This is a genomic window from Clostridium tunisiense TJ (assembly GCF_000300195.1).
Lineage (GTDB): Bacteria > Bacillota > Clostridia > Clostridiales > Clostridiaceae > Clostridium_J > Clostridium_J tunisiense.
The window spans coordinates 115,344-173,014 of the sequence record NZ_AMQH01000012.1; the positions used below are offsets into that span (position 1 = coordinate 115,344).

General features: G+C 31.8%; 57 protein-coding genes (2 of these 57 cut by a window edge). 54 read left to right on the forward strand and 3 right to left on the reverse strand.

Annotated features, from left to right (window positions below):
* The 47 genes from C661_RS0112245 to C661_RS0112475 all read left to right on the forward strand — a co-directional run.
* A protein-coding gene (locus C661_RS0112245) for a chemotaxis protein CheA (protein ID WP_017415612.1) crosses the window boundary here: on the forward strand, window positions 1-1,904 show its 3' portion. Its footprint begins 202 nt before the window's first position; 1,904 of the gene's 2,106 nt are visible here — the last part of the coding sequence; the start codon falls outside the window, past its left edge; the stop codon is at window positions 1,902-1,904.
* A gap of 11 nt (window positions 1,905-1,915) precedes the next feature.
* The gene (locus C661_RS0112250) at window positions 1,916-2,515 is read left to right on the forward strand and encodes a chemotaxis protein CheC (protein ID WP_017415613.1); all 600 of its coding nucleotides are present in this window, start codon (window positions 1,916-1,918) and stop codon (window positions 2,513-2,515) included.
* A gap of 13 nt (window positions 2,516-2,528) precedes the next feature.
* Complete coding sequence (locus C661_RS0112255; protein WP_017415614.1) at window positions 2,529-2,888, forward strand: response regulator; 360 nt, start codon at window positions 2,529-2,531, stop codon at window positions 2,886-2,888.
* A gap of 11 nt (window positions 2,889-2,899) precedes the next feature.
* Window positions 2,900-3,298, forward strand: a complete 399-nt coding sequence (locus C661_RS0112260) for a chemotaxis protein CheW (protein WP_017415615.1) — start codon at window positions 2,900-2,902, stop codon at window positions 3,296-3,298.
* An 18-nt stretch (window positions 3,299-3,316) separates the two neighbouring features.
* Window positions 3,317-4,312, forward strand: coding sequence for a flagellar motor switch protein FliM (fliM, locus tag C661_RS0112265; protein WP_017415616.1), 996 nt, complete (start codon window positions 3,317-3,319; stop codon window positions 4,310-4,312).
* Window positions 4,305-5,468 (forward strand): flagellar motor switch phosphatase FliY, encoded by a 1,164-nt coding sequence (gene fliY / locus C661_RS0112270; RefSeq protein WP_017415617.1) that lies wholly within the window; start codon window positions 4,305-4,307, stop codon window positions 5,466-5,468. The genes fliM and fliY overlap by 8 nt, the downstream gene beginning before the upstream one ends.
* A gap of 338 nt (window positions 5,469-5,806) precedes the next feature.
* On the forward strand, window positions 5,807-6,094 hold the full coding sequence (gene flgM / locus C661_RS0112275) for a flagellar biosynthesis anti-sigma factor FlgM (RefSeq protein WP_017415618.1): 288 nt from the start codon (window positions 5,807-5,809) through the stop codon (window positions 6,092-6,094).
* 4 nt (window positions 6,095-6,098) lie between these two features.
* The gene (locus C661_RS0112280) at window positions 6,099-6,509 is read left to right on the forward strand and encodes a flagellar protein FlgN (protein WP_017415619.1); all 411 of its coding nucleotides are present in this window, start codon (window positions 6,099-6,101) and stop codon (window positions 6,507-6,509) included.
* Between the two features lie 11 nt (window positions 6,510-6,520).
* Window positions 6,521-8,266, forward strand: a complete 1,746-nt coding sequence (gene flgK / locus C661_RS0112285; protein WP_017415620.1) for a flagellar hook-associated protein FlgK — start codon at window positions 6,521-6,523, stop codon at window positions 8,264-8,266.
* Between the two features lie 13 nt (window positions 8,267-8,279).
* The gene (gene flgL / locus C661_RS0112290) at window positions 8,280-9,239 is read left to right on the forward strand and encodes a flagellar hook-associated protein FlgL (protein ID WP_017415621.1); all 960 of its coding nucleotides are present in this window, start codon (window positions 8,280-8,282) and stop codon (window positions 9,237-9,239) included.
* A gap of 26 nt (window positions 9,240-9,265) precedes the next feature.
* Entirely contained in the window at window positions 9,266-9,691 is a 426-nt protein-coding gene (gene fliW, locus C661_RS0112295) for a flagellar assembly protein FliW (protein ID WP_017415622.1), read from the forward strand.
* A gap of 4 nt (window positions 9,692-9,695) precedes the next feature.
* Entirely contained in the window at window positions 9,696-9,911 is a 216-nt protein-coding gene (gene csrA / locus C661_RS0112300) for a carbon storage regulator CsrA (protein WP_017415623.1), read from the forward strand.
* Window positions 9,912-9,930: 19 nt separating this feature from the next.
* On the forward strand, window positions 9,931-10,281 hold the full coding sequence (locus C661_RS0112305; protein ID WP_017415624.1) for a flagellar protein FlaG: 351 nt from the start codon (window positions 9,931-9,933) through the stop codon (window positions 10,279-10,281).
* 62 nt (window positions 10,282-10,343) lie between these two features.
* Window positions 10,344-10,730 carry a flagellar export chaperone FliS gene (gene fliS, locus C661_RS0112310; protein WP_017415625.1) on the forward strand — a complete coding sequence of 129 codons (387 nt, stop codon included), beginning with the start codon at window positions 10,344-10,346 and terminating at the stop codon, window positions 10,728-10,730.
* Between the two features lie 15 nt (window positions 10,731-10,745).
* Window positions 10,746-12,827, forward strand: coding sequence for a flagellar filament capping protein FliD (gene fliD, locus C661_RS0112315; protein WP_017415626.1), 2,082 nt, complete (start codon window positions 10,746-10,748; stop codon window positions 12,825-12,827).
* 6 nt (window positions 12,828-12,833) lie between these two features.
* Complete coding sequence (locus C661_RS0112320; RefSeq protein ID WP_017415627.1) at window positions 12,834-13,163, forward strand: hypothetical protein; 330 nt, start codon at window positions 12,834-12,836, stop codon at window positions 13,161-13,163.
* A gap of 130 nt (window positions 13,164-13,293) precedes the next feature.
* Window positions 13,294-14,544, forward strand: coding sequence for a flagellin N-terminal helical domain-containing protein (locus C661_RS0112325; protein ID WP_017415628.1), 1,251 nt, complete (start codon window positions 13,294-13,296; stop codon window positions 14,542-14,544).
* A 599-nt stretch (window positions 14,545-15,143) separates the two neighbouring features.
* A complete protein-coding gene (locus tag C661_RS0112330) occupies window positions 15,144-15,977 on the forward strand; it encodes a flagellin N-terminal helical domain-containing protein (RefSeq protein WP_017415629.1) in 834 nt (277 codons plus the stop codon).
* A gap of 568 nt (window positions 15,978-16,545) precedes the next feature.
* Complete coding sequence (flgB, locus tag C661_RS0112335; protein WP_017415630.1) at window positions 16,546-16,947, forward strand: flagellar basal body rod protein FlgB; 402 nt, start codon at window positions 16,546-16,548, stop codon at window positions 16,945-16,947.
* 2 nt (window positions 16,948-16,949) lie between these two features.
* Complete coding sequence (gene flgC, locus C661_RS0112340) at window positions 16,950-17,381, forward strand: flagellar basal body rod protein FlgC (protein ID WP_017415631.1); 432 nt, start codon at window positions 16,950-16,952, stop codon at window positions 17,379-17,381.
* Between the two features lie 10 nt (window positions 17,382-17,391).
* Window positions 17,392-17,700, forward strand: coding sequence for a flagellar hook-basal body complex protein FliE (gene fliE, locus C661_RS0112345; RefSeq protein ID WP_017415632.1), 309 nt, complete (start codon window positions 17,392-17,394; stop codon window positions 17,698-17,700).
* Window positions 17,701-17,706: 6 nt separating this feature from the next.
* The gene (gene fliF / locus C661_RS0112350; RefSeq protein WP_242825997.1) at window positions 17,707-19,284 is read left to right on the forward strand and encodes a flagellar basal-body MS-ring/collar protein FliF; all 1,578 of its coding nucleotides are present in this window, start codon (window positions 17,707-17,709) and stop codon (window positions 19,282-19,284) included.
* A gap of 2 nt (window positions 19,285-19,286) precedes the next feature.
* A complete protein-coding gene (gene fliG, locus C661_RS0112355; protein WP_017415634.1) occupies window positions 19,287-20,300 on the forward strand; it encodes a flagellar motor switch protein FliG in 1,014 nt (337 codons plus the stop codon).
* Window positions 20,284-21,057: a FliH/SctL family protein gene (locus C661_RS0112360; protein WP_017415635.1), complete on the forward strand. Its 774-nt coding sequence runs from the start codon at window positions 20,284-20,286 to the stop codon at window positions 21,055-21,057. Before fliG ends, C661_RS0112360 begins: the two co-directional genes overlap by 17 nt.
* An 80-nt stretch (window positions 21,058-21,137) precedes the next feature.
* Window positions 21,138-22,448, forward strand: a complete 1,311-nt coding sequence (gene fliI / locus C661_RS0112365) for a flagellar protein export ATPase FliI (protein WP_017415636.1) — start codon at window positions 21,138-21,140, stop codon at window positions 22,446-22,448.
* A gap of 20 nt (window positions 22,449-22,468) precedes the next feature.
* Window positions 22,469-22,903, forward strand: a complete 435-nt coding sequence (fliJ, locus tag C661_RS0112370; RefSeq protein WP_017415637.1) for a flagellar export protein FliJ — start codon at window positions 22,469-22,471, stop codon at window positions 22,901-22,903.
* A gap of 4 nt (window positions 22,904-22,907) precedes the next feature.
* Window positions 22,908-24,449: a flagellar hook-length control protein FliK gene (locus C661_RS0112375; protein WP_017415638.1), complete on the forward strand. Its 1,542-nt coding sequence runs from the start codon at window positions 22,908-22,910 to the stop codon at window positions 24,447-24,449.
* A 28-nt stretch (window positions 24,450-24,477) separates the two neighbouring features.
* Window positions 24,478-25,101 (forward strand): flagellar hook assembly protein FlgD, encoded by a 624-nt coding sequence (locus C661_RS0112380; protein ID WP_017415639.1) that lies wholly within the window; start codon window positions 24,478-24,480, stop codon window positions 25,099-25,101.
* Between the two features lie 293 nt (window positions 25,102-25,394).
* Window positions 25,395-26,666 carry a flagellar hook protein FlgE gene (locus C661_RS0112385; RefSeq protein ID WP_017415640.1) on the forward strand — a complete coding sequence of 424 codons (1,272 nt, stop codon included), beginning with the start codon at window positions 25,395-25,397 and terminating at the stop codon, window positions 26,664-26,666.
* Between the two features lie 196 nt (window positions 26,667-26,862).
* The gene (locus C661_RS0112390) at window positions 26,863-27,054 is read left to right on the forward strand and encodes a flagellar FlbD family protein (RefSeq protein ID WP_017415641.1); all 192 of its coding nucleotides are present in this window, start codon (window positions 26,863-26,865) and stop codon (window positions 27,052-27,054) included.
* 11 nt (window positions 27,055-27,065) lie between these two features.
* A complete protein-coding gene (locus C661_RS0112395) occupies window positions 27,066-27,875 on the forward strand; it encodes a motility protein A (RefSeq protein WP_017415642.1) in 810 nt (269 codons plus the stop codon).
* Entirely contained in the window at window positions 27,868-28,584 is a 717-nt protein-coding gene (locus C661_RS0112400; protein ID WP_017415643.1) for a flagellar motor protein MotB, read from the forward strand. The genes C661_RS0112395 and C661_RS0112400 overlap by 8 nt, the downstream gene beginning before the upstream one ends.
* A 13-nt stretch (window positions 28,585-28,597) precedes the next feature.
* Window positions 28,598-29,095, forward strand: coding sequence for a flagellar basal body-associated FliL family protein (locus tag C661_RS0112405; RefSeq protein WP_017415644.1), 498 nt, complete (start codon window positions 28,598-28,600; stop codon window positions 29,093-29,095).
* An 8-nt stretch (window positions 29,096-29,103) separates the two neighbouring features.
* A complete protein-coding gene (gene fliO, locus C661_RS21830) occupies window positions 29,104-29,493 on the forward strand; it encodes a flagellar biosynthetic protein FliO (RefSeq protein ID WP_017415645.1) in 390 nt (129 codons plus the stop codon).
* 28 nt (window positions 29,494-29,521) lie between these two features.
* Window positions 29,522-30,331: a flagellar type III secretion system pore protein FliP gene (fliP, locus tag C661_RS0112415; protein ID WP_017415646.1), complete on the forward strand. Its 810-nt coding sequence runs from the start codon at window positions 29,522-29,524 to the stop codon at window positions 30,329-30,331.
* Window positions 30,332-30,343: 12 nt separating this feature from the next.
* Window positions 30,344-30,613, forward strand: coding sequence for a flagellar biosynthesis protein FliQ (fliQ, locus tag C661_RS0112420; protein ID WP_017415647.1), 270 nt, complete (start codon window positions 30,344-30,346; stop codon window positions 30,611-30,613).
* A 12-nt stretch (window positions 30,614-30,625) separates the two neighbouring features.
* The gene (locus C661_RS0112425) at window positions 30,626-32,461 is read left to right on the forward strand and encodes a fused FliR family export protein/FlhB family type III secretion system protein (RefSeq protein WP_026051044.1); all 1,836 of its coding nucleotides are present in this window, start codon (window positions 30,626-30,628) and stop codon (window positions 32,459-32,461) included.
* A 12-nt stretch (window positions 32,462-32,473) separates the two neighbouring features.
* Window positions 32,474-34,543, forward strand: coding sequence for a flagellar biosynthesis protein FlhA (gene flhA / locus C661_RS0112430; RefSeq protein WP_041877367.1), 2,070 nt, complete (start codon window positions 32,474-32,476; stop codon window positions 34,541-34,543).
* A complete protein-coding gene (flhF, locus tag C661_RS0112435; RefSeq protein WP_017415651.1) occupies window positions 34,543-35,613 on the forward strand; it encodes a flagellar biosynthesis GTPase FlhF in 1,071 nt (356 codons plus the stop codon). Before flhA ends, flhF begins: the two co-directional genes overlap by 1 nt.
* The gene (locus C661_RS0112440) at window positions 35,607-36,476 is read left to right on the forward strand and encodes a MinD/ParA family protein (protein ID WP_017415652.1); all 870 of its coding nucleotides are present in this window, start codon (window positions 35,607-35,609) and stop codon (window positions 36,474-36,476) included. Before flhF ends, C661_RS0112440 begins: the two co-directional genes overlap by 7 nt.
* Window positions 36,477-36,485: 9 nt before the next feature.
* A complete protein-coding gene (locus C661_RS0112445; protein ID WP_017415653.1) occupies window positions 36,486-37,139 on the forward strand; it encodes a flagellar brake protein in 654 nt (217 codons plus the stop codon).
* An 11-nt stretch (window positions 37,140-37,150) separates the two neighbouring features.
* Window positions 37,151-37,885 (forward strand): FliA/WhiG family RNA polymerase sigma factor, encoded by a 735-nt coding sequence (locus C661_RS0112450; protein ID WP_017415654.1) that lies wholly within the window; start codon window positions 37,151-37,153, stop codon window positions 37,883-37,885.
* A 14-nt stretch (window positions 37,886-37,899) separates the two neighbouring features.
* Complete coding sequence (locus C661_RS22780; protein ID WP_017415655.1) at window positions 37,900-38,556, forward strand: DUF6115 domain-containing protein; 657 nt, start codon at window positions 37,900-37,902, stop codon at window positions 38,554-38,556.
* Window positions 38,557-38,561: 5 nt separating this feature from the next.
* Window positions 38,562-38,753: a hypothetical protein gene (locus tag C661_RS0112460; protein ID WP_017415656.1), complete on the forward strand. Its 192-nt coding sequence runs from the start codon at window positions 38,562-38,564 to the stop codon at window positions 38,751-38,753.
* On the forward strand, window positions 38,753-39,544 hold the full coding sequence (locus C661_RS0112465) for a flagellar hook-basal body complex protein (RefSeq protein WP_017415657.1): 792 nt from the start codon (window positions 38,753-38,755) through the stop codon (window positions 39,542-39,544). The genes C661_RS0112460 and C661_RS0112465 overlap by 1 nt, the downstream gene beginning before the upstream one ends.
* Before the next feature lie 19 nt (window positions 39,545-39,563).
* Complete coding sequence (locus C661_RS0112470; RefSeq protein WP_017415658.1) at window positions 39,564-40,346, forward strand: flagellar hook-basal body complex protein; 783 nt, start codon at window positions 39,564-39,566, stop codon at window positions 40,344-40,346.
* A 491-nt stretch (window positions 40,347-40,837) separates the two neighbouring features.
* On the forward strand, window positions 40,838-41,623 hold the full coding sequence (locus tag C661_RS0112475) for a hypothetical protein (protein ID WP_017415659.1): 786 nt from the start codon (window positions 40,838-40,840) through the stop codon (window positions 41,621-41,623).
* A 39-nt stretch (window positions 41,624-41,662) separates the two neighbouring features.
* Here C661_RS0112475 and C661_RS0112480 read toward each other — a convergent pair whose 3' ends face one another.
* Window positions 41,663-43,306 (reverse strand): putative manganese-dependent inorganic diphosphatase, encoded by a 1,644-nt coding sequence (locus tag C661_RS0112480; protein WP_017415660.1) that lies wholly within the window; start codon window positions 43,304-43,306, stop codon window positions 41,663-41,665.
* 477 nt (window positions 43,307-43,783) lie between these two features.
* Here C661_RS0112480 and C661_RS0112485 point away from each other — a divergent pair, with 477 nt between their 5' ends.
* On the forward strand, window positions 43,784-46,330 hold the full coding sequence (locus C661_RS0112485; protein ID WP_017415661.1) for a cation-translocating P-type ATPase: 2,547 nt from the start codon (window positions 43,784-43,786) through the stop codon (window positions 46,328-46,330).
* A 60-nt stretch (window positions 46,331-46,390) separates the two neighbouring features.
* Here C661_RS0112485 and C661_RS0112490 read toward each other — a convergent pair whose 3' ends face one another.
* Entirely contained in the window at window positions 46,391-46,813 is a 423-nt protein-coding gene (locus C661_RS0112490; protein ID WP_017415662.1) for a hypothetical protein, read from the reverse strand.
* Between the two features lie 240 nt (window positions 46,814-47,053).
* On the opposite strand from C661_RS0112490, the gene C661_RS0112495 reads away from it, so the two are divergent.
* Entirely contained in the window at window positions 47,054-49,396 is a 2,343-nt protein-coding gene (locus tag C661_RS0112495) for an AAA family ATPase (RefSeq protein WP_017415663.1), read from the forward strand.
* Between the two features lie 89 nt (window positions 49,397-49,485).
* Here the strand turns inward: C661_RS0112495 and ychF are convergent, their stop codons facing one another.
* The gene (gene ychF / locus C661_RS0112500) at window positions 49,486-50,583 is read right to left on the reverse strand and encodes a redox-regulated ATPase YchF (protein WP_017415664.1); all 1,098 of its coding nucleotides are present in this window, start codon (window positions 50,581-50,583) and stop codon (window positions 49,486-49,488) included.
* 519 nt (window positions 50,584-51,102) lie between these two features.
* Here ychF and rsmH point away from each other — a divergent pair.
* The 5 genes from rsmH to C661_RS0112525 all read left to right on the forward strand — a co-directional run.
* Window positions 51,103-52,035, forward strand: a complete 933-nt coding sequence (gene rsmH, locus C661_RS0112505; RefSeq protein WP_017415665.1) for a 16S rRNA (cytosine(1402)-N(4))-methyltransferase RsmH — start codon at window positions 51,103-51,105, stop codon at window positions 52,033-52,035.
* A gap of 27 nt (window positions 52,036-52,062) precedes the next feature.
* The gene (locus C661_RS0112510) at window positions 52,063-52,545 is read left to right on the forward strand and encodes a septum formation initiator family protein (protein WP_017415666.1); all 483 of its coding nucleotides are present in this window, start codon (window positions 52,063-52,065) and stop codon (window positions 52,543-52,545) included.
* Between the two features lie 23 nt (window positions 52,546-52,568).
* Window positions 52,569-54,767, forward strand: a complete 2,199-nt coding sequence (locus C661_RS0112515) for a stage V sporulation protein D (protein WP_017415667.1) — start codon at window positions 52,569-52,571, stop codon at window positions 54,765-54,767.
* A 339-nt stretch (window positions 54,768-55,106) separates the two neighbouring features.
* Window positions 55,107-56,555 carry a UDP-N-acetylmuramoyl-L-alanyl-D-glutamate--2,6-diaminopimelate ligase gene (locus C661_RS0112520; protein ID WP_017415668.1) on the forward strand — a complete coding sequence of 483 codons (1,449 nt, stop codon included), beginning with the start codon at window positions 55,107-55,109 and terminating at the stop codon, window positions 56,553-56,555.
* Window positions 56,556-57,671 carry the 5' portion of a UDP-N-acetylmuramoyl-tripeptide--D-alanyl-D-alanine ligase gene (locus C661_RS0112525; protein ID WP_017415669.1) on the forward strand. It continues 261 nt past the right edge of the window, so only the first 1,116 of its 1,377 coding nucleotides appear in the window; it begins with the start codon at window positions 56,556-56,558; its stop codon lies beyond the right edge, outside the window. It begins immediately after the preceding gene.

Here is a 57,671-nt window from a genome sequence, read left to right on the forward strand (position 1 = left end):
AGGATGTACTTTCCAATTTTAGAGAAGGAAAGGTTAAAGTAACTCATAAAGTGGTAACTGTACTATTTAAGTGTTTAGATACTTTAGAGGCTATGGTGGATAGCATAACCCAAGGAAATGATGGAAATATGCCAATAGAGGAAATAGTAAGTCATTTAGAAGGCATAGCAAATGGAACAGAAGAGGGTATAGAATCATCAACTGTTAAGACAAATATAAATGAAACTATAGATAAAAGTGTACAAACCGTAACTGAAGAAACTGGGATTGTATTAAATGAATATGAGTTAAATATTATAAAGCAAGCTAAACATTCTAATGTAAGTGCTTATCATATTCATGTTACTTTAGATGAGGGAACTATTTTAAAATCAGCAAGAGCTTTTGTGCTTTTCCAAGCTTTAGAGCAAAATGGTGAAATCATAAAATCAATTCCAGCTCTTGAGGACTTAGAAACAGAAAACTTTGATTTTGATATTGACTTAGTTTATTTATCTTCAAAAACTTTAGAAGAAATTCAAGGGGAAATAAACGGAATTTCTGAAATAAGCAAAGTAGAAGTTTCTTCTTTAAATAATGGAGTTAAAATAGCAGTAAAAACAGAAGAGCACAAGGCTAATACAGATTCTGCACCTTCTGTAAAAAATCTTAAGGCTAAAGAAGTAGTAGTAGATGAGAAAATAGCTAAAAAAACATCAGATACTACTGAAATAAAAACTAAAACAATTGAGCAACCAGCACCAGTGGCGCAAGATAAAAAAGTTAAGTCAAAGGGGATTGGTCAGTCAGTAAGAGTAGATTTAGAAAGATTAGATAAGTTTATGAACATGGTTTCAGAGCTTGTTATTCATAGAACTAGATTAGAACAAATTAGCTCAAACCACAAAATAGCTGAACTAAATGAAACTTTAGAGCAGGTGGCAAGAGCAACAACAGATCTTCAAGACTTAGTAATGAAGATAAGAATGTTACCTCTTGATGTGGTGTTTAACAGATTCCCTAGAATGATAAGAGATTTATCCCTAGAATTAGGAAAAGAAATTGAACTTATTATTCAAGGCCAGGACACTGAATTAGATAGAACAGTAATTGAAGAGATTGGTGAACCTCTAATTCATCTTTTAAGAAATGCTGCAGATCATGGTATAGAAGCTACTGAAGAAAGAGTAGCTAAAGGAAAAAATCCAGTAGGAAAAGTTAAGTTAATTGCATATTCCGAAGGAACAAAAGCAGTAATCAAGGTTGAAGATGATGGAAAAGGCCTTGATGTTAACAAAATTAAAGCAAAGGCTGAGAAAATTGGAATAAGCACTGAAGGTATGAGTGAAGCGGATATTAAAAATTTAATTTTTGCTCAAGGCTTTAGCACAAATGAAGTGGTTACAGATATTTCTGGTAGAGGAGTTGGAATGGATGTTGTTAAAACCAAAATTTCTTCTCTAGGTGGAACTGTGGATGCAATAAGTGAGGCAGGTAAAGGTACAAGTTTCATAATTAGATTGCCTTTAACACTTCAAATAATTCAAGCACTACTAGTTAAAGTAGGAACAGAAACTATGGCTATTTCTTTAGGTTTTATTGATAGAGTTATTGAATATAAAGAAGAAAATATAAGAAAAACAAATAATAAAGAAGTAGTTTTATATAATGGAAATGTAATAAGCATTGTTAGAGTAAATAATAAGCTAGGAATAGAGTCTGTGGACCAAGGCAAGAAGTATATAATTCTTGTGAAGGTTGGAGAACGTGAAATGGGACTTGTTGTTGACTCATTACTTGGACAACAAGAGATAGTTATAAAACCATTTGGAAAAACTTTAAAATCTACAAAGGAATATATAGGTGCTACAATCCTTGGCGATGGATTAGTTACTTTAATTCTTGATGTAGCTGCACTAATTTAGGAGGTGTGGCATTGAGTTATCTTGAATTTAATGATATCCAAATTGATGCACTAAAAGAAGTGGGTAACATTGGAATAGGAAATGCTGCAACAGCAATGTCACAACTTTTGGGCCGTGAAATACAAATAACAGTTCCAAAGGTTAATGTCATAGAACTTGAAGATATTTTTTCAAGGATTGATGGGGAAGAGGTAGTTTATGCAGTTATAGCTAGAGTTTTAGGAGATACTCCCGGAAATATGCTCTTTGTATTTGATAAGAAGACCATATTTAAAATAGTAGAATCCTTAGTTGGAGAAATGGGAGAGGAATTAAACGAAATGGGTTATTCAGTGTTAGGTGAAATGGGAAATATTATTTTTACTACCTATATGAATGCCATAGGAAAGCTTACAAACTTATGTTTATTCCCTTCAGTACCGGCAGTTGCAAAGGATATGTTATGTGCAATCCTATCTACTACTTTTATTGAAGCGGGACAATATAGTGACAATGTATTAGATATAGAAACAGATTTCATACAAGAGAAGGAAGAACTTAGGGGTAACTTTTATTTTATTCCTATGCCTGGTTCCTTAGAAAAAATACTAGAATCTTTAGGATTAAATTAATGGAGGTATTAAAATGGCTAAAGTATTAATTGTTGATGATGCGACTTTTATGAGAATGATGATTAAAGATATATTAGAGAAAAATGGTTTTGAAGTGGTTGGTGAAGCTGGTAATGGAGCTAAAGCTGTAGAGCTTTATAAGGCTGAGAAACCAGATGTAGTAACTATGGATATAACAATGCCAGAAATGGATGGAATTGAAGCAGTGAAGGCGATAAGAGAGTTTGATCCAAGTGCAAAAGTTATTATGTGTAGTGCTATGGGACAGCAAAGTATGGTTATGGATGCTATAAGAGCTGGTGCAAAGGATTTTATAGTTAAACCATTCCAAGCTGATAGAGTTTTAGAAGCAATTAAAAAAGTAATAGGGTAGGGGGAGTTTAAGTGCAAGTTGTCGTTTTTAATATCGGTAATGAACAGTTTGCAGTAGAAACCAGCAAAGTCCAAAGTATTAATGACTTAATGAAGATTACTCAGGTGCCTAAGGCTCCAAGCTATATCAAAGGGCTTATCAACTTAAGAGGAAATATAATATCAATTTTAGATATAAACTTACTTTTAGGTATGACAAACACTGATGAGAGAAATGATAATATTATAATATTAAAGCTTGAGGATGAGCTTGTAGGAATAACTGTAGATGCTGTGGATGAAGTTATGGAATTTAGTGAAGACCAATTAGAGAAGGTTCATAATGAAATGGAAAAGTTTTATATTAAAGGAGTTATTAACTTAAAAGAGAGAATAATAACTTTAATAGATTTTGATAAGTTGATACAATAACACCTTAGGAGGTAGGCTATGGCAGAGATTTTATCACAAAATGAAATAGATGCGCTTTTATCTGCCTTGTCTTCTGGTGATATAGAAGCTGATGAGCTCCCAGGTGAAGAGGATAAGGCCAAAATCAAATACTACGATTTTAAACGTCCTCAAAAGTTTTCTAAGGATCATATAAGAACCTTAGAATTAGTTCATGATAATTATGCAAGAATAATTTCAAACTATTTAACTGCTCAGCTTAGGGCTAATGTAAAGGTTAAAGTTGAAAGTGTTCAACAAATTACTTATGAGGAGTTCATTCACTCTATACCAAATACAACTGTTCTTACCTTGTTCAAAATGCCGCCGTTAAATGGCCAAATATTGTTAGAAACTAATGAAGAGTTTGTTTTGAGAATTTTTGATGTGTTAGCTGGTGGTAAAGGTATAAAAAAACCTAAATATAAAGAACTAACAGACATAGAAAAAAACCTTATTAGGCATATAAATGAAGGATTAATATCTAACTTAAAGCTAGCATGGGAAGATGTTCTAGAAGTACACCCTGAAGTTGAAACAGTGGAAACGAACCCAGCATTAAACCAAACTCTTGCTCCTAATGAACCAGTAGCGTTAATTACTTTCACAGTAGAAATGTTTGAAACCAATATCTTTATCAATATTTGCATACCATTCCTAAGTCTTGAAAAGGTATTAGATAAATTGGTTGTGCAATATTGGTTTAGCGAAGGGGATAGCGAACTTCAAAAGGAATCAAGAGAAAAGCTAAGTAAAAATATAAGAAGAGTTGATGTAAGGCTTATGGCAATGCTAGGCACTACTGATATAACTGTGGGTGACTTTTTAAACTTAGAAATTGGAGATGTTATAGCTTTAGATAATAAATATGAGAATCCTATTGAGGTATATGTTGAAGAACAGTTAACTTTTATGGCAAAACCAGGATTACATGGCAAAAATAAAGCAATACAAATTATAGACTTAATAGATAAGGATGTGGAAAAAAATGAGTAACGGATTCCTTTCCCAAGAAGAAATAGATTCCTTATTAAATGGTGGACTTACTGAAGAATCACCTGCTGAAGCAGAGTTACTTTCAGATTTAGAAAAGGACTTATTAGGAGAGGTTGGGAATATTTCCATGGGCTCAGCAGCTACAGCCCTTTCAACTATAGTAGGTCATAAGGTAAATATAACCACACCAACCATAAGTGTCACTACTCTAAAAAATTTAAAAAATACTTTTGAAACACCAAATGTAATTTTGGATGTTAAGTTTACCAGTGGAATTGCTGGTGGAAACATACTAATTATGAAAATTACCGATGCAGCAGTAATCGCAAACCTAATGATGGGCGGTAATGGTGAAATTGAAGATCATTTAGAACTTTCTGAAATTGAAATTAGTGCGGTACAAGAGGCAATGAACCAAATGATTGGTTCAGCAGCAACTTCTATGGCTACTATGTTTAATAGGGAAGTTAATATTTCTCCACCAAATTCATCAATTGTAGATGAAACAACATCACCAATTTCTCAGGATATTGATGAAGCGGAAGAAATTATTGCTATATCATTTAGAATGACTATTGGTGATTTAATAGATAGTAATATACTTCAAATACTACCATTAACTACCGGTAAGAAGATAGTTTCCATAATGATGGGCACTGAAGAAAAAGAAGTTCCAGCGAAAGTAGAGGCTGTACCTAGTAAAGCTACAAGTAGTAATGTAGAGCAGACAGCAAAGGAAGTTCATAATAATAACCAAGGTACAAGTAACTCAAATTCAGGTTATAATAATGAAGTTGCTTACACCCATAAAGGTCCAGAACTTTATCAGGAGCCAGTACAGGTTAAGCAAGCAGCTTTTCAACCTTTAAGTGAAGTTGCAGTAAATAATGTGCCTAAAAATATTGATTTAATCTTAGATGTTCCTTTAGAAGTTTCTGTAGAACTTGGAAGAACGAAAAAGAATATTAGAGATATCTTAGCACTATCTTCAGGTTCATTAATAGAACTTAATAAGCTAGCAGAAGAGCCAGTTGATATTTTTATTAATGGTAAAAAAATCGCTTATGGTGAAGTTGTAGTTATTGATGAAAACTTTGGGGTTAAAATTACAGGTATTGTAAGTGGAGAAGAAAGAATTAAAACTTTAACAAAATAATGTTGGTAAATACTGCTAACATTATTTTGTCAAAATTATTGTCTTAGAATTAATTTGTTTCTATGCAGCTAATAATTGCATAGAAACATTTAGTTATACATGAATATTATGCTACTTGATAAACTGATTGGAAGTAATGGTTATAATTTTTAAAGTAAATTAGTAAAATCGCCCTAAACTTCATGGATAAGCATACGAATATATAACTATAAGAAGTTAACTAATTAATAAATTGGTTTGTTATAAGGCTTTGGAAGGAATTCAATTTTCAACCAAAGTTATCTTAGAAGAAGGAACTTTAAGTTTACTTCCAAAATGTCGTCAATGGGGGAGAATTTATGAAAATAAATAATTTAAATAATGTAAACAATGTGAAGTATATAAATAGTTATAAATCTAATGACTCAAAGTCAAAAAAAGGTGAAACATCACAAAATAACGATAAATGTGAGATTTCTTTAGTTGGAAAAGCTTTAAATAACCTATCCATAGAAAAAGATAATCTAGATATGAAGAGCGCTAAAGAAGTTGAAAACATAAAAAAACAAATAGTAGAAGGAAAGTATAAGGTAGACTCAAAAGCTTTAACGGATAAGCTTATGGATGTTATGAAGGGGAGAGTCTAGTTTTATGTTGATAGAGTTAAGGGAAGTACTAAAGGATGAAATAAATATAGTGAAAAGTTTACTAAACCTCCTTGAAGAGCAGCATAGCTACTTAGTTAATCAGGAGGTTTTTAACCTTGAAGGGATTATTCCAAAAATACAAGAAGCTAGTAAGTCACTAGCTTTTATTGAAAATAAAAGAAGAAAACTAGTTAATAATGAATCTATGTCTCAAGTTGTAGATAAATTGAAAAATGAAGAGATAGAAACTTTATATAAAGAAGTATTGGGGCTTCTGAATGAAGCTGAAGTACAAAAATATAGTAATGAGCTACTTATTAAGCACTCACTAAGCTATACAAATTCTATGCTTAATATGTTAAAACCAAGAAAAGAAGTAAATACCTATAATGGGTATGGAAAGCTTAAGAAATAAGGGGGGAGATTATGTCAGGTTTATTTGCAACATTAAATACATCTAAGGGTGCCATGTATACTCAACAGCAATCAATTAATATAACATCTCATAATATTGCTAATGCTGGTACTCCGGGATACTCAAGACAACATGGGGTTCAACAAACTGCAAGACCGCAAACTGTAGTTGGAGCAGGTCAAGTTGGTACTGGGGTTGTAATGAATGAAATTCAAAGGGCAAGAAATATATTTCTTGATTTTCAAATAAGGAAAGAAAGTAGTTCTATCGGAAAGTATCAGGTTAGAGAGCAATACTTAACAGAAATTGAAGGAGTGTTTAATGAACCTTCTACTACAGGACTATCAAAACTTTTATCTGAGTTTTTCGATGGATGGCAAAGTTTATCAACCAACACGGAAAAATCAGATGCAAGAACTATTGTGGCAGAAAAGGCTAAAACCTTAGCTAATGAGTTGAACCATACATACACTAACTTAAGTAAGATTAGTGAGAATTCCAAAAGTCAAATACAACAAAGTATTTTTGATATAAATAATATATTTGATCAACTTAATTCTCTTAATGAAGAAATTAAAACAGTTACAGTAGCGGGAAATAACCCGAATGATTTAATGGATAGAAGAGATTTACTTTTAGATCAACTAAGTACAAAGTTTGGAATATCAACTAAAAATGAAAACTATAACTCTATGACCTTAAAACCAGATGGCATAGAAGGAATTAATTTAATAAACACAGATGGAAGGACAGAAGTTAAAAAACTTGCCTTTGTCAATGATGTTAAAGAACTGAAACAAACCATAGGTGGAAAAGAGGAGTCCTATAGTCCGAAAAAGTATGAGATTACGTACTACAAGAATGGTGACATGACTTCTGAAACTAACAAAAACACTTTAATTGTTGAAACTGATGATGCAACGCTAATAAATAATATAAAAGAATCCAGAACCCTTTGGGTTAATCAGGATGGGTCAGTTCCTTCAAAAATTGGTGATGAAATAATTGAAGTAACCTCTAATGGAAACGGACGAGAAATATCAATTGAAGACCTAAATTTGCTAGTATTCAAACCAAATACTGGTGAATTAGGAGGAGTTCTCTCAATTTATAAAGATATTGATGGTTATAAAAGTCAACTGGATTCTTTAGCTAAGTCAATTGCCTATTCAGTTAATGCTGTCCACATGGAAGGGTATGGAGCTGATAGCATTCCATTCTTTGTTGGAAAAGATAATCCGCTGGACTATAATAATATATCTGCTGGAAATATAAAAATTAATGAAGAAATTATAAAAGACCCTATGAAAATACAGACAGGACTTAGTAAGGATTCTGGAAAAACTGATGGAAAAAGAGCTCTTGCTATTGCGCAACTTAGAGATTTAGCAATGAATATTCAAGATATAACTGAAGGCACAACATATGATGCATTCAAGACTAGTGAATTTAACTTGCCAGTTGGGATAGGTATTGCAGAAGGAAAAAATCTTAGCACAGGCATGAAAATAGAAGGCTTTTATAAGAATTCTATAAATAAATTAGGAATACAATCACAAGAGTCTCAAAGAATAGTTAAAAATCAAGAAACCCTATTAGAAGGACTTTTAACAAGAAGAGCTTCCGTATCAGGAGTTTCAATGGATGAAGAAATGGTAAACTTAGTGCAATTTCAACATGCATATCAAGCTAATGCAAAAATGATATCCACAGTAGATGAACTGTTAGATGTGGTAATCAACGGATTAAAGAGATAGATGAGGTGATAGCATGAGAATAACAAATGGAATGTTAAGTACTAGCTTTTTAGGTGATATGAACAGAAACCTAAACCAAATGCAAACTATACAAAAACAGCTTACTTCGGGGAAGGAATTTAGCAGACCTTCAGATAACCCTTTTAAGGTAGCTCGTTCTATGCAAATGTATAGTGAGATTTATGCTAACAAACAATTTAACTCAAACATTAAAGATACAATAAATTGGATGGATACAACTGATTCCGCATTGAATCAAGCAACAAATACAATGCAAAGGGTTAGAGAGTTAATGGTTTCTGCAGGAAATGCTGCATATGGAAGTTCGCAGTTTAATGCGATTAAAGATGAAATTAATGAAAAGGTTGCTGAATTTGGTCAAATACTTAATACCAGTTTTGATGGTAAGTATATTTTTGGCGGTACAGATGGTACTATTAAACCTATAACTGTGAGCACTAGTGATATGAACTTTATAGATAAGGATGGTAAAACAATAACTATAAAAGATGCTAATAAGCTGGAGCCAGTTACAAATCCTAATGTCAAAAACAAGTTAGAAGTAGAAATATCTCCTGGGGTTAAGGTTGAATATAATGTAAATGCTAGCGAAATCACTGAATATGATACAGGGAAGAATATGACAACTTTATTTGAAAATATTTTGAAGCATTTGAGTGATAATAGCCAAAAGGGAGAAGTTACAGGTAGTGATTTAAAAGAAATGGATAGTGCTATAAACAAACTTTTAGAACTTTCTTCTAAAGTAGGAACAGTACAAAATAGAATGGAAAGCTCTAAAGCTCTTAATGAAGAGCAAAATTTTAATATGACAGAAATTTTATCTGCTAATGAGGATATAGATTTAGTTGAAAAGACCATGGAATTTGCAACTATGCAGACTATTTACATGGCATCATTACAAACTAGTGCCAAAGTGTTACAACCAAGTCTAATAGATTATTTAAGATAATAATTAAAATATAAGGAGAAGCTTATATGAAAATTGAAACAAAATATCATGGAACTGTGGAGTATGAAGAGAAGGATATAATAGCCTTTAAAAAAGGATTACCTGGCTTTGAAGAGTTTCATAAATTTATTGTATTTCCTTTGGAAGATAACCCCTACTTTAAAATTCTTCAGTCAGTAAAGTCCCCTGAAATAGGACTTGTGGCGGCAAATCCTTTTGATTTTATAGAGGATTATGAAGTAAGTTTAAGTAATGACCTGCAAAAGGATTTAGAAGTGGAAAAACCAGAAGATGTACTAATTTTAAATACGGTCACATTAAACTCGGAAGTAAGTAAAATCACAACTAACTTGAAGGCTCCGATAGTTATAAATATAAATAAGAAACTAGGGGAACAAATAATACTAGATAATGAAAAATACAGTATAAAACATCCTTTAGTAAGGGAGTGATATTTTGTTAGTTATAACAAGAAAAAAAGGAGAATCTCTCTTAATTGGAGATAATATAGAAATAACTATAGTGAAGTTAGATGATGGAAGTGTAAAGCTTGCTATAGATGCACCAAAAGAGATGAGAATTCTTAGAAAAGAACTTTATAATGAAGTTAAAGCAGAAAACCAAAAATCAATAGAATTTAACTTAGATGTGCTTAAGGGGATAAAAAAGTAATTAGTTTGGGGTGTGAATTATGGAAAACTTGGGTATAAGCCAAGGAAGAATAAATACTGTAGACTTTACTATCAATAATACAAATAGCGTTAAAGAGGACATAAAGAAGTTTACAGTTAATGAAAATACAACTGAGCCTGAAATTACACAAAAAGACGTTGAAAAATCAGTGGAAAAGTTAAACAAATTTCTTGAAGATGAGAAGGTACATGTTGAATACGAAGTTCATGATAAATTTAATCAGCTGATGATAAAAATTATAAACAATGAAACGAAAGAAGTAATACAGGAGCTGCCTCCAAGGAAGATTATAGATATGGTAGCTAAAATGTGTGAAATGGTTGGGATTTTGATGGACAAGAAAGCGTAAGCTTTATGGTGTGAATAAAATACCAGTAAGGGCTTTTATGTATAAGAAATGGGAGGAAATCTATGTACGGGAATAATGCTTATAATGTGTACAAAAACAATAGCATAAATTTTGCTTCAAAAGAGCAACTTTTACTTATGCTTTTAGATGGCTCTGTAAAATTTGCTAAAATAGCAAGACAAGCTATTTTAGATAAAGATATTATGAAGGCTCATGAAAATATCGTTAAAACTCAAAACATTTATTATGAGTTAATGACTAGCCTTGATGTAAATCAAGGTGGAGAATGGGCAAAAAACTTAATGGGGATTTACACTTTTATAATAGATAAATTAGTTCAAGCTAATATTAAAAAAGATGTTAATACTATAGATGAAGTAATGCCTTTAATTGAAGATGTAAGAGATACTTGGAACGAGGCTTACAAGATTTCAAAAAGAAATAAATAAAATGGGGTGATTTAAATGAGGATAACAGGGCTAGGAACAGGACTAGATATGGATCAGTTGGTTAAAGAGTCCATGAAACCTTATAGGATAAAAATAGAGAAAAAAGGTCAAGATAAGGAAATTCTTGAGATAAAACAAAAACTGTATAGAGAAGTAATAAAGGAGTCTAGAGAGCTTTACAATAAGTATTTTGAAGTAACTAATAAAGATAGCTTAATTCTTAGTAAAAATTGGACAACTACTAAATTTACATCTTCTAATGAAAACTTAGTTTCAGTTACTGGGGGTAGTGAAGCAAAGGTAGATACCTATACCGTAACAGGTCAGAGTGCAAAGGCTAATCAAATAGCAATTACTGAAGGGATAAATAAAGATGATAAATTAGTGATTAATGGTGAGACTTTCACATTAAAAGGTGAAAGTGCAAAAGAGAGAGCTACTAATTTAAATAATGAACTTAAGGCAAAGGGAATTAATGTAAGTGTAAAATATACTGATTTTGCAGCAACTGTTGGAGAGAACAAAAGTGGATTTATTTTAGAATCTACTGTTTTGGGTGTAGACAATAAGTTTACTATTGGCGGTGGATTTAGCGATAACATAGGAATCGTTTTACAAGGTACTGATGCAACTGCATCAACTATAACTAATCCAAGTTTCACAGTTGATAATTTTAAAGCAGCAGGTGGAAAGATAAAAATAGGTACTAGTACAGAAATTCAGATAATAACAGATGGATTAACGAATTCAGATATAGAAAAACTCCTTCAAGATAAATTAAAAAGTTTTAAATTAACAGCTGAAATTAATGGAAGTAATGAAATTATATTTAAAACTACAGATTTAGGTAAAGGTGTAGCAGATCCTAAAATATCAATAAATGGTGTTAATGGTGTATTTACTGAAGGAGAAAATGCCACATTCACAAATAATACTATTGATTTAAGTAATATATCAGGGAAAACAATTACTATAAATGGAAATTTGGTAGATTTAACAGGGAAAACAACTGAAAAAGAAATTTCTGACCATATAAATGAAGTATTAAAAGCTGGGGGAACTCCTATTACAGCTACTGGGGAATTAGGCACAGGTAAAATAGTATTAACAGCTAATATGGCTGGAGCAAGTCAAAAGATTGATGTTAAGGTGGGTAAAGATCCAGTAGGTAATCCAGGGGATCCTGATTATGTTGAGCCTATTAAGGTTGTTTCAAATGGTCAAGATGCTGAAATGATAATTAAAAACAGCAATGGTGGAATTTATACTCATACTGGATTATCAAATTCCATTACTGTAGATGGGGTAACCTTTAAGTTTAATGGGGATATACCTGATGGAACTTCTATAACTATAAATGGTAAACAAGATGTTACAGAAACTAAAGATAAATTAGTTAAATTTATTAATGATTACAATAAATTGATTGAAAAGTTAAATACCTTAACTTCAGAAAAAAGAAATAAAAGCTTTGTGCCTTTAACTCAAGACCAAAAAAAGGAAATGTCTGAGGATGAAATAAAGTTATGGAATGAAAAAGTACAAAAAGGACAACTAAGTAGGGATAATGATGTAACTAGAATAGCAAATAGCATGAAAGAAGCTATGAGAAATCTAGTTGATGGTTCAGGATTAAATTTAGAAAAAATAGGTATAAAGCCTGTAGCAGATTATCAAGGAACTAAAAATGGAACTTTTACAATCGATGAAAATACCTTAACAAAAGCTTTAGAAGAAAATTCAGAAGAAGTAATGAATTTATTCATAAAAGCAAAACCTACTGATCCTATTCTTTCAAATGAAAAAAAATATTCTCAAACTGGCATAGCACAAAGATTAAAAGATATTTTATATAATGAAACAGTGACAGTGGCTTCTTCTATACTCAAAAAAGCAGGTATTGAAGGTTCTTCTACGGTTTTCAATAATGAAATAAGTAAATCCATAGAAAAATATGAGCAAAAGATGAAGGAAATGGAAACAGATTTTTCAAGAAGAGAACAAGCTTTATATAGTAAATATTCGTACTTAGAAACAATGATGAATAAGTACACTTCACAACAAAGCTATTTAACTCAACAATTAGGAATGGGTTAAAATATTATGGTGGAGAGTATATTAGAAAATTATAAAAAAATAACAGAAGAAATAATAACAAATTTGAAAAATGACATTGATATAAATAATCTTATGAATAAAAGAGAAGAAATAATAAAAGAGTTATTTGAAGATGAAAAGATAAATAAAGACCATATAAAAGACGTTTATTTATCAATGGGTTTACGCAATTTAGATGAAAAATTAAAGCTTACAATTAAAGAAGAACAATCAAAAGTCAAAGAAGAATTAAGAAGTCTCCATGAAAAGAAAAATGCCAACAACATTTATGGGAAAAATATAAATACCATAAATATCTTTAATAAAAAGATTTAAAAAATATAAAAAAAGTTTTAAATAAAGTATAAAGTTTTTAAAGCTTGTACGATAATTATAGTATAAGGATAAATAATCCTTAAAAAATGGACAAGGATGTCCTAAAACAAAATTCAAGGAGGAATTTATTATGATAATCAATCACAATATGAATGCTATGAATGCTCATAGAAACATGGGTATGAACACAGTTAACGCTGGAAAGTCAATGGAAAAATTAAGCTCAGGTTTAAGAATAAACAGAGCTGGAGATGATGCTGCAGGTCTTGCAATATCAGAAAAAATGAGAGGTCAAATCAGAGGATTAGACCAAGCTTCAAGAAATGCTCAAGATGGTATTTCTTTAATCCAAACTGCAGAAGGTGCTTTAAATGAAACTCATTCAATTCTTCAAAGAATGAAAGAACTTTCTACTCAATCTGCTAACGGTACATTAGATGATGTTGTTGATAGAGCAGCTATACAAACAGAAGTAAATAAATTAAATGAAGAAATAGATAGAATAGCTTCTACAACTAATTTTAATGGTAAAAAACTTTTAGATGGTTCTATTGGTGCAGGAAGTACTTCAAATGCTACTTATAATGGTGCAGCTCTAGTAAACTTATCAACTACTGCGGCAGTATTTACAACTGCTGTTACAGGCGTAGAAGTTGCTGATGGTTCAAAGGTTGGTGCAGTAGCGGGCGCAGATGCTACTAAAATAAATTTTACAGTTACAGATTCCCTTGGAAATGCAACTACTACTGTTCTTGATTTAGATGATCTTCTTACAAATAAAACAACTGGTGGAGCATGGAGTCCAACTAGTGCTGCAGGTACACAAGGGGTTTTAGACCTAACATCTGTTGGTTTAGGTAAAATAGAGTTTACATCTTCTGACAATTCTAGTGCAACATCAGCTAATTTAGTTACTGATTTATTAACTGCATTCCCAACTGGTGCACCAGTTGCATTTGCAGCAGGTGCTGGAGCAGGTGGTGGAGCATTACAACTTCAAGTTGGTGACTCAACTGATGCAGCGCAAAAAGTATCTGTTGATATATCAAGCATGAGTTCAGCAGCATTAAAAGTAGGCGGCCTTAATGTTTCAAGCCAAAGTGCTGCAACAACTTCTATTGATAAAGTTAAAGATGCTATAAACACTGTTTCTACTCAAAGAGCAAAACTTGGAGCAACTCAAAACAGATTAGAGCATACAATTAACAACTTAGGAACAACAAGTGAAAACTTAACAGCTGCTGAAAGCAGAATTAGAGACGTTGATATGGCTAAAGAAATGATGGCATTCCAAAAGAATAACATTCTTAGCCAAGCTGCACAAGCAATGCTTGCTCAAGCTAACCAACAACCTCAAGGAGTTCTTCAATTACTAAGATAATTGATAAACTTGCAAAAGTAATTTAAAAGAGCCAGAGTGTAATCTCTGGCTCTTTTTACGATTTGCAAAAGTAGTGGAAAAATGTATAAGTGTAATATATTTAAACTTAATTAGATAAAGCCTTAGCTCATTAATAGATTTTAAGGCATGGTTTGAAGCAAATGAGTAAAGTGAGTTATTTTAAACAATTAAAGTATATAAATTTAGGCGTTATATATGCAATAAAGCTAAATTAGTATCATCTAAAATACCATCGACTATTATATTTTCACAAATATCAATAATAATTACATCTTTCATAATTTAAATATGCTCCTAAAGTATTATTTCAATATTATTATTTGTAATAGCATGAATTTTATCACAGAAATAATCCTGTAATATACCAAGAGTAATAATCTGTTGATTTGTAGCTGCTAACATATTAGCAAGTGTAACCTTTCGCAGGTATTAAATACCATGGAGTATGGAGTTAACTTATAAATGAGAAAAGTATAGTATATTAACAATACAAATGAAATTTTAAAAGCATTATAAAGGATATTCGTTTTGATACGAATATAATATATAGACTATTAGAATTTATTGGGGTGAATTAAATGAGAATATATCATAATCTAGCATCTATGAATTTATATAGAAGATACAAGGATAATTTATCTGCTCAGTCCATTGCTCATGGAAGAGTATCCTCGGGATTAAGAGTTAAAACCTCTAAGGATGATCCTAATGCCATGGCAGAAAGTCAAAAGCTTAAGCTTCAAATTAGAGGTCTTCAGATGGCAACAAGAAATATGCAGGATGGAATTAGCATACTTCAGACTGCAGATGGAGCTATGGGAAACATTGGGGAATCATTACAGCGAGTTAGAGAACTCATGGTTAAAGCAAGTGGAGTTACAACTCCTGAGGATAAACAAATCATTCAGGACGAAGTAAATCAAATGCTAGAACATATAAATACTGTTGCAGAAAGTACTGAAGTAAATGGAGTTAAACTATTAAATAAACCAACGTCAGAGAATCCAAAGGCATTAAATCCAATAGTTCAGATTGGAGCCATGGCAGATGAAAAACTTGAGGTGCCTTTTTTTGATTTAAGTACTGATGGATTAAAAATCCAGGATGTTACTGCTACAGATTTTGGTGGGTCTTTAATTAAATTAGATGATGCAATTAATAAAATAGGGGAATATAGAGGGAAATACGGTGCAATTTCAAATAGGTTAGAAACTACTTATAATAATACCAATGCTATGTCCATCAGAATTGAGGGGGCAGAAGCAGAGCTTACTGGTGCAGATATAGCTTATGAAATGATGGAATATACAAGAGCATCATTGTTGGTTGATTCTGGAATTGCAATGATGGCACAAACCAATAAATTCCCACAAGATGTTTTAAGAATCTTAGAAAATATTAAATCTAGATAAAAATTTTATCGAAATATTACACAATTTCAAAAATTAAGATGAAAAAGACAACTTTTTGAGAGAAAAATCTTGTAGTTGTCTTTTTTTTATGTGAAAATATAATAATGTGAAAACTTTAATTCTTTTTAACTTTCAATTAAAAATATATTTTTTTCTATGCTTCAAATATGCGTTAAATTTTATATTAATTTTTACTTTGATTTGGTGAAACAAAATTTATATACAACGTAATGAACAATTTACGAAAAATAATACATAGAAATTTATATAACTACGAAATCATAGCATTTTATGGTTATAATCAGTACAGTATAAAAGTCCGAAATAAAAATGTAAATATAATTTAGCAACAATTGCCAATATTGAAACATAAAATGTAGTATACCTATTGAGTATTTAACATTATTGGATAAATGTACATAAAATATGTGTTTGAATTAGTAATTGAGTTGTATTAAAATTGAATTAGAATTATGTATTTTTAATTTTAAAAAAAATGTTAATTTTTATTAAAAAAAAGAAGGAAAAAAGGAAAATTTGTCTAATTATATATAAGCGAGGTGATTTAATGAATAATGATGTGAACTCCACTAGTAAAGCTACATATAATTTAATTAAAAAGTCTATGAATGTCACTGTTGCCAGTAATAAAGTTATAGCAAATAATATGGCTAATGTAAACACAAAAGGCTATAAGAGGTATTATGTGCCTTTTGATGAGGTGTTGAAAAACAATATGCAGGAGACAACCATTAAAACAACAAACACAAGACATATTTCGAATTCTTCAGAGGACCTTTCTGTAAAAAGAGATAATAGCGCCTCGATGAGAGAAGATGGAAACAATGTAGATATTGAAAGTGAAATGACTAATCAAGCTGCTAATACTATGATGTATGAATCACTTGTTAGACTTATCAACGGAAAGATAACTACAACTAGAAGCGTAATTCAAGGAGGAGGGCGTTAATAATGGAAGCTTTTAGAGGGCTTAGAATTAGTGCTAGTGGACTTTCTGCTGAAAGACTTAGATTAGATACCATCGCTGCCAACATTGCAAATGCCTCTACAACGAGAGGCGAAGATGGCAAGCCTTATGTTAGAAAGATTGCAACTTTTCAGGAAAATATGCAATCTCAGTTCAACAAGACTAGCGGTAAGGTAGAGCAAAAGAATTTAGGGGTAAAAGCTGTTGGTGTTGAAGATGATAAATCACCTTTAAAAAAGGTATATGACCCAAGCCATCCTGATGCAGATGAACAAGGCTATGTCACTATGCCTAATGTGAATGTATTAAATGAGATGGTAGATTTGATTGCTGCAACAAGAGCTTATGAGGCAAATGTTAATACTATGAATGCACAAAAGAGTATGTTTATGAAAACACTAGAAATAGGTAGATAGGAGTTAATTTATGATAGTTAATAAATATATCCCAAATATGAGGGTTTTTCAACAAGATTTATTAGTCTCTAATGGGGAAGCTAAAACTGAAAAAGAAGAAGGTACTTCTTTTGGACAAGTTTTAAAAAGTGAACTTCAAAAGGTTAATGATAAGCAGATAGTATCAGACAATACCATTGAAGGATATATTAAAGGTGAAAAAGATGTTCATGAAGTAATGGTAGCTGGTGAAGAAGCAAAATTATCCTTAGAGCTTGCCATACAAATTAGAAATAAGCTAATTAATGTCTATGAGGAATTCAATAGAATGCAAGTGTAGTAGGAGGTGGAATATTTGAACAAGCTATCAGACATGATAAAAGGTATTGTTACTAAGTGGAAAGAACTGAGCAAATCCAAAAAGATAGCTTATTCTATCATTGCTACTGTAGCATTTTTAACTTTGGGAACTTTAATCTATGTTAATCTTAAACCTAAATATGTAGTTTTATTTTCTAATATGAGCTCCCAAGATTCAGGAGCTATTATTGCGGGGCTAGATAGTAAGAAAGTAAGCTATAAAGTACAGGGGGACTCTATTCTAGTTGAAAAAAATCAAGTGGATAAACTAAGAATGGAGCTTTTATCAGAAGTGCCATTAACAGAGGGAAGTCATGGTTTTGAGCTTTTTGATAATGGAAAGGTTGCACCTACAGATTCAGAGGCTAAAATTATGTATCAAAGGGCTCTTTCAGGTGAGTTAGAGAGAACTATTAAGTCCTTTGGAGCTATTGAATGGGCTAAGGTTAATCTTGTGCTTCCAGATAATTCAGCCTTTGTTACAAAGCCATCACCAGCAACTGCATCTGTTACTTTAAAACTTATAAAAGGTGAAAAGTTAGGTGAAGATCAGGTTAAGGCTATTGTATCCTTAGTATCAGGCAGCGTAGAAAACTTACCAAAGGAAAATGTAACAATAGTATCAGATGATTTTAAGCTGTTAACAGAAGGTATATTTGATAAAGATAAAGATGATTATACAGTGTCTTCAGATAAACAGTTAGCTACCAAAAACCTAATCGAAGAAGAGTATCAAAAGAAGATTATGAATGTATTGGAGCCAATTTATAAGGATGGAATTAGAGTTTCAGTAAATGCTAAGGTAAATTTTGATGCGAAAAAACAAGACAACACTGTTTTTGAACAAGGAGCTATTGTTAGTGAACATGAAGTTACAAATGAAACTACTACGGGTGGGAATACTTCAGGAGGACCAGTTGATAATAATCTAACTAACAATCAAAATGCTACAACAAATAATGAAAAAAACACTAGTAAAGAAACAACTAAAAATTATGAACCAACAAAGAAGTCGGAAACAGTAGTATCAGCACCAGGTGCAGTTGAAAGAGTTACAGCATCCGTTGTTGTTAATGGACAAATAGATGCACAAACTCGTATGTCTATAACTAACCTAGTTAGTGAGGCCATAGGTTTTGATGGTAATAGAGGGGATACTATTTCTGTAGAAAGTTTAGCCTTTAACTCAGATGCTAAGGATTTAGCACAAAAGAATTTAGAGGATATGAAAGCAGAAGAAGCCAAGGCTAGAAAAAATAAATTAATAGCTTTAGGAGTTGGTGGTGGAGCTGCACTTATTATTTTAATTATAATTTTATCATCAGCTAGAAGAAAGAAAGCTAAAGAAAATCTAGAAGAAGAAATATCTGATTTTGAGGGTATTGATATGGTAATTGGAGAAACTATTACACCAAAACCACAGGAACTATTTGAACCATTAAATTTAGAAACAGAATCTCAAAAAGAGCATATAGTAAAAGAGGTTAAGAAATATGCAGAGCATAAGCCAGAACAGGTAGCGGATATTATCAAATCATGGCTTGCAGATGATGAGAGGGGATAGGAATGTCTAAGACAGAAAAATTAACTGGAGTACAAAAGGCAGCCATATTGTTTATCACCTTAGGTCCTGAAGCTGCCTCTGGGATTATAAAACGTCTACCAGAAAAAGAAATTCAAAAAATTACTTATGAAATAGCAAATATGAATACAGTAAAATCTGAAGAGAGACAAAAAATATTAGATGAATTCATGGAGATGAACAAAGCTAAGGATTATATCATAGAAGGTGGACTAGAATATGCTAGAAGCCTTTTATCAAAGGCCTTGGGAACTCAAAGAGCAAGTGAAATACTTGATAGGGTAAGTGAGTATTCTCAACAGTACAGGCCCTTTTCTATTGCAAGAAAAGCCGATGCAACTCAGCTTATGAACGTAATTATGAATGAACATCCTCAAACAATTGCTCTAATACTTTGTCATCTACAGCAAGATAAAGCAGGACAAATATTATCCTCTTTACCTCCAGATTTACAAAGTGATGTTGCTTATAGGATAGCTACTATGAGTAATGTATACCCTGTACTAGTTAAAGAAATTGAATCTGTGCTTAATAGCAAGTTATCTAATGTAATTAGCACTGAAAACAATGTGGTGGGAGGACTTCAATCCCTTGTTAATATCTTAAACCAAGTGGATAGAGGAACTGAAAAGAACATTACTGAAGGCTTAGAACGTGAAGATTCAGAACTTGCTGAAAAGGTTAAACAATCAATGTTTGTATTTGAAGATATTGTTACTCTTGATGATGTGGCAATTCAAAGAATTCTACGGGAAGTGGATACAAAAGAATTGTGCTTAGCGCTTAAGGGTTCTTCAGAACAAGTTATGGAAGTTATTATGAAAAACCAATCAAAGAGGGCAGCAGCAACACTGAAGGAAGATATGGAATTCTTAGGACCTGTAAGACTTGTGGATGTTGAAAAAGCTCAACAAAAAATTGTTGGGTTAATTAGAAGACTAGAAGAAGCAGGAGAAATTACAGTTTCAAGAGGTGGACAAGATGCAATCGTCCTGTAAGGTAATAAAGAGAAATAATGCTATTAATGAAGGGAATGCTGAAATAAAGGCAGAGTACATTTCACCAAAGGAAATAATATCAAGGGAATTAGGAACAAACAAAACACTTGATAATAGCAATTCTGTTAGTTCAGAGTTTGAGTCCATTGAGAAGATAGCAGCAGGGATTATTGAAAACGCTCAGAGAGAAAGTAAAAGTATCTTATATAAAGCCTATGAAACTGCCAAAGCTATTGAAAGTGATGCTAAAGAACAAGGATTTAATCTTGGCTATGGAGAAGGTGAAAAAATAGGCTATAGCGAAGGTTATGAGCAAGGTTTTAATGAAGGCAAAAGTCAAGGAGAGGAAATAGTTCAGAATGCAAATTTCATGCTATTTCAAGCTAAGGAAGAGTATAACAAGTTTTTAAAGGATAAAGAAGAAAGATTTAGAAATTTGATAATTACTACTACAGAGGCTATTTTAAAAAGAGAAGTTAAAGATCCTGACGGATTAAATGCTCTAATTTTTGATACTTTAGAAGAAGAAAAACAGGAAAAGGCTTTTATTATTAAATGTAATTCTAATCATTATCCTGCAGTACAGGGGGAACTTTTAAACTTTAAAAATAAACTTGCTTTTAGAGGGGATATTTTTATAATTGAGGATAACCTTCTTCATGATGGAACAATTATTATAGAAAAGGATAGTGGAAACACTACATTAAGTATTGATTTTAGCCTAGAAAAAGTTAAAGAAATTTTAATGGAGAGTTAAATAATTATAAGTTAAAGGTTTTTTTATAATTAGGAAACTATATTGAATTTTTAAGGCCATTGAGGAACAGGTGAAATAATGTGATAGCTTTAAACTTTGAAAAATTAACTCGTGATATAAAAAATACTAATTTTAAATACAAAGAAGGTAAGGTTACTAATGTTATTGGACTTACTATTGAAGTTGAAGGGATTAAAGCCTTTGTTGGAGAAGTTTGTACTATATACAATGAAAGTAACCAGGAGATAATTTCAGAAGTTGTGGGATTTAAATCAAGTAATATTATTTTGATGCCTCTTGGAAATTTAGTTGGAATTTCCCCAGGATGCCGTGTTGTTCCAAGTGGTAAGCAGCTTACTGTTAAATGCTCAGATGATCTTCTAGGAAAAATACTAGATGGGGCAGGAAACCCCTTAAAAGAACAGGAAATTACTAGGTATTCGGCTTACCCGCTAGAAGCTATGCCACCAGATCCTCTTAAGAGAAGAAGGATTAAGGAGGTACTATCTACTGGTGTAAGAGCAATAGATTCTTTTTTAACTTGCGGTGAAGGACAAAGAATAGGGATTTTCGCAGGTTCTGGAGTAGGTAAAAGTACTACTTTAGGAATGATTGCAAGAGAAGCTAAAGCTGATATTAATGTTATAGCACTTATTGGTGAAAGAGGAAGAGAAGTTCTAGAGTTCATTGAAAATGATTTAGGAGAAGAGGGGTTAAAAAGATCTGTGGTAGTTTGCGCAACCTCTGATCAGCCAGCTCTTGTAAGATTAAAAGGTGCATTTACGGCTACAGCTATTGCTGAATATTTTCGTGATAAGGGCTTAAAGGTTATTCTAATGATGGATTCAGTAACTCGTTTTGCCATGGCACAAAGGGAAGTTGGACTAGCTATTGGGGAACCACCGGCAACAAAAGGATATACTCCTTCAGTTTTTGCAATGCTTCCTAAGCTTTTAGAGAGAAGTGGTATGTCAGAGAAAGGATCAATAACTGCTTTTTATACAGTACTAGTAGATGGGGACGATTTTAATGAACCAATAGCCGATGCTGTTAGAGGTATTCTAGATGGTCATATTGTATTATCCCGTGACTTAGCTGCAAAGAACCATTATCCAGCTATTGATATTTTAAAAAGTATTTCAAGACTTATGCCACAAATTGCGAGTGATGACCATAAGAATGCAGCTTCCCTTGCTAGAGATTTGCTAGCAGCTTATAAAGACTCAGAAGACTTAATAAATCTTGGTGCTTATGTAAAGGGATCAAATAAAAGAGTTGATATGGCAATTTCTTATATAGATAAAATAAATGAGTATCTAAAACAACAAATTGATGAACGAACAAATTTTGAGGAAAGTGTAGCAACACTTTTGACAATGTTTTCAAAGTAAATCTTTAAGGAGCAATATTCATGCAAGGGTATAAATTCAAACTTCAAAAACTTTTAGAAATTAGGGAAAACAAAGAAGAGGAAAAGAAAGTGCTTTTTATGGAAGCAAATAGGGAAAAGCAAAAAGTGCAGCAAACTTTAGATAAGTTAGAGGATAATTATTTAAAATATTGTTCTATTGATATATGTTCTTCAACCTATGAAAGAAAAATACAGCAAAACTATTTGAATTTTCTGTGCAGTACTATTGATGCTACTACAGTGACTCTTGAAGAAAGAACTCAAGAACTTGAGAAAAAAAGACAAGACTTAGTAACGGCACAAGTTCAAAGAAAAACAGTTGAAATTTTGAAGGAAAAGCAGAAAAAAGATTTTCTAGAAGAGCTAGATAGAATAGAGCAATTGCAAAATGATGAGTTTGCTTTATATGGTTTTGTGAGACAAAATAGGAGGTGATTTAGTGGAAATTTCTAATTTGGAATTTGGCCGAGATAATTCTATAGCTCTTAAAAATAAAAGTTATAACAAAAGAGATAATGATAGTTTAGTGGAAAATAAGTTTTCTCAATTCTTAAGGGATACTACTTCAACTAAGAAGACAAGCAAGTTTGAAGTAGAGAGTAAATCAAGATGTGATAAAGATTCATCTAGAGATAAACTCACTGAAAGAAACAAAACAACCTCAGAACACATGGATAATGTGCAGAAAAAGGATGAGGACTCTCCGATGAAAGAACTATCACGTGAGAATAAGTCTAGTACTACAGAAAAATTTGATGACACAACCAAAGCTACTATAGGTATAGATGAAAAAAACACAAAAGAAAGCCAAGCAATAGAAGAAGCTTTTAAACAACTGATGAATCTTATTGGTGCAGATCTTCTTAAGTTAGTTAATACTGCTGAAGATTCTAAGTTGAAAGATGAACTAACTAATGCAATAAACCTTTTAAACATAGAAAACAATAAAAGTGCCAGTGAAGCCGACAATAAGCTTAGTGTCCTTTTGAACCTACTTGAGAAAGTTGGCAACTCTAATTTTCCTGATAATTTAATTAGTGAAATATTTACAAAAGTAGAGAATGGATTGTCACAAGTTTTCAGTGAAAATAATCTTGTAAAACCTAATAGAAAGTTTGATAGTGCTAGCTTAGTAAACTTAAGTGATAACCTTGATAATAATGCTAGCCAAGGGTTAAAAGAAAATTCAGTGCACAAAGAGCTACTAGAAAGTATTTTAGCAAAGATAAAAACAACTAGAAAAGATGATTCTAGCATATATAACAGCAGAATCTTTATGGAGCCTGATAACAGTAAAAATTACTCACTAAATAATATATACGTAGAAAAAGTAGATGAAAATGGGGTATCTGCAAAAAAGAATAATGAAAACTTAACAGATGGATTAGTTAAGCAAGACACGTCAAATAAAGAGGAAGCTCTTCTTAGAAAATTAGTTGAAGGAGATAAATCAGATACAAAACTAAACAGAGTAACTAATTTTATAAATGTTATTAATGACAACAGGATTGATTTTAGTAGTCCAATTAATGATAAGATGCCTATACATATTTCGAAGGGAACCTTTAACGAAGATATAGTGAAAGCTGTAAAATTCATGGATTTAAATGGTATAAAGGATTTAAGTGTAAAAATTTATCCTAAGGAACTTGGAGAAGTACTTATCTCTGTAACAATGGAGCAGGGTGCCTTGAAGGCTGTAATTAAAGCCACAAACAAAGATGCAGTGGAAATGTTAAATTTAGGACTTAGAGATATAAATGAGAAAATAAATTTAAACAATAGCAAAATTCAATCTGTAGATATTGGTCTATATAATGAAGATACTACTTATTTTGCTAGTGGGAACTTAAGTCAAGAACAACATCAACAGTCTAGACAGTTTTATAAGAAAGCTGATGAAAATTTGAATTTAGCAGTAGAAGATGAAATTTATATTAAAGAAACACAAACAGATAATGCTGTTAATTTACTAATTTAACCTTATTAGCTTTAGATGGAGGGATTTTATGGAAGTTTCAACGAAAAATGCTACTAATTTGCAAAAGACCACTGATAGAGGAACCCCTATAGTTAAGCCAGGGGAGGAAATGAACAAAAATTCTTTTCTGAAAATATTAGCTGCTGAAATGTCAAACCAAGATCCAACAAAACCTCAGGATACTACTGCATACATAACGCAGCTATCGCAATTTGCATCTTTAGAGCAGATGGCAAACTTAAATACCACTATGAGACTATCTGGAGCTCAAAATTTAAATGGTAAATTTGTTGCACTAGACGTACGTAATAGTAGTGGGATTCAAGAGGCCGGAGTGGTTAGGGCAGTATTTAAAAGATCAAATGAGATTTTCATTACTGTGGAAGATGGAAATGGAAATATAAAAGATTATAGTTATGATCAAGTTACTGACGTTTTAGATATTAGTGATGGTATACAGGAAAATCTAAATTTCATAAATGCGTCGTCAATAATTGGTAAAACCGTGGAGATTCCAGATAAAGAAAAGAAAATACAAGGTATTGTAAAGGAAGTATATAAAGGGCAAGAGGGAATAATGGTTAAGGTTGATGTTGATGGACAAGTTAAAGATTACCCTTATAGCTATATTGTAAGCATAAAGCAAACATAAGTTTATTTTTATAAATTTACAATACTATATACTAAACCAAGAGCAGAGTACTAAGTTGTAGAACCACTCATGGATAAATAAAGTAATAATGGATATGCTCATACTTTATTTACATGATTTAAGCAGTTGTATACTTTGCCCTAGGACTATACAATGAAAGTATTAAACTCTTTAATACATAGGTAAAGTTGTTATTTAATTTTATTAATTTAAATAAATTTTAATTAATAAAAAGCAAGAAAATCAGTGTAAAAAAAGTCTATCTAATATAAAGGAAAATGGGGGAATTTACCATGTTAAACTCAATGTACTCAGGTATTTCAGGACTAAATGCAAACCAGAAAAAATTAGATGTTATTGGTAATAATATAGCAAACTCAGGAACTACTGCTTTTAAGGCTTCATCTGTAACCTTTCAAGATAGTATGTACCAAAGCTTAAGAGCAAGTTCTGCTCCAAGTTTAAACTTAGGAGGAACTAACCCATCTCAAGTAGGTCTTGGAGTATCAGTTCAAGGTATAAACGTGAACATGAACCAAGGAAGTCTACAGCCTACTGGCAGACCTTATGATGTGGCAATTGATGGCAAAGGATACTTTGTTGTTGCTAAGGGACCAATAGACGGAACTATTAAGGTGGATACAGATAAGTTTTCTATTACATCTGATACCATGGAAACTTATTTTACTAGAGATGGAGCCTTCAAGCTTGATCCAGAAGGAAATTTATTAACTTCCAATGGATACAGAATAATGGGATACAAAATATCAGACTTGAATGAAAAACCTGATGCAGCTGTTAAGGATTTAGATGCAGCAATGGCAATCTATAACACTGCAAAAGATGAGTTGAAAGTTTTAACAGATAAAGAACAAGGGTTTAAAGATGCTGTAAAGGTAGCAAAAGAAAATTTGGATGCGTTACAGAAAAAGGTTCCAGCGGCAACAGAAGCAGAAATTACTACAGCTAAAGCAGCAATAAAAACTGCAGAAGATAATCTTGCAAAGTTCTATACAGATAACAATGCAGACTTAAAAATAAAGAAAGATGCTGTGGAGGCGGCGAAAAAGGTTGTAGGACTTTACGACGAATTCTATGATGCAAACTCTACAAATTTATCTGCAACTCATGATGAACTTTCAGCACTAAAAATTCCAGAAACCATCAATAAGGGTGGAGAAGAGTTTAGGATTCAAAGTTTCGCAATAGAAAAGGATGGATTAATTAAAGCGGTGCTTTCTGATGGAAGTACTACAATCCTTGGTCAAGTTGCAATGGCTGGGTTTAATAATGAGATAGGACTTGAACAAATAGGTCAAAATATGTACATACCTTCAACTAACTCAGGGGAAGCTATTTTAAGATCTGGAAAGGGAGTTGATCCATTAAAAGATAATGGAAAGGCATATGGGGACATGATTCAAGGTTCTCTTGAGATGTCAAACGTAGACTTAGCAGTTCAGTTTACTGACATGATAATAGCAAGCCGTTCTTTCCAAGCAAACAGTAAAATTATAACAACTGGTGATGAAATACTTCAAGAGTTGGTTAATTTAAAGAGATAATGACATTTGAGTAAGCTCTAGGCATTATGAATCTTTGTAAAAGAATAAAGCTTTACTAAGAAATAAATAAAAGAATAAATCTAGAGCTTCTCAGTATTTTATGCTAGTAATAAAAATTAAGCGAATTATAACAGGTTATAGTTATTATATAGTTGTAAGTTAAATACTTTTACCCAATTTCTTTAGGAGGAAAAATATGATTGAAGTTAGTACATTAACTGGAACACCATTTATTCTAAATTGTGAACAGATTGAAAAAATAGAACACATACCGGAAACTGTAATTACTCTGACTAACGGTAAAAAGTATCTAGTAAAAGAAGATGTAGAAGAAATAATTAAAAGGGTGATTAAGTATAAAAATAGGATTTATAACCTAAATATTTAGGAGGATGTGACGTGAAAAAGAATGAATTTTTAACCATTATAGGGTTTATTGCAGCCGTTGTTCTTATGATATATGGAATGAATAGTAAGGCTGGTTACCTTATTTTCTGGGATCCTCTATCTATTTATATCACAGTAGGGGGAGCGGTAGGAACACTACTTATGGCTTATCCTATGAGTGAATTTAAGAGACTTGGAAAAGTAATTGTACAAGTTATGAAGGAACAGGAATTATCTAAGCTTGAAACTATTACTTTATTTACAACCTTATCTAGAAAAGCAAGAAGAGAAGGATTACTTTCCCTAGAGGATGACATATCTCAAATTGGAAATGATTTTATTAAGAAAGCTATGAGTATGGTAGTTGATGGTATTGAACCAGAGGCAATAAGAGAAATTATGACTCTTGAAATAGATGAGATGGAAAAGCGTCATTCTGATGCATCTTCAGTTTTTAAAACTTTAGGGGCATATGCACCTGCAATGGGGATGCTTGGAACTCTTATTGGACTTATACAAATGCTTGCAGACTTATCAGATGCTTCTAACTTAGCAAAAGGAATGGGAAAAGCGCTTATTACAACTTTTTACGGTTCCGTTGTTGCGAATATGATTGCAATGCCAATTGCAGCAAAACTTGACTATAGAAGTGCTCAAGAAATTGGCACAAGACAAATGATTATAGAAGGTGTGCTTGCTATTCAATCAGGCGTTAATCCGAGAATTATCGAAGATAAGTTAGTAGCATATTTATCACCAGATGAAAGAAAGAAATATTATACTGTAGCTGCTAGTGGTGAAGGAGTGGCTGAGAATGGCTAAGAAAGAAATTAAAACCGATGGGTGGCTTGCCACCTATGCGGATACGGTAACTTTACTTTTAACCTTCTTCGTACTGTTGTACTCCTTTTCTACTGTAGATGCAGAAAAGTTTAGACAAATTTCAAATGGTTTTCAAAGTATGTTTAGTGGAAAGGCTGATGCATCAATATTAGAATTTAATATTGCCAGTGGAGATGCACCGTTGGTAGGGACTCCAGATCCTACTGCAGAAGTACCTAATTTAGATCCAGATAAAACACTTTATGATGATATAACAGACTTTGTAAAGGAAAACAATCTGGAAGAGCAAGTAAATATATATCAAAACTCTAGAGGAATAAATATTGAGCTGAAAGAAGCTATACTTTTTGATACAGGTAAAGCAGTTTTAAGAAATGATAGCTTAGGTGTATTAGATAAAGTCAATGAGCTAATTAATAAAGTTAATACCAATGTTATTGTAGAGGGGCATACAGATAATGTTCCAATAAAAACCTCTCAATATCCAAGCAACTGGCACTTATCTTCTGCAAGAGCTATGAGCGTATTAGATTATTTTTTAGTTGCTAAAGGACAAAAAAATCCTGAGAGATTTTCAGCTCAGGCTTATGGAGAGTATAGTCCGATTGCTCCTAATGATACTGCAGAGCATAAGGCAATGAATAGAAGAGTAAATATAATTATTTTATCAAGTAAAAAAGTGTCGTAAAAGGAGTATTAATATGGCTGCGGAAAATAAAGCAAAAAAAGAAAAAAAAGAAAAAAAAGGTTCTAAGGTTATCTTAATAATAGTTGGAGTAGTGCTTGGGCTTGTGTTAATTGGCGGAGTTGCTTTTGGGGCGTATTACTTTGCAGCTAAAAATATTACACCAGTTGCTAATGCAGGAACTGGCGTAGTTCAAGAAGGAAAAGGTGGAGAAATAGTCACCTTTGAGCTAGATGAGTTTTTAGTTAATCTTGCTGATGAAGGAAAGTCACGTTATCTTAAGGCTAAGATTTTTATCGGATATATTAGCAATGAGGAGTTAGCTGCAGAGCTTACTACGAAAAAACCAATTATTAGAGATACTGTAAATAACGTCTTAAGAACGAAAAAGACTACAGAGCTTTCAGCACAAGGAGAAGAGGCAATTAAAAAGGAGCTAGCAGATAAGATAAATGATTTGCTTACTAAGGGAAAGATATCAAATGTTTACTTCTCAGAAATTTTAATTCAATAGGTGAAAATATGGATGGACAATTTTGGATTACCCTATTAAAAATTTTAGTGTTTTTTCCATTTATAATAGCCTTAATTTTAATCTTAGGAAAAGTAGGTAGCAAGTTTAATTTAGGAACTAATACTAAATATATGAAGGTCTTAGAGAGGCTACCTCTTTCTAAGGATAACTCACTGGTAATTGTAAAAATTGGTGAAAAGGCTTATTTAATGAGTAGTTCTTCAGGAAAAGCAGAAATTTTAAGAGAGCTAGAAACTTCGGAACTTGAAAAAGTAAGTGAAATTAATGCTTTAAACTTGCAACAAATTAACAATACCATAGAAGGAATTAAAGTAGACTTTTTAAAACCATCAAAGATAATTAGCAAATTTAATTTTAAAAAGTCTACTGATGATTAAATTACTAAGGACTAAAGGAAAGTGATTTATGAAAAAAATAAATTTTAAACCCATTATAATTTTAGGAATTTTAATAGCAGTAATTCTATTTAGAGAGCAGGTAGTTTATGCAACTAATAATACTATTCCAATTCCCAATGTAGATATATCCTTCAATGAACCGTCTACACCAGTTGAGTATGTTGACAATATTAAGCTACTTTTAATATTAACTGTTCTCACAATATTACCTTCAATATTAATTATGACAACTGGCTTCGTAAGAATAGTTACGGTTCTATCTTTTTTAAAAAATGCTATTGGGGTTCAGCAATCTATTCCAAGGCAAGTTACAGTGGGACTAGCTCTCTTTCTAACTTTCTTTGTGATGGCACCAACCTTTAATACTATTAATACAGAAGCAGTGACACCCTATTTAAACGGGGAAATCACAACAGAAGTAGCTATGGATAAGGGAGTTAAGCCTTTAAAGGATTTTATGTTAAAGCAAACAAGAGTTAAAGATTTGAAGTTATTTTTAGAAGCAGGAAATTTAGAGGATTCGGTAAAAATGGAAGAGGGTGAAGGTGGAATTCAGAACCCTAATTATGATGAAGTACCAGTTCATGCTATACTACCAGCTTTTGTTATCAGTGAATTAAGAACTGCTTTTGAAATTGGATTTTTATTGTTTATACCCTTTTTAGTAATTGATATTGTAGCTTCTAGTGTGTTGATGTCTATGGGTATGTTTATGTTACCTCCAGCTATGATTTCATTACCTTTTAAATTACTTTTATTCATATTGGTGGATGGATGGAATTTAATTAGTCAATCTTTAATTTTAAGCTTTAAATGATGAGGTGAGTATATGTCGGATACAATGGTTGTTGCACTGTTAAAGGATATGATTAAGGTAGCGCTTATGGTTTCAGGACCAATTTTAATAACGGCTACTGTAGTAGGACTTTTAATTAGTATTTTTCAAGCTACCACTCAAATACAGGAGCAAACCTTAACCTTTGTTCCAAAAATTCTTGCGGTGGCAGTGGTTGGGCTTCTTACAGCTAGCTGGATGGGGAATCAGCTAATCAGCTTTACTAAGCAAATCTTTTCCATAATTTCTAATATAGGAGCTTAGGTGGGATAAATTTTGATAGACTTTGCATTATTTATAGTATTTTTCATGGTATTTATAAGAATTAGTTCTTTAATATTATCTGTGCAAGCCTTTTTTCCCAGTGATACTCCAGCTCTTTTAAAGATTGGATTGTCCATGGTAGTTTCCATGATAATTTCCCCCCTTTTGGATTCAAGTGCAGTTATTAGTATAAATAGTTTAATGGGGTTAATCCCCCTTGTATTTAAAGAAATAATTGTAGGGTTATCCATGGGATTTATAATTAATCTTGTCTTTTCTATAGCTCAAATGGCAGGTCAGATGATGGACTTTTCTATTGGATTTTCTATGATGACTTTATTTGATCCAATTGCTAGCGAGAATCTTTCGGTGATGGGAAGAGTTTTATATTGGCTTTCGCTTATGGTTTTTATGCTAGTAGATGGACACTTAATTGTTGTAAAGGCACTTATAGATAGTTTTAAAGTTGTTGCGTTAGGAGGCTTTACCTTCTTGCCACAGCATTCTACTTATATGATTCATATCATATTTGAATTCTTTGTTATTGGTTTTAAAATAGCAATACCTATTATATTAATACTATTAATTACAGAAATAGTCCTGGGTCTAGTTTCCAGGATAATGCCTCAGCTCAATGCTATGATTTTAGGTATGCCCATTAAGCTTCTAGTTGGTCTTTCAGCCTTTGGTGTGTTAATACCAATGATTATGAAAGTTATAGTAACTAATTTTGGAAGGCTAGATGACATTTTCACTGAATATTTTAATATTTTACCCTTCCTTGTAATGTTTGTAGCCAGCGATAGTGGTGAAAAAACTGAGGAAGCAACACCTAAAAAGAAAAAGGATGCAAAAGATAAAGGACAAGTTGTTAAAAGCAAGGAGTTAACTTCCGCCATAGTCCTAGTTTCTATTACTATAACAATTTTAGTAGTTAGTAACTTTGTAGTGGATAAGCTAAAGGAAACTCTAATACTTTATTTGCAGTACTATCCTAATTTCGTACTAAATAACCAAAGCTTTAAGGGTATTTTGATAAATTCTTTTATAAGAATTATGATGGTTTTTTTACCAATTGCACTTCCAATAATGATAATTGGTGTAGTTGCCAATGTTGCTCAAACTGGAAAGGTACTTACAACGGAGCCTTTAAAGCCTAAACTAGAAAAATTAAATCCTATTAGCGGATTCAAAAGAATGTTTTCTATGAAGGCCCTTGTAGATTTGATTAAAAACTTGATTATAGTTTCAATTGTTGGGTATGTTGGATATAGTTTTGTGAAGGACCATTATTATTCAATAATAAATTATAGCAGTTTTAAAGTAGATGCGATTATTATAGAGGTTTCTAGCCTCATTATTAATATTTTTTCTAAAGTTTCAATGGTTTTAATAGCTATAGGAATTATAGATTATGTGTATCAAAGATTTCAATTTAATAAAGATTTAAAAATGACTAAGCAAGAAGTTAAGGAAGAATTTAAACAACAAGAGGGAGACCCTCAAATTAAATCAAAAATTAGACAAAAACAAAGGGATATGGCAATGAAGAGAATGATGCAAGCAGTACCTGATGCCACAGTGGTTATTACAAACCCTACTCATATTGCAATAGCAGTAAAGTATGACGAGAAAAGTGGTAAGGCACCAATAGTTGTAGCAAAGGGTAGTGATAATATTGCAATTAAAATTAAAGAAATTGCCATGGAAAACAAAGTTCCAATCATTGAAAACAAACCTCTTGCAAGATTAATGTTTAGTAAGGTAGAACTAGATGAAGAAGTACCCTACGACATGTATCAAGCAGTAGCGGAAATTCTTGTGTTAGTGATGAACCTAAAGAAATAATGAAAAAGGATGATGGACTTGGCAGAACATAAAACTTTTAACATAAAAAATAATTTAGATATCTTGGTTGCATTTGCTGTAATTCTTATTATATTAATGATTATTATTCCATTACCACCTTGGATGTTAGATATTTTCTTTGCAGTAAATATATCCATATCAGTGGTAATACTACTTATTTCCATGTTTACCACTCATGTATTGCAGTTATCAGTGTTTCCAACCTTATTACTTGTTACAACTCTATTTAGATTAGCACTAAATGTGTCTTCTACAAGACTTATTTTATCAGAAGCTAATGCTGGAAAAATTGTACAGGCCTTTGGAGAGTTTGTTATTGGAGGGAACTATGCTGTTGGTATTGTAATCTTCCTAATTATTATAATTATTCAGTTCATTGTTATAACCAACGGAGCTGGAAGGGTTTCAGAAGTTACGGCAAGATTTACTTTAGATGCAATGCCAGGTAAACAAATGAGTATTGATGCAGACTTAAATGCAGGAATGATAACCGAAGAACAGGCGAGAGAAAGAAGAAAAAATCTTCAAAGTGAAGCAGATTTCTATGGAGCTATGGATGGAGCTTCAAAGTTTGTAAAGGGAGATGCTATTGCAGGTATTATAATTACTATTATTAATATTTTGGGTGGCATAATTATTGGGATTTTAATGAATGGCATGGATGCAGCTCAGGCAGCAGCTACATATACTCAACTTACTATTGGAGATGGACTTGTAGGGCAGATACCAGCCCTGTTAATTTCTACAGCTTCTGGTATACTAGTTACTCGTTCAGGCAGTGATGAGAATTTAGGAACTCAACTTACTTCTCAGCTTACAGCTTTCCCGGTAGTTATTGCTATTGCTTCTTTTGTATTATTTATCTTTGCATTAATTCCAGGAATGCCAACTTTTATATTTTTAATGCTTTCTGGAGCTACAGGCTATAGTGCCTACTTGCTGTTTAAAGAAGAAAAAGCGAAGGTTGCTTCCACTTTAGAGCTTGAGGAAAAAGAAATTATTGAGACTGAAAGCAGAGAACCAGAGAATGTAATGAATTTAATTACAGTAGAGCCCCTTGAGATAGAGATAGGTTATGGATTAATTCCTTTAGCAGATGAATCAACTGGTGGAGACTTACTTCAAAGAATTTCCTCTGTTAGGCGTCAATGTGCTATTGAGATGGGAATTGTTGTTCAGCCTATTAGAATAAGAGATAATCTTCAGTTAAAAACTAATGAATATGTGATTAAAATTAGGGGAACAGTTATAGCAAGGTCAGAACTTATGCCAAATATGTTCCTGTGTATGGATCCAAGTAATGAGGAGATTTCAATGCCAGGAATTAAGACCTTAGAGCCAACCTTTGGCATTGAAGCCCTATGGATAAATAAGGATCAAAGGGAAGAAGCTGAAATAAAAGGTTTAACTGTAGTTGACCCAACAACAGTTATGGTTACTCATTTAACAGAAACTATTAAAGCTCATAGCTATGAACTTCTTGGAAGACAAGAAACTAAGCTTATTATTGATTCTGTGAAAGAAAAATATAATACAGTTGTTGAAGAACTTATTCCAGATTTAATGACAATTGGTGAAATTCAAAAGGTACTTCAGAATTTATTAAGAGAAAAAGTTTCAATTAAAGATATGGTAACAATTTTAGAGTGTCTTGCTGATAACTCTAGAAATACTAAGGATATTGAACTTCTTACAGAGTATGTAAGGTTTTCTCTTGGAAGAAATATATGTAATGAATTAGTAGATGAAAACAATGCTATTACAGTTTTAACCCTGTCACAAGAAATTGATAGTATTATTGGAAGTAACATTCAAAAATCTATGCAGGGGTCTTTCCCAGCAGTGAATCCAGAAGTTACAACTGAAATACTTAATTCTATTAGGGATGGACTAAATAGAACTTATTTCCCAAATAATATACCAGTAATCTTGGTTTCACCAAGAATAAGACCAGCTTTTAGAAAGTTGATTGAAATGGTATTTCCAAACGTTGCAGTGCTTTCACTTAATGAAATACCTAATGACATTGAGATAAGAACTGAAGGAGTTGTAGCAGTGTAATGATAATAAAACGTTATTTAGCCAGAAGTATGAAGGAAGCACTAAATAAAATAGGTGAGGAATTAGGAAAGGAAGCAGTAATTATCAGCCAAAGAAAGGTTAAAAGACCGGGAATCAAAGGTTTATTTTCTTCAAAGGTTTTTGAAGTTACTGCTGCAATAGACTCAAAGGAATCACAACAAAGCCAAAAAAAAGAAGCGCCAATAAATACAGATTTCAGCTCAGCTATACTGCTAAAAGAAGTGGAAGAAATGAAGTCTATGATGAATACCTTCATGGAAAATACTAGTAAAATGTCCCTAGGAGATATAAATGAAAAAGGAGAAATTCTTAATTATCTTAAGGAATTAGATGTGGAAGATGAAATTATAGAGGGTATTTTAAGTAGACTCCCAAAGGATTCTGCCGAGGAGCAATGGAAAAATGAATTAATGGAAATAGTAAGTGATATGGTTACTGTACAAACGCCTAAAATGGAGGGGGTTATAGCATTAATAGGTCCCACAGGAGTAGGAAAGACAACTACCATTGCAAAACTAGCTGGTAGGCTTGCCCTTTTGGAAAAGAAGAAGGTCGGACTAATAACAGTGGATACTTATAGAATAGGAGCTGTAGAACAACTTAAAACTTATGCTGAGATAATGGGAATACCCTTTAAAGTTGTATTCTCCATGGGCGAAATGGAGGGTGCTGTAGAGAGTATGAAGGATTGTGATGTGGTATTAATTGATACCACTGGAAGAAGCAGTAAAAACACTATGCAAATTTCTGAACTTAGAGCATTTATTGATAAAGCAAAGGCAACCAAGATTCATTTAGTTATTAGTGCAACTACAAAAAATAGAGATATAAGAATTATAACAGAAGGCTATAAGGCTATAAATTATGATTATGTAATCATTACAAAGCTAGATGAAACTTGTACTTATGGATCAATATTAAATATTTGTCATAAGGCGCAGGCACCAATTAGCTTCATAACAACTGGTCAAAATGTACCAGAAGATGTGAAAACACCAACTGATAGTGAAGTTTTAAACTTAATATTAGGAGAGAAAAGCATATGTTAGATCAAGCAGCTAAGCTAAGACAAATGGCAGAGGGTAATGCTATAAGAGAAGAAAAAGTTAATAGAGATACTAAGGTTTTTACCATCACTTCCGGAAAGGGAGGAGTTGGGAAAAGCAATATTGTAGTTAACTTAGGAATTACTCTTCAAAAGCTAGGAAAAAAAGTTATGATTTTTGATGCAGATTTAGGTATGGGAAATGATGATGTGCTGATTGGATGTGTACCTAAGTATAGTGTTTTTGATACTATCTTTTCAGGTAAGGAAATCGAAGAAGTTCTTGTTGAGGGTCCCCATGGAATAAAATTACTTCCTGGTGGTTCAGGATTATCTAAAGTTGATGATTTAACGGAAGTTCAAAGAAAGATATTTTTAAAAAAATTAGAGCATCTTGAGGGCTTTGACTATATACTGATTGATACTGGAGCAGGTATAAATAGAAGCGTTCTTGGATTTATTGCTTGTAGTGATGAATTATTAATAGTTACAACACCTGAGCCTACTGCTCTTACAGATGCTTATAGTTTATTAAAAGCAGTAAGCCATTTTAAAATAAAAACCTCTGCAAAGGTTGTAGTAAATAGAGTGTTTGATGAGCGAGAAGGAAAAAATACTTTCTATAAATTCAATAACGCAGCACAGCGGTTTTTGAATATAAAGTTATTCCATCTTGGAAATGTCTCTGATGATAAAAGATTAACCCAAGCTGTTAGAATGCAAACACCTTTAGTTTTAGCTTACCCTAATTCCGATGCAGCCAAGGATATCCAAAATCTTGCTAAGGAAATAGAGGGTATTAACTATAAAACCGATAGTGAAGGTATACAAGGACTATTTAAAAGAATATTTAAAGTTTTTTCTTAGGGGGACAAAATGATTACAGTTTCTTATCAGATTAACAAAAAATTAGAAATATTATTTGAAGATGGAGCAATAGGAAAAAGTATAATTCAAGAGATAGATGAAGATTACTTATATCTTGGCATTCCTATGAATGAGGGCATGTACTATCCCTTAAACCGTGGAGATCTAGTGGAAGGGTATTATACTGATGATAAGGGAAATATTTATAAGTTTAAGTCAGAAGTTGTAGGGAGAAAACATGATAAAATCCCACTAATTATTATCAATATACCTACTGAGGTTCATAAGGTTCAAAGGAGAAGATATGTTAGAGTGGATTATGTTACAGAAATTAGTTATGCTTTGCTAAAAGATTATAGTGAAGAAACTAAAAAAAATATTCTTCAGGGAGAATTTATAAAAGGGTACTCATTGGATATTAGTGGTGGTGGCATGAGAGCTAAGATTTCATCAGAAGTTAAACTTGGAGATCACGTAATGGTATCTGTACCTATAGAAAGTTATGAATTTGTATCACTATGTAAGGTGACAAGGATTGAAAGAGACCAAGAGAGCAAACTATTTATTTGTGGGCTTGCTTTCAAAGACATGGACGGAAGAACTAGAGAGAAGATTATAGAGTTTATCTTTAAGGCCATGAGAAAAACCATTAGATCAAAATAGGAGGAATTAATATGTCTGTAGCATACCATGTAGATGTAAAAACTGAAATTGTAAAAAAGTATCTACCATTAGTTAAATATATAGCTTCAAAGATTATAATTGGTAAGACAAAATATGTGGAATTTGAGGATTTGGTTAGTTATGGAATGCTTGGGCTTATGGATGCTTTGAGTAAGTTCGATGAAAGTAAGGGTATGAAGTTTTCAACTTATGCATCTATAAGAATAAAAGGGGCCATGATAGATGAGTTAAGAAGAAATAGCCCAATTCCTAAAAGATCTATGGATAAATTAAACAGATATAATGAAGCAGTAGAAACCTTACATAATAAGTTGCTTAGAGAACCAACAAATATTGAGATTGCAAATGAACTACAAATTACTTCAGAAGAAGTATCACAAGTTGAAGGTTATATTAATTATATTTCTATGGTATCCTTAGATTCACTTTTATTTAGTGATGATGATGACGTTGCATTATTAAATTCTATTGAAGATACCAATAGTCCAAGCCCACAGAAAACCCTTGAAGAAAGAGAAATGAAAGAATACTTATACAAGGCTTTAGAAGTTTTAAGGGAAAAAGACAAGTTAATTCTAAACCTTTATTATTTCGAGGGGCTAACTTTAAAGCAAATTGGACAGATCTTAGAGGTGTCTGAATCTAGGGTGTGCCAATTGCATAGCAAGGCAATTATTAACTTAAGAAATGCTATTCAAAAACTTAAATATGATATTAATACATAGAAATAGGTGAACACATGTATATTTTACTTTTTCTTGTTGGAATTTTATTAGTTATTGTAAATTGGCGAGCAATTACGAAAGAAAAAAAATCTTTTAAGGGTGTTTTTAATGACGCAACAATAAATTTACAAGATATAGATTTAAAAATTGGTGAAGTAAGAAGAGAATTTGCTGAAACCATTACTGAGCTACAAAGGGAAATTATTGACTTAAGAGAACAAGTAGAAAACCTTAAGAATGACGCTCCTAAGAAATTGGAAGTCCCCTATGAAAATCATGAGGAGCTTGGATTTAATTATGAAGTGGAAGAAACTATCAATAGTGAGTTACAGAAATTTTATAATAGGAATGCAGAAACTGAAGATATAAGTTATAATAAAGATGAATTCTCAGTGATAGATCCTAATAGTATGGAAATAAAAGAACAAGTTTATGACAAACCTTCAGAAAACAAAGGGTTAGGAATTGAAGTTCAACAAAAAGACTCTTACAATCAAGTAAGTGATGATAATCAGCTAGAACAGGCTGAAGGGTTAGAAACAAGTAACAACTTAAAAATTGAAGATGTAAAAAACTTATTTAATCAAGGATTAACTTTAGATGAAATTGCAAAGAAGCTTAATATGGGAAAGGGTGAAGTCCTATTAATAAAAGATTTATATTTAAAGTAAAAGAATTGCTAGAAGTTTTAAGTGATAAAAAGATTTTATTAGGTATTGGGATTGGAATATTAATTGGTTCCTTTTTTTCCCTTTCAAGTGGAATCAGTTACAGCCTTAGTGATGGACAAGTAGAACTAAGGGCGAGAAAGCTTGGTATGAAATATCCAGAAGAAATCAGGGTAATGATTAAGGATGAGGTGAAATAATGATAAGAGGATTATATTCAGCTGCTTCAGGTCTTATAACTAGTGAAGCAAAACAAAACGTTATAATGAATAATATTGCTAATGCGAATACATCAGGGTATAAGTCAGAAAATATCTCGATAAAAAGTTTTGATCAGGTAATGATATCTAATAGAGATAAAATGCAAGGGAATAGAAATGTAATTAATAATATAGGATATTTAAGCAATGGATCTGAAATTGATGAAAGAAATACTAATTTTTCTCAAGGGTTAGTGAAAGAAACAGGTATAAAGACCGATTTTGCCATTGAAGGAGAAGGATTTTTCGTAGTACAGAGAAATGAAGTAGGCGGTACAAAAAATTATTACACAAGAGATGGACATTTTAATATTGATGGTAACGGCTATTTAGTAACAGTAAATGGAGATCGAGTATTAGGGTATAACAATAATGGACAATTAGAGCCTGTATATGTAGGAAGTGGGAATATTTCTTGCTCAAAGGAAGGGGTTATCTCCGTAGATGGAGCAAGAAGATCTCAAATAGCAGTGGCTGATTTTACAAAAAAAGATAATAAGTATGATAATCTTAATAAGGTTAGTGATAATCTATATGAAGGTGAAAATCCAATTTTAGCCACTAATTATTCAGTTAAACAAAGTTCCTTAGAGGCGGCAAATGTAGATATAATTAAAGAAATGTCTGACATGATGGCTGTGATGAGAAATTTTGAAAGTGATACTAAAGTTTTAAAGGCATTAGACGAAACACTAGGTAAGGCTGTTAACGAAATTGGAACTGTGAGATAAGTTTAAGGAGTGAAAAAACATGTATACACTTTTATACACTAATAGAAGTTCTATGGTGGCACAACAAAATAAGTTAGATGCTATTTCTAATAATATAGCTAATGTAAATACTGTAGGATATAAAAAAGTAAATGTTCAATTTCAGGATTTATATAATAACTCTTTACAGAGATTAGGATATCCAACTTCAGATGGTGCAACTAACCTTTATTCTGGAAGTGGAGTTAAGAGCACCATTGCTCTTAGGCAGTTTACTCAAGGAAGTTTTAAGGAAACAGGAGCTAGTACTGACTTAGCCATCGATGGGAAAGGATTTTTTAGGGTCTATAAGCAGGATGGTACTGCCGCTTATACAAGAAATGGAAATTTTAAGCTTGATGCACAAGGCACTCTAGTAGATAATAATGGGTATAAATTAAGTGTTGTTAATGAGGCAGGAAATGAATTAAATCTTTCGGGAGAATTAAAACTTAAAGAAGGTAGTTTTGATATAGATCAGCATGGAAATTTAATGATTAAAAATGGTGATAACTTCTTTAAAGTAGGTGAAGTAAGAACTTATGACTCTGTAGGTGGAGATGGATTACTTTCTACTGGAGAAAGTTTGTATATTCCACGAGAAAATGTTGACATGGTTGAAGTAGAGGATAGAAACATACTTCAAGGTTACTTAGAGAATTCTAATGTGGATATAGGCCAAGAGATGACTGACATGATATTAACTCAAAGGGCTTTTCAGCTAAGTTCTACAGGATTAAAAACCGTAGATGAAATGTGGCATATGGTGAATAGTTTAAGATAGTGATTATGCGTACTAAGGCATAGATAGTACATTAGTAGTTTAAATAAAATTACTTCATGCAAAGTTATTACTATTTCAATGCACACAAATCATATTTAGGAAATTTAATCAAAAGTACATAAATTTTATAATATTAACTCATATATAGGTGTTTAGCCCTTATATGAGTTTTTTATTTATAATTTTTCTTATGCATCAATTAAGCATGGCGTAAAAATATATCTTTATAATATATATTCTTAAATACAATAAGAAATAAATGGCTAGTAAAATTATATAATCACTGTTGTTAGATTTAGTTATAAAGAGGAGAAAAGTATTTAAAAGCCCTTTAGTAATTACTCAAAGGCATAAGAATTTTTACATTCTAAAGAATTTATTAATCACATATAATAGGGTATAAAAACTTAACAACTCAAAGAAGTGAGTTTTTAAGAATCAGTGCAATTTCAAAAGTTTATATACTAGAATTATTAGTGGGGAGGAAAGCTATGGGAGTTGGATACCTTTTTGGATGCTTAATTAGTGTAGTGCTGTGGAGAGTGGATAGGCATTTCATATTTGAAAATTTAAATAGGTTTTTAATAGCAAAACTCAAGAGAAAGGCAATTTGTAATTTAGTTTATTTGATTTTTATTCCATTAGTAGGTATGGTGATAACTTTAATTCACAATAAAGAATTAGAAAATCTAATTGTAGCATTTATAGTTATTGAAATTAGTAGTAGCGAAAGAAAAACTCTTATAAATAAGGTAGGGGATAAAAGGCATTTTTATGATGCCTTATCAATAATATCAAGATCTTTAGTTTGTGGATTCATTGCACCAATATTTTATATAATGCTGGCAGGTAACATTGGAGGTATAGTTTTTACTTTGATTTACTATGTTAGCTTTCATAGCAATATATATAAAATACTCAATAATGTATTAAATATTATCCCAGCTATAATAGCACTATTAATACTCTACATTATATATGTGCCAAGAAATAGAACCTTTAAGATTAGCTTTAGAGGAGATTTCGTTAGCAATATTTTTCATGATCCTCTGTTAAATGTTTATATTATGGCAGCGTATATTGAAGCTGTTAATTTTTATTATTATGTTGAGAGGAAAAATGTTCATTACTTAAAAAGTTATGGGGCTTATACTAATAAAATTGACGATATAGTTTTAAAGGACTATTTATCCTTAATATATAGTATATGCTTTGTTATATTTATAGCCTTCTGGATCTACCAAGCAGAAATAATTAGCTTTTTAATAAAGCAGTGAATACCCAGAAGGATTTTCACTGCTTTATGTTAACTTTTATTATTTAGATTGATTAATTACCTCAGTAATTGGAGGAATAACTTGTTTTTTTCTAGAAACAATACCATCCAAGAAAACAGTATCGTTCTTTGACTTAACATTAAAGGCTCTATAGAATAATTCCTTATGTTCTCCAGCAGCAATAAACAACGAGCTACTACTAAATATGTCTGTGATCATTAAAAGCATTATATCAAAGCCATTTGAGGAAGCCTTTCTATTCATAAGAGCTTTTAAATCTTCAATCATTGGGTTAAATCCTTCAATATAAGTGGTAGTTACTTGAGAAACTCCAACTTTATAATTATTAATAGCGAAGGTTTTAAAATCCTGATATAGAATTTCTTTAGCAGTTTTTCCTTCAAGAGAAGTTCCAGCTTTAAACATTTCTTTAGCAAAATCCTCTATATTTAAGTTGGCAATTTCAGCCAATCTCTTAAGGGTTATTTCATCAACTAAGGTAGCTGTAGGAGACTTTAATAATAAAGTATCTGATATAATTGCAGCACACAAAAGTCCCGCAATTTGCTTGCTTGGTCTAATACCATTTTCAAAGAATATTGATGCTACAATAGTTGAAGTACTTCCAACAGGCTCATTTCTAAAATAGATTGGCAGTCCAGTTTGAATGTCTGCAATTCTATGATGATCAAGGATTTCCAAAACATCTGCCTCTTCAAGTCCAGCAACAGATTGAGCTTTTTCATTATGATCAACTAAAATAACCTTTTTTCTATTTTGTGTAATTAAGTGATATCTTGAAATACTACCGATTACCTTACCACTTTCATCTAAAACAGGATAACTTCTATACCTAGTTTCTAGCATAATATCTTTAATATCTTCAATAAAATCATTGGTATCAAAGGATATTACATTATTTTTAGTCATTACAAAGCTGATTGGAATACTTTGTGGGATAAGACGTGCAGCAGTAAAGGAGTCATAAGGAGTTGTTATTACAGAGCAACCTTTTTCCTTAGCTATGTCTATAGTAGTATTAGAAGGGACGCTACTACCACAAATTATCATTAGTTTTGCCTGCTTTTCTATAATAAACTTTTGAGTATCCTCTCTATCACCACAAATTACAATATCTCCTGCTTCTATTATAGTTTTATCATAGTCAGGTGCCATGGTGGAAACTACTACTTTACCTGTAAGATTTAGTGTTTCTTCAGATAAATATACAATCTTTCCTGAAAGAGTTTCAAGGATATTATTTATAGTAGTATTACTCTTAGCTAGGATATAGTTATCCCAAATATCTAGGTAACTAGAGGCTAAGTTTGAAACGGAAACTATTCCCCATAGTCTATCGTTTGAATCAATGACAGGTAAGGTTTTAATGTTATTTTTTTTCATTATGGACCAAGCCATTTTCAATGATATGTCTGGAGCTATAGGTGCCACAGTATCAATATCTAAATCTGCAACTTGAGTTTTTACAGTTTGAACTAATTGAGGTGGTTCCACACCAAAATAATTTAATATAAATGCGGTTTCGCTATTTATTTCTCCAAGTCTAATGGGAACGGCAGGAATTTTTTGAGTTTTATTTTTAAACTCAGCATAGGCTATTGCAGAGCAAATAGAATCTGAATCAGGATTTCTATGACCTGTAATATATATAGTATTTTTCATTTGCATACCTCCTTGTTTACTAATTCCAAGTTATATACATAGTATTTTATAGTGTAATTATTACCATGTCAATGAAACTATTGGTACTAACAAGATTTCCAGGTAGATATAAACAGTTTTTTTGTTATCACTGCACAAGTCTCTCTAAAAATTTATTGCATGTTATAGGGTTCCTTAGGTAAAGATTAATTTGCTCATGATGAATTTCAGTCATCATGAATAAATGAACCTTGAAAACGCCTTAGGGAGCCAATATGGGATTTATATGTAAGTTGAGTTTTGAATTTAGTTTCCTACATGACATAAGGAATATAAATTAATCTTATAGCTTTGGCCTTCATATAATTTCTTTAGGGTAATTTCTCTTAAGGAATATACTAAGAAGCTAGTACATATATTTTATGGAAAGGCATCTATTTGGCCATGCATAAGAACTAATATATAAGATGCTAATTTTTATAAAAAGGGGGAAAAAGTGTGAGAGCTAAAGAATACAGAGGACTTACTAATGAAGAAGTTGAAAGAAAGTTAAAAGAACATGGGCTTAATGTATTAGCAAACAAAGAAAAAATTTCAGCTATGAAGATTTTTCTTTCACAGTTTAATGATTTAATTATATGGATATTAATTGCTGCTACATTAATCTCAGGAATAATGGGGGACAAGGCTGATGCAATAACTATCCTTATCATTGTATTTATGAATGCAATTTTAGGTTTTGTTCAGGAGTTTAAAACTGAAAAATCTTTAGAGGCTTTAAAGGAGCTTGCATCTCCTACAGCAAAGGTAATTAGAAATGGTAGAATTGAAATAATCAACTCCATTTACCTAGTACCAGGGGATTTAATAGTCTTAGAAAGTGGAGATAGAGTTCCAGCAGATTGTATATTAGTAGAGAACAACAATGTAATGGTAGATGAATCCTTACTAACAGGAGAGTCAGTAGGGGTTTTTAAAAGTAGTGAAGATGATAACTGTCATATGTACATGGGGACTATAGTGCTTACGGGAAAAGGAAAGGCAAAGGTTTATTCTACAGGAATGAATACTGAAATGGGTAGAATTGCTGATATGCTTGGTAATATTGAGGATGAAGCCTCACCATTAAAGGAGAGATTGAATTCCCTTGGTAGAATACTTGTGGTACTATGCCTATCAATTTGCGCCTTAGTAACTGTTTTAGGTATATGGCGTGGGCAAAATGCCTATGAAATGTTTTTGTCTGGAGTTAGTTTGGCTGTAGCAGCAATTCCAGAGGGTCTATCAGCTATTGTTACAGTAGCATTAGCTCTTGGTGTTTCTAGAATGTTAAGCAGAAATGCCTTAGTTAGAAAACTTCCTGCAGTTGAAACTCTAGGTTGTACTTCCGTAATTTGTAGTGATAAAACAGGAACTTTGACCGAAAATAAAATGACTGTGAAAGCTTTACTTTATGATGGTAAAATTCATAATATAGATGGTGGAAAAGACTATGAAAATGATATGCTTAAGAAAATATTTACTTATTGCAATGACTGTAATTATGATTTTACTAATAGCGCTGTAGACAAGGCATTAATGGGAGATCCAACAGAAACAGCACTAATTAAAGCCTTTTTCAATAAAACTAGAGATATAGAAAAGTTTGTATCCTCTTCTGAAAGAGTTTACGATATACAATTTAATTCTACAAGAAAAATGATGACTGTTATTATGAAGGACAGTAGAGATAAAGAAATCTGCTATGTTAAGGGTGCACCTGAAAGAGTACTAGAAAGATGCTCTCATATTCTAATAAATGGAAGAGTTGAAACCCTAACACCGGCTTACAGAAAGAGTGTAGAGAAATTTATAGATGATATGTCCTTTAGAGCACTTCGCTGCATTGCAGGGGCCTATAAAGAAAATCATTTAGTAAAGAGTGAAAGAGTGGAAAGTGATTTAATTTTTGTTGGGGTTGCAGGAATCATCGATCCACCAAGAAAAGAAGTTAAGGATGCAGTTTTAGAATGCAAAATTGCTGGTATTAAGCCCGTAATGATTACTGGAGACCATAAAAATACTGCTTTTGCAATTGGGAAGGAGCTAGATATATGTTCTGATGCCTCAGAAGTTATAACTGGAGCAGAGCTTGATAATCTAAGTGATAAAGAGTTAAATAATAGTATAGATAAATACAGAATTTTTGCTAGGGTAAGCCCTAAACATAAGTTAAGAATAGTTAAAGCCTTTAAAGCTAAAAATAAAATTGTAGCTATGACTGGTGATGGGGTAAATGATGCCCCAGCAGTTAAGGAAGCTGACATTGGTATAGCTATGGGGGTATCAGGTACAGATGTGACCAAAGAAGCTGCCTCAATGATTCTTTTAGATGATAACTTTGCAACTATAGTAGCAGCAGTTGAAGAGGGAAGAGTTATATATGATAACATTAGGAAATTTATAAGGTATCTATTATCTTGTAACCTTGGAGAAGTATTAACTATGTTTTTAGCATCTCTCTTCTATTTAGAAGTACCTCTTCTACCAATTCAAATATTATTCGTAAACTTGGTAACAGATGGACTTCCAGCTATTGCTTTAGGCGTAGATCCAGCAGATAAGAATATTATGTATGAAAGACCAAGAGATAAGAATGAAGGCGTATTTTCAAGGGGATTAAAAGAGAAGATTTTATTAAGAGGTTCATTAATAGGAATATGTACAGTACTTGCATTTTTAGTTGGCAAATACTATAGGTTTAACTTGGAAACCTGTAGAACCCTAGCTCTTGGAACCTTAATTTGCTCTCAATTAATTCATGTATTTGAATGTAGAAGTGAAAAACTATCTTTATTCGAAATAAATCCATTTAGCAATATGTACTTATTAGGGGCAGTGACTATTTCCATAGGAGCTTTAGTTTCTATTATGTATGTACCAACTTTCCAAGGAATATTCCACACCTCAGCTATTAACTTTGGGCAATGGATGATAATTGTGTTCTTCTCTGGAATAATTTCCTTAATTAATAGTGTTTATATATTACTAAGCCATAAGCATTAAAATATTTAAATAAAAAATAAGCAAATTAAGTTTGCATTAAACTTAATTTGCTTATTTTCATTACTTGAATCTTCTATCAGCTCTTACTCTTTGAGTTTTTAGGCCACCTTCTACTGGAACTAAATCCTTTTTAGTGGTTAGATTCATAACATTCATAATTGAAATAAACTCTTTTACATCTTTGTTTTTCTTCTTCTTTCTATCAGGCTTTAATCCTTGAATTACTAAGGAATGTCCTTGCTTTATTTCAACAAACTCAGGTTTCTTAAACCATCTTCTTTTTTTGTAAATGCAAGTAGCAACTGCCTTACTGTTTTCTTGTTTTAATACTAAAGTAACTGTAATCCAATTAATAATTCCTAAAAAACTTTTCTCTTCAGACTTTATAGAAAGGACTCTTCCTTGAAGCTGAGTTAATCTGTCTCCATACTTTTTTAACCAATTACTAGTATAACTTTCTGATAATTTTTCTTTAAATCCCATATTAATGACTCCTTTTCATGAAGAATATAAACTTATAATTACTTAAAGTATATGTTTATTTATTAATATTATTATGATAACAAAAATATTATATAATAACCACATTATTATAACAAGTTTATATGAAAGTTTCAAAGTTTACTATAAAAAACTTTCAATTTTATAAAATTTTTATATTTTTGTTCCAAAATAAGGTTTTAAAGAATATTAATATAATAAATGATTTTGAAGGAGGAGAGTATGTATAAAGAATTAACTCCCAAAGACATAATTTATGATTTTAATATTAATAGAGTCTCTACGTCAGGGGAAAAGTGGATGTTACCTCAGTATTTAGAGGCATATAAAAAGATAAAAACAGCTCTTCAGATAGATAATGATGGATATAATATTTATTTAGTAGATGATTATTCTAAAGATAGAATTAAACATATAGCTGAGTATGTAAAAAATATCTTTAAAGATAATAAAGCGCCAGATGACATTTGCTATGTAGTAAAAGATGATGATAAGCAACCAATACCAATTATACTATCAAATGGCCTTGGAAATAAATTTAAAGCTGCATTAGAAGAGTTACAAGGGTTATATGCTGAGTATACTTTCCAGTTTTATAACGATTCAGAGAACAAAGAAAAAGATACTTTAGTTGATAAAATTCAAAAGAAAAGAAATGAAATAATAAATAGTTTAGTTGAAGTTTCAAAAAGTAGTGGTTTTGATATAAAGAGCAATAATGGCGGATTTACCTTTATTCCACTAAGTGAAGGTAGGGAGATGACAGAAGAAGAATATGAAGATTTAGATATGGACGAAAAAGATGCAATGATCAGCAAGGTAAATGAACTAAAGGCTAAGGCAAAAGATATACTAGAACAACTAAAGAACATGGAAGCTAATGAATTAAAGAAGATAAAAGAAATAATGCTTATGTATTTAAATGATCAAATAGAAAGTAAAAAAGAGAATTTTAGAGAAGTGCTAGTAGAAAACACAGAGGCAGTAGAATATCTAGAGTATGTATGTGAAACTATAGAAAATAATTTGGTAGAAAACTATAGCATTAACTATGATGATGATGAAGAAAAAATTAATGAAATTATTTATAAGTACATGATAAATGTGATTGTGGATAATAGTGAAAATAAAACTCCACCTGTTATATTTGAAGAAGATCCAAATGTTACAAATCTTTTAGGGAATATAGAGTATGAAAATCATAATAATGTATATGTTTCAGATGTGTCTTTGATTAAGGCAGGAAGCCTAATTAAGGCCAATGGTGGATGTTTAATTATTAGGGTAAACAATCTTCTAAGTAATTTACAATCTTATTATTATCTAAAAAAAGTACTTATGACGGAAAAAATTGATTTGGATTACAATAAGGGTTATTTTGAGCTATTAGCTCTCAGTGGATTAAAACCTAAGCCTATTGAAGTTAAGCAGAAGGTAATTTTAATAGGAGATTATGAAACCTATGATTTACTTTATACTCATGATGAGGATTTTAGAAAGATTTTCAAGATGAGAACAGAATATAAAACAATAATGGAAATAGATGAAAGTATAAAAGGTTCTCTAGTAAGCGAAATAAATAGGTTCTCTCTTCAAAATAATATTAAGCCCCTTAGTCATGGAGCAATAAAAGAGATTGCTAAAGTACTTTCAAGAAAGGCTGAAAATAAAAATAAAATTTTCTTTGATGACTATGATTTAACTAATTTAATTATATTAGCCAATGATAGGGTTTTAGATAAAGGAAAAGAAACTATTGAGGCTGATGACATTATTCACATAGCATATGAAAGAGAGCTTATAGAAGAAGAAATACTAAAAACCTATAAAGAGAAGAAGATGCTTATTAGTGTAAGCGGTAGTAGAGTAGGGCAAATTAATGGATTATCAGTTATAGATACAGGTTATGCAAGCTTTGGCAAACCACTAAAAATTACTTGTACCTGTTATAAGGGGGATGGCCATATTATTGATACTCAAAGAGAATCAAATTTGAGTGGAAGAATCCATAATAAGGCTATAAGTATTTTAAGAGGATTCATGAGCTCACTTAATGGAGGGTATAGAAAGCTACCTGTTGACTTTCATATAAGTTTTGAGCAATTATACGGCATGGTTGATGGAGATAGCGCATCAGTAGCTGAGGTAGTCTGCATGATATCTTCTTTAACTAAGCTACCTATAAAGCAAAATATTGCGGTAACTGGTTCTATAAATCAGTTTGGTGAAGTTCAGCCAATTGGTGGTGTCAATGAGAAAATAGAAGGGTTTTTTAGGGTTTGTAAAGAACTTAATACTATAGAAGATAAAGGTGTATTAATACCTATTTCCAATAAGGAAGATTTGGTGCTTTGTAAGGAAGTCGAAGACGCTATTATAGACGGGAAATTTAAGCTTTATACTATGGAAAGTGTAGATGATGCCTTACAAGTTTTGATTGATTATAAGGATATTAATTTGGAGAAGATACTAAAGGTTATAGAAAAAGAATGTAAAAAATATATTGAAAAGCCCAAGGCTACTAAAGTTGTAGAGAGAAAAATCAAAGATGAAAAACCAACTTAATCATGGACCTGCTAGGAAGTATTAGTGGTGAAAAATTAATTAATAACAAAAATGTTTCTAAAATAAAAAAAGGGGGGTATCCCCTTTTTTTATACATTAAATCTAAAATTAACTACATCACCATCCTGCATGATGTATTCTTTACCCTCTAATCTATAACAGCCCTTTTCTTTTGCAGCTGATTCAGAACCACACTCAACTAACTTATCAAAGGAAACAATTTCTGCTCTAATAAATCCTCTTTCAATGTCGCTGTGAATTTTTCCTGCAGCTTCAGGAGCTTTAGTTCCCATTTTAATTGTCCAAGCTCTTACTTCTTGAACGCCAGCTGTTAGAAAGCTCATTAGGCCTAAAAGAGAGTAACTTTCTCTTATTAACTGATCTAACCCTGATTCAGTTAAGCCATATTCGGCAAGTAAATCTTTTTTCTCTTCATCAGTTAAAGTAGAAAGTTCTTCTTCAAGTTTTGCACAAACAATTATAACTCCTGAGTTTTCAGAACTAGCATGGGCTTTAACTTTCTCTACTAGATCATTTTCTAAGTTACCAGACATTAGATCCTCTTCACTAATATTACAAGCGTATAGCACTGGTTTTGAAGTGATTAGAAATAAGCTTCTTACAAAAGTATTTTCATCATCTGTAAATTCTAGGGTTCTTACAGGTTTATTATCTTCTAGATGTTTCTTTATTTTTTCCATTATTTCATATTCAGCTTTTGCCACTTTATCTCCAGAACGAACTAGCTTTAGAGATTTTTCCATTCTTCTTTCTAATACCTCAAGGTCAGAGAAGATAAGCTCTAAATTGATAGTTTCGATATCTCTAATCGGGGATACTGAGCCTTCAACGTGAACAACATTATCATCATGAAAGCATCTAACTACATGGACAATGGAAGATACCTCTCTAATATGTGATAAGAATTTATTTCCAAGGCCTTCACCTTTGCTTGCACCTTTAACAAGACCTGCAATATCATAAAATTCTATAGCAGTATGAACTTTTTTCTTTGAATTATAAATTTCCTGAAGTACATCAAGACGTTTATCTGGTACACTAACTACACCTACATTGGGTTCAATTGTACAAAAGGGATAGTTCGCTGATTCAGCACCAGCTTGAGTAATAGCATTAAATAGAGTACTTTTACCAACATTGGGTAATCCAACAATTCCTAGTTTCATAAATATTCTTTCCTTTCAATGATAATACATGATATAGGTTATGAGTGAAAGCTAACTAAGAGTTTCATCTTAAAATCCTATAAATAACATATTATGAGTAAATAATATTATTCTTTACATATTATATTTTCCAAAATTATTCTTTTAAATTATACTCTACAAATTAATTTATTTCAACAGCAGTAAAAAATAGAAGTTTTATTGTATAATATAATTAGACTAAAAATGAATAAAAAATTGCAAAAATGGGGTATATAAAATAAAATATGATGTAATAAATAAACCTTGCGTGTTACAGTATTTTACAGTATTTGTAAGTGAAAAGGCTGTTGAAATTTAAATTATAAAATCACAAAAAAAAGCAATAATTCCTTCACAAATTTGAAGGAATTTTTAGGTAGGCATAGAATAATATGATAGGTAATAACCTATTATACATTTATTTTAAAGTTTTATGAAATAAATTTGTAAAAATGTTAAAAATATACACAGAACTATTCGTAGAAGGAGAAGATGAACATGGAGTTTAAGCATATTTCAATAATGCTTCAAGAATGTATTGAAGGTTTAAATATTAAACCAGATGGAATATATGTTGATTGTACCCTAGGTGGAGCAGGACATTCTTTAGAGATTTTAAAGAAACTGTCTAGAAAAGGTAAGTTAATTGGTATTGATCAAGATTTAGATGCACTTAGTGCAGCTAAAGAAAGATTGAAAGATTATGAAAACGTGATTTTTGTTCATGATAACTTTTATAATATTAAAGATATCCTTGAAGAACTTAATATTGAAAAGGTAGATGGAATTCTTATGGATTTAGGAGTTTCTTCTTATCAATTAGATGAAGGAGAAAGAGGCTTTAGCTATATGCAGGATGCTCCTTTAGATATGAGAATGAATAGGGAAAGTCCCTTTTCTGCATACAATGTTGTAAACGAGTATAGTTTAGAAGAATTACATGATGTTATAAAAAGCTTTGGAGAAGAAAAGTTTGCTAAAAAAATTGCTACTATAATTGTAGATAGGAGAAAGAAAAAGCCTATAGAAACTACCTTTGATTTAGTAGATATAATTAAAGCTTCAATACCTGCAAGGTTCAGGCAAGAGGGTGGACACCCGGCAAAAAGAACCTTCCAAGCAATTAGGATTGAAGTAAATAAAGAGTTACATATTTTAGATAGGGCTATTACCAACGGTATTGAAGCTCTTAACTCTAAAGGAAGAATTGCCATTATTACATTCCACTCATTAGAAGATAGAATAGTGAAAAATAAGTATAAGGACCTTCAAGATCCTTGTAACTGTCCCAAAGAACTACCGATGTGTGTTTGTAACAAAACTCCAATAATTAAAATTATTACTAAGAAACCTATTGAGGCGTCAGAAGAAGAATTAAAGGTTAATTCAAGGAGTAAAAGTGCTAAGCTGAGAATAGCTGAGAAAATTTAGTTCTAAAAACGGTATGGGGGTCGTAAAATGTTATTAGAGAATGAGCGTAATTCAATACAAGGAAATACGGTGCTAGCACCAACTACAACTACTTTACCTAAGGAAAGGGTAAAAGTTAAAGAGCAGGTTAAAAAGAAAACTGAAGATAATAGAAAAAGATTAATAAAAGCACTAAAGTTTGCAGGAACTTTAGGGTGTTCTTTTACAATTGCATTTACTATACTTTTTAGATATAGCTCAATTTATTCAGCACAAAAAAAACTTATTGAAGTTAATGGGCAAATTAACAGTTTAGCTGAAGAAAATGAAAGTTTAAAAGTGCAATTATTAAAATTTAATAATATTAGTTACATTGAAGAAGTTGCTACAAAAGAATTAAAAATGGTAAGACCTGTGGCAGGAAGTGCAGTATTTTGTAATTTAAAAGCTATTGAATTACCCCGTGAAGAAAAAAAATCAGAAAATTCATCTAAGAAATTACTAAGCAAGGTAAAGGATTTCTTATTTTAATTTTAGTTAATGGGGGAGTATAGGTGGCGAAAAAAGAATTTAGAGACAAAGTTATAATGAAAAAAAGAATGCTTTATGCTCTTATTTTTGTATTCATCATTTTTATTGGACTTAGTGTTAGAATCAGTTACATTATGTTCGTAAAGGGTGATACATATAAGGCAAGAGCAACGCAACAATGGACAAGTGATGTTAAGATTAATGCAAAACGTGGAAGAATTTTAGATAGAAATGAGAAGGAACTAGCAGTTAGTGCTAATGTTTATAGGGTAGATTTAGATCTTAATGCCCTTAGAAAATCTCTTGAGGATCAAAAATTATCTATGGAAACTATAGCCCCTAAAATTGCAGAAATTGTTCAAATGGATTCTGCAAAGGTATTAGATATATTGACTAGACCGCTACCCAATGGAAAACTTAGAGGGGCAGCAATTTTAAAGAGAAGAATTGAAAAGGATATGGCAGATGGAATTAAAAAATATTCTGAAGATAATTCTCTTCGTGGCCTTGTAATATCACCTGATACTAAGAGGTATTATCCTAACGGTAGTTTTGCAGCTCATATTTTAGGACATACTAACTCTGATGGGGAAGGATTGACAGGAACTGAGCTTCAGTACAACAAATACCTTGCCGGAGTGCCAGGTATAAAGATAGCTGAGACAGATCAAAAGAGTGAAGATTTACCTTATAAGATTTCTGAATACACAGAGCCAGTAGATGGAAGAGACGTGGTCTTAACCATCGATGAAAATATTCAATATTTTGCCGAAAAAGCTGCTTCACAAGCTTTAAAGGATAATGATGCAAAGGCAGTTTCGGTAATTGTAATGGATCCTAAGAGTGGAGAAATTCTAGCAATGGTTAATAAACCGGATTATGATCCAAACAATCCATGGCCAGAAGGGCTAAGCGATGAGGAAACTCAAAAAACTTGGAGGAATAGAGCAGTTAGTGATGCCTATGAACCTGGGTCCATTTTTAAGGTAGTAACAGCTACAGCAGCAATTGAAAAGGGTGTTTTAAAAGAAGGGGAAACCTTTAACTGTGGAGGAGGGCTAACCATCGGGGGAAGAACAATTCACTGTTGGAAAACTATAGGCCATGGTCCCTTAGATTTCGAAGGAATTATTAAAAACTCCTGTAACGTAGGTTTTATGATATTAGCAGACAGAATGAAAAAAGAGGCATTGAATGAATATATATATAAATATGGTTTCGGCAAGAAAACAGGAATAGATTTGCCTGGTGAAGCTAAAGGAATTGTTAAACCAACTGAACAAATATCAGTAACTGACTTAGCAACAATCTCCTTTGGACAAAGCAACACTGTTTCTGCTATTCAGTACATGCAGGCCTTTAACAGTATTGCAAATGGAGGAACTCTGATAACTCCACATTTAATGAAGGAAGTAATACATTATGATGGAGATAGCAATAGAGTAATAGATGCTACTTTTTCAAATTATAATAAGAGATCAGAAATTAAACCAGAAACTATGGAAAGAATGAGAGGACACTTAGAAGCTACAGTTTCAAGTGGAGGTGCCTCTAAGACTTATATACCTGGATACCATATAGCTGGTAAGACAGGAACAGCGCAGAAAGTAGACCCTGTGAATGGAGGATATGCTCAAGGAAAATATATATCTTCATTTGCAGGAATGGCTCCAGCCAATGATCCTAAAGTTACTGTGTTTATATCTATAGATGAACCAAACCCATCTTTATATTATGCTGGACAAATTGCAGCACCAGTTGGAAAAGTATTATTTAATGATATATTTAACTATTATGCATTAAAGCCAGATGCAAGTTCAGAAGACATTCAAAAGAGCTTAAAGAAAGATGTGGTTATACCAGAAATTAGAGGGAAAAAGAAGGCTGATGCCACTAAAATTTTAAAGGATAATGGACTGGGGTATAGAATTGAAGGTGATGGAGAGTATGTAGTTGATATTAGTCCAAAGCCAGGCTACATGGTTAAAGAAGGAAGCGAAATAATTCTCTATACCGGAAAACAATCAGACACCGATAGCACTGTAGTAATACCTGACTTAATGGGTTCTACACCTGAGGCTGTAAGAGAACTTCTGGGAAGTCTTGGGCTTAAGGCAGAGTTTGTTGGAGAAGGTGTTGTAGGACAACAAAGTATTGAAGCGGGGCAACATGTAAAGAAGGGGACGGTTATAACTTGTCACTTACAAGTTATTGCGGATTAATTCTAGGCAAATGGTAGTTTGTTGCATACTATAGTGATTTAGTGTATAAATATAATATGATAAAGTATAGTTCACCGGTAGCCTACAGCTTTGCTGTGCTACCGGATTTCCCTTGTTAAAACATATTTTGGGTAAGAAATTCAAAGTAATATTTAACGATGTTTTGGAAGAATAATTCGGTGATCCCTTCATGTGGGAGTCTGTGATAAAAATTAAATTTTCCTAGGAGTCAAATACCCTTCCAAAGCCGCTCTACAAAATGAACTTGTTTATTATTTAATCTTGTCAAAGAATAATTAAGTTGCTTATGTTTAGATAAAGTTATAAAGGAGTGAAAAAATGCAGATTAAAAATCTTTTAGAAAATATAGAGTATAGTATGTTATCAGAAAAAGAAGATATACAGGTAAATAGTATTCAATATGATAGCAGAAAAGTTAAAGAAGGAGACATGTTTTTTGCTATCGAAGGTTTTAACTTAGATGGCCACAAATTTATAAATAAAGCTATAGAAAATGGTTCAAGAGTTATAGTTATTCAAAAACCTGTGGAACAGGTTGGAGGGATAACTTATATCATGGTGGATGATAGTAGAAAAGCATTAGCTATAGCAGCAGCAAACTTTTATGGAAACCCCAGCAAAAAGATGAAAATCATAGGAATTACAGGGACTAATGGGAAAACTACGTCAGCCTTTATGCTTAAAGCAATATTAGAAGAAAAAGGGTATAAAGTAGGACTAATAGGAACGATAGCTAATTATATTGGTAGTGTAGAAATCCATACAGATAAAACTACACCTGAATCTCTAGAGCTACAGAAGTTGTTTAATGAAATGGTTGAGAAAAAGGTGGATTATTGTGTTATGGAAGTTTCTTCTCACTCTTTAGAACTACATAGAGTTCATGGAATAGAATTTTCAGAAGGAATTTTTACAAACCTTACAAGAGATCACTTAGATTTTCATAAAACCTTTGAAAATTACTTTAATGCAAAATCTAAATTATTTACTATGAGCAATAAATCTATAGTGAATATAGATGATTCTTACGGCGAAAGAATATTGGAACAAGTTAAAAGTAATATAACCACCTATTCTTTGAAAAAGCCCAGTGATTTAAAGGGGTATAACTTAAAGCTACATTCAAGAGGCATCGAGTTTACCTTAAATAATAGAAATGAAGAAGTAGTAATAAAACTGTCTATTCCAGGGACTTACAATGTCTATAATGCCTTAGGATGTATTGGAGCCGCTTTAAATGAAGGTATAGATATATATACTATTAAAAGAGCTTTAGAAAAGGTAACAGTTCCAGGAAGATGTGAAATAATCACATTAAATAATCACTTAGGTTTTGACGTTATAGTTGATTATTCTCATACTCCAGATAGCTTAGAAAATATACTTAAGAATGTTAGAGAATTTACTCAAGGAAGGCTTATCTGCATATTTGGATGCGGCGGAGATAGAGATAGAACTAAAAGACCTATTATGGGTGAAATAGGTACAGAATTAAGTGATTTTGCAATAATTACTTCTGATAACCCTAGAACTGAAGAGCCTAATAGCATTTTAAAGGAAATTCAAGCAGGGGTTAAGAAAGATAATTATGAACTTATTGAAAATAGAAAAGAAGCTATAAAAAGAGCCATGTCTTTAGCTGAAAAAGGTGACATAATTGTTATAGCTGGTAAAGGACATGAAACTTACCAAATACTAAAGGATAAAACTATTGACTTTGATGAAAGAAAAGTTGTAGCAGATATTATAAAGGAGCTGGAGTTATAGATGGAAACCATAACTTTAAAAGATGTAGTTAAAGGTGTTAAAGGTGAAATATTAAAAGAAGGCAAAACTACCCAATTTAATAGGGTTTCGATAGATAGCAGAAAGGTATGTGCTGGAGATATATTCTTTGCTTTAGTTGGAGAAAATTTTGATGGTCATAGTTACATAGATATGGCTATAAAATCTGGAGCGCACCTTTGTATAGTTCATAAAAAAAATTTAAACTTAAGTGGTTATGATGAAGATGTTTCAATTATATATGTTGAGGATACAAGAATAGCACTTTTAGATTTAGCTGAACATTATAGAGAAAAACTCAAATTAAAGGTTATAGGCATCACTGGATCCACGGGGAAAACTTCCACAAAGGACTTAGTTGCTGCAGCTTTGAGTGAAAAATATAAGGTGTTTAAGACTAAAGGGAACTTTAATAATGAGATTGGATTACCATTAATGGTATTCTCCTTAGATAATAGCTACGATGTTGCAATCTTAGAAATGGGTATGAGTAGCTTAGGTGAAATAGAAAGACTTGCAAAAGTTGCAAAGCCTGATATAGCAATAATAACTAATATAGGTTTATCGCATATAGAAAATTTAAAAACTAGGGACAATATTTTAAAGGCTAAAATGGAAGTAACTTCATTCTTCAATGAAAAAAATGTGCTCATAATCAATGGTGATAATGATATGCTTCATAACTTACAAGCCCAGGATTATAAAATAATAAAAATAGGATTAGAAAATGATTATAATTTCGTTGGAAGCAGAATAATTATAGATAATGACAATATTAAATTTAATGTAATTGAGAATGGAAAAGAAACAGAAAGCTCAATAGAGGTTGGAGTTCCAGGTAAGCATAACGTATTGAATTCTTTGCTTGCCATAGCTGTGGCTAGGGAGCTAGGGTTGACATATGATGAGATTTCCATAGGAATAAGGAAATTAGAATTTACTTCTATGAGATTAGACATTATAAACTGTGGCAACTATATAATTATAAATGATGCTTACAATGCTAGTCCAGACTCTATGGAAGCAGCCTTAGAAGTTCTTAAAAACTATGAAGGCAAAAGAAAAATTGCAGTACTTGGTACTATGAAAGAGTTAGGA

What these genes read in the sequence shown, in the direction of transcription:
- C661_RS0112255 (WP_017415614.1), top strand. Translation starts at nt 2,529, where the DNA reads ATGGCTAAAGTATTAATTGTTGATGATGCGACTTTTATGAGAATGATG.
- fliM (WP_017415616.1), top strand. Translation starts at nt 3,317, where the DNA reads ATGGCAGAGATTTTATCACAAAATGAAATAGATGCGCTTTTATCTGCC.
- fliY (WP_017415617.1), top strand. Translation starts at nt 4,305, where the DNA reads ATGAGTAACGGATTCCTTTCCCAAGAAGAAATAGATTCCTTATTAAAT.
- flgM (WP_017415618.1), top strand. Translation starts at nt 5,807, where the DNA reads ATGAAAATAAATAATTTAAATAATGTAAACAATGTGAAGTATATAAAT.
- C661_RS0112280 (WP_017415619.1), top strand. Translation starts at nt 6,099, where the DNA reads ATGTTGATAGAGTTAAGGGAAGTACTAAAGGATGAAATAAATATAGTG.
- flgK (WP_017415620.1), top strand. Translation starts at nt 6,521, where the DNA reads ATGTCAGGTTTATTTGCAACATTAAATACATCTAAGGGTGCCATGTAT.
- flgL (WP_017415621.1), top strand. Translation starts at nt 8,280, where the DNA reads ATGAGAATAACAAATGGAATGTTAAGTACTAGCTTTTTAGGTGATATG.
- fliW (WP_017415622.1), top strand. Translation starts at nt 9,266, where the DNA reads ATGAAAATTGAAACAAAATATCATGGAACTGTGGAGTATGAAGAGAAG.
- C661_RS0112305 (WP_017415624.1), top strand. Translation starts at nt 9,931, where the DNA reads ATGGAAAACTTGGGTATAAGCCAAGGAAGAATAAATACTGTAGACTTT.
- fliS (WP_017415625.1), top strand. Translation starts at nt 10,344, where the DNA reads ATGTACGGGAATAATGCTTATAATGTGTACAAAAACAATAGCATAAAT.
- fliD (WP_017415626.1), top strand. Translation starts at nt 10,746, where the DNA reads ATGAGGATAACAGGGCTAGGAACAGGACTAGATATGGATCAGTTGGTT.
- C661_RS0112320 (WP_017415627.1), top strand. Translation starts at nt 12,834, where the DNA reads ATGGTGGAGAGTATATTAGAAAATTATAAAAAAATAACAGAAGAAATA.
- C661_RS0112325 (WP_017415628.1), top strand. Translation starts at nt 13,294, where the DNA reads ATGATAATCAATCACAATATGAATGCTATGAATGCTCATAGAAACATG.
- C661_RS0112330 (WP_017415629.1), top strand. Translation starts at nt 15,144, where the DNA reads ATGAGAATATATCATAATCTAGCATCTATGAATTTATATAGAAGATAC.
- flgB (WP_017415630.1), top strand. Translation starts at nt 16,546, where the DNA reads ATGAATAATGATGTGAACTCCACTAGTAAAGCTACATATAATTTAATT.
- flgC (WP_017415631.1), top strand. Translation starts at nt 16,950, where the DNA reads ATGGAAGCTTTTAGAGGGCTTAGAATTAGTGCTAGTGGACTTTCTGCT.
- fliE (WP_017415632.1), top strand. Translation starts at nt 17,392, where the DNA reads ATGATAGTTAATAAATATATCCCAAATATGAGGGTTTTTCAACAAGAT.
- fliG (WP_017415634.1), top strand. Translation starts at nt 19,287, where the DNA reads ATGTCTAAGACAGAAAAATTAACTGGAGTACAAAAGGCAGCCATATTG.
- C661_RS0112360 (WP_017415635.1), top strand. Translation starts at nt 20,284, where the DNA reads ATGCAATCGTCCTGTAAGGTAATAAAGAGAAATAATGCTATTAATGAA.
- fliJ (WP_017415637.1), top strand. Translation starts at nt 22,469, where the DNA reads ATGCAAGGGTATAAATTCAAACTTCAAAAACTTTTAGAAATTAGGGAA.
- C661_RS0112380 (WP_017415639.1), top strand. Translation starts at nt 24,478, where the DNA reads ATGGAAGTTTCAACGAAAAATGCTACTAATTTGCAAAAGACCACTGAT.
- C661_RS0112385 (WP_017415640.1), top strand. Translation starts at nt 25,395, where the DNA reads ATGTTAAACTCAATGTACTCAGGTATTTCAGGACTAAATGCAAACCAG.
- C661_RS0112390 (WP_017415641.1), top strand. Translation starts at nt 26,863, where the DNA reads ATGATTGAAGTTAGTACATTAACTGGAACACCATTTATTCTAAATTGT.
- C661_RS0112400 (WP_017415643.1), top strand. Translation starts at nt 27,868, where the DNA reads ATGGCTAAGAAAGAAATTAAAACCGATGGGTGGCTTGCCACCTATGCG.
- C661_RS0112405 (WP_017415644.1), top strand. Translation starts at nt 28,598, where the DNA reads ATGGCTGCGGAAAATAAAGCAAAAAAAGAAAAAAAAGAAAAAAAAGGT.
- fliO (WP_017415645.1), top strand. Translation starts at nt 29,104, where the DNA reads ATGGATGGACAATTTTGGATTACCCTATTAAAAATTTTAGTGTTTTTT.
- fliP (WP_017415646.1), top strand. Translation starts at nt 29,522, where the DNA reads ATGAAAAAAATAAATTTTAAACCCATTATAATTTTAGGAATTTTAATA.
- fliQ (WP_017415647.1), top strand. Translation starts at nt 30,344, where the DNA reads ATGTCGGATACAATGGTTGTTGCACTGTTAAAGGATATGATTAAGGTA.
- flhA (WP_041877367.1), top strand. Translation starts at nt 32,474, where the DNA reads ATGGACTTGGCAGAACATAAAACTTTTAACATAAAAAATAATTTAGAT.
- flhF (WP_017415651.1), top strand. Translation starts at nt 34,543, where the DNA reads ATGATAATAAAACGTTATTTAGCCAGAAGTATGAAGGAAGCACTAAAT.
- C661_RS0112440 (WP_017415652.1), top strand. Translation starts at nt 35,607, where the DNA reads ATGTTAGATCAAGCAGCTAAGCTAAGACAAATGGCAGAGGGTAATGCT.
- C661_RS0112445 (WP_017415653.1), top strand. Translation starts at nt 36,486, where the DNA reads ATGATTACAGTTTCTTATCAGATTAACAAAAAATTAGAAATATTATTT.
- C661_RS0112450 (WP_017415654.1), top strand. Translation starts at nt 37,151, where the DNA reads ATGTCTGTAGCATACCATGTAGATGTAAAAACTGAAATTGTAAAAAAG.
- C661_RS22780 (WP_017415655.1), top strand. Translation starts at nt 37,900, where the DNA reads ATGTATATTTTACTTTTTCTTGTTGGAATTTTATTAGTTATTGTAAAT.
- C661_RS0112465 (WP_017415657.1), top strand. Translation starts at nt 38,753, where the DNA reads ATGATAAGAGGATTATATTCAGCTGCTTCAGGTCTTATAACTAGTGAA.
- C661_RS0112470 (WP_017415658.1), top strand. Translation starts at nt 39,564, where the DNA reads ATGTATACACTTTTATACACTAATAGAAGTTCTATGGTGGCACAACAA.
- C661_RS0112475 (WP_017415659.1), top strand. Translation starts at nt 40,838, where the DNA reads ATGGGAGTTGGATACCTTTTTGGATGCTTAATTAGTGTAGTGCTGTGG.
- C661_RS0112480 (WP_017415660.1), bottom strand. Translation starts at nt 43,306, where the DNA reads ATGAAAAATACTATATATATTACAGGTCATAGAAATCCTGATTCAGAT.
- C661_RS0112490 (WP_017415662.1), bottom strand. Translation starts at nt 46,813, where the DNA reads ATGGGATTTAAAGAAAAATTATCAGAAAGTTATACTAGTAATTGGTTA.
- C661_RS0112495 (WP_017415663.1), top strand. Translation starts at nt 47,054, where the DNA reads ATGTATAAAGAATTAACTCCCAAAGACATAATTTATGATTTTAATATT.
- ychF (WP_017415664.1), bottom strand. Translation starts at nt 50,583, where the DNA reads ATGAAACTAGGAATTGTTGGATTACCCAATGTTGGTAAAAGTACTCTA.
- rsmH (WP_017415665.1), top strand. Translation starts at nt 51,103, where the DNA reads ATGGAGTTTAAGCATATTTCAATAATGCTTCAAGAATGTATTGAAGGT.
- C661_RS0112510 (WP_017415666.1), top strand. Translation starts at nt 52,063, where the DNA reads ATGTTATTAGAGAATGAGCGTAATTCAATACAAGGAAATACGGTGCTA.
- C661_RS0112520 (WP_017415668.1), top strand. Translation starts at nt 55,107, where the DNA reads ATGCAGATTAAAAATCTTTTAGAAAATATAGAGTATAGTATGTTATCA.